Origin of the sequence: Georgenia phoenicis, assembly GCF_047302425.1 — a bacterium.
In the GTDB taxonomy this organism is placed as follows: domain Bacteria; phylum Actinomycetota; class Actinomycetes; order Actinomycetales; family Actinomycetaceae; genus Oceanitalea.
The window spans coordinates 1,465,815-1,520,810 of the sequence record NZ_CP154855.1 but is presented as its reverse complement, the minus strand read 5'-3'; the positions used below and the strand labels follow the sequence as shown (position 1 = coordinate 1,520,810).

Sequence of the window (54,996 nt, the reverse complement as noted above, 5' to 3'; positions counted from 1 at the left end):
TGACGGTCGTCCAGGGCGGTGGGCACCTCGACGTCGACCTGGACCTTGAGGTCGCCGCGGCCGGGGCCGTTGAGGCGGCCGACACCGAGGCCGTCGAGCGTGATGACCTCCTCGGGCTGGGTGCCGGGGGCGATGTCGATCTCCTCGGGACCGTCGAAGGTCTCGAGGTGGAGGACGGTGCCGAGCGCGGCGGCCGTCATCGGGACCTCGACGCGCGCGTAGAGGTCGTCCCCACGCCGGGCGAAGACGGGGTGGGGGCGGACCTTGAGCTCGACGTAGAGGTCGCCGGCGGGGCCGCCGCCGGGGCCGACCTCGCCGCTGCCGGTCAGCTTGATGCGGTTGCCGGTGTCGACGCCCGCGGGAACCGAGACGGGGATGGAGCGGCGGGTGCGCACCCGGCCCTGCCCGGAGCACTCGGGGCACGGGTCGGGGATGGTCGTGCCGTGGCCGCCGCAGGCCGAGCAGGGCGAGGTCGTCATGACGTTGCCGAGGAAGGAGCGGGCCACCCGCTGGACCGAGCCGCGCCCGCCGCAGACCGCGCAGGTCTGCACGTGGGTGCCCGGGCGGGTGCAGGTGCCGTTGCAGGTGCCGCACAGGACGGCGGTGTCGACCTGGACCTCCTCGTCGACGCCGAAGACGGCGTCGCGCAGGTCGATCTCGAGGCGGATGAGGGCGTCCTGGCCGCGCCGGCCGCGTGGGGCGGGGCCGCGGCTGGCGCCGGCGGCCGCGCCGAAGAAGGTCTCGAAGATGTCGGAGAAGCCGAAGCCGGCCCCGGCGCCGCCGCCGTTGCCGCCGAGCGCGGACTCCCCACCGAGGTCGTACATCTGGCGCTTCTCGGGGTTGGACAGCACCTCGTAGGCGCGGCCGACCTCCTTGAACTGGTCCTCGGCGTCGGGCCCGGCGACGTCCGGGTGGAGCTTGCGCGCCAGCTTGCGGTAGGCGCGCTTGATCTCCTCCTGCGTCGCGGTACGCGGCACGCCGAGGATCTCGTAGTAGTCGTTCACCAGGTCACTTCCTGTGGGGGTTCAACACGTATGCGGGGCCGGTCAGCCGGCGAGGATCCGCGACAGGTAGCGGGCCACGGCCCGCACGGAGGTCATGGCCGAGGGGTAGTCCATGCGCGTGGGGCCGAGTACACCGAGGTGGGCCACCCCCTCACCACTCCCCCCACCGTAGGCGGTCGCCACGATCGACGCCTCGGACAGCGCCTCGTGGCGGTTCTCCTCACCGATGCTCACGGCGACGGCGTCGTCCTCCGCCATCTCCTGGAGCAGCTTGAGGAGGACGACCTGCTCCTCAAGCGCCTCGAGGACGGGGCCGATGGTGCGGGAGAAGTCGACGTCGGAGCGGGCGAGGTTCGCGGTGCCGGCCATGACGATGCGCTCCTCGGCGTCCATCCGCAGCGTCTCGGTGAGCGCCTCGATGACGCGCGCGACGAGCGGGCGGTGCTCGGGGGCGAAGCGGCCGGAGGTGTCCCCGAGGGCGGAGCCGATGTCGGCGGCGCGGCGCCCGATGCTGCCGGCGTTGATGCGGGCGCGCAGCTCGGCGACGACGGCGAGGTCGAGCGGGGAGTCGACCTCGAGGGCCCGCTGCTCCACCCGCCCGGCGTCGGTGATGATGACGACGAGCAGCCGGTGCTCGGAGAGCGGGACGAGCTCGACGTGCCGCAGGGCCGAGTTGCGCAGCGAGGGGTACTGGACGACGGCGACCTGGTGGGTGAGCTGGGCGAGGAGGCGGACGGTGCGCTCGACGACGTCGTCGAGGTCGACGGCGCCCTCGAGCAGGTGCTGGATCGCGCCCCGCTCGGCCGGCGAGAGCGGCTTGAAGGTCGACAGCTGGTCGACGAAGAGGCGGTAGCCCTTGTCGGTGGGGACCCGCCCCGCGGAGGTGTGGGGCTGGTGGATGTACCCGCTCTCCTCCAGGACGGCCATGTCGTTGCGGATGGTCGCCGGTGAGACACCGAGCGAGTGACGCTCGACCAGGGCCTTGGAGCCCACCGGTTCACGCGTGTGGACGTAGTCCTCGACGATTGCTCGCAGCACTTCGAGTCGACGGTCTGCCAACGGGTTCCCTCCTCCCGGCGCGCTCGTGGCCGGCTCGGCGACGGCCGGTGTCAGCACTCACCGGCCCGGAGTGCTAATTCTACGCGCCACGCCCCGGGGTGTCTCGTGACCTCCCCCACCGCGCGCCTACCCTGCCGGGGTGATGGATCGCTACGGCTCGGACGTCCTGTCCTCCGACCCCCACCGCACCGGTGCCCACGCCCACCGTCCCACGGTCCGCGACGAGCCGGCCGAACTCGGTCTTGTCGTCGAGGACGTCGAGACCGGCTGGGTGGGCGCGGTCACCGCCGTCGAGAAGTCCGGCGGGATGCACGTCGTCGTCCTCGAGGACCGCAGGGGCCGCACGCGGACCTTCCCGCTCGGCTCGGGCTTCTGGGTGGACGGCAAGCCGGTGCACCTCGTGCCGCCGGCGCGGAAGGCGGCACCACGCGGCCCGGTGACGGCCGGCGGCAGGCGGCTCACGGCGTCGGGCTCGATCGCGGTCGACACGAGCCGGGCCAGGGTGGCGCGCGCGTCGCGGATCTGGGTCGAGGGGCGCCACGACGCCGAGCTCGTCGAGCGCGTGTGGGGCGACGACCTGCGGGTCGAGGGCGTCGTCGTCCAGCTCCTCGAGGGCGTGGACAACCTCGCCGAGGTGCTCGCCGACTTCGCGCCCGGGCCCACGCGGCGGGCCGGCGTGCTCGTCGACCACCTCGTCCCCGGCTCCAAGGAGACCCGGCTCGTGGACGAGGCGCTGCGGACGCTGGGTCGCTCGGCCCGGCACGTCAAGGTGCTCGGCCACCCCTACGTCGACGTGTGGCAGGCGGTGCGCCCCGAGCGCGTGGGCCTGAAGGCGTGGCCGGACGTGCCGCGCGGCACCGACATCAAGTACGGCACCCTCGCGGCGCTCGGCTGGCCGCACGCGGACCAGGCCGACGTCGCGCGCGGCTGGAAGCGCATCCTCGGCAGCGTCACCAGCTACAAGGACCTCTCCCCCGCCCTCCTCGGGCGGATGGAGGAGCTCATCGACTTCGTCACCGAGGTCCCCGAGCAGGGATGACGACGACGGCGGTGCGGCCCGGCGCCGACGCCCGGGAGCTGCTCGCCGAGCGGGCCGGGCTCGCGGAGGCCGCGGCCGCCGTCCTGCGCGAGGAGTCTCGGCTGCGCTCGGGCGTCGTCTCGCTCGTCGACGCCTACCGGGACGAGCGGGTGCGTGCCGAGCTCGGCGGGATCGAGGTCGGCCGGCTGCGGGAGACGACCGAGCGCAACCTGCGGCTGCAGGCCCTGGAGGACGCCGGGGTGCAGACGGTGCGCGACGTTCTGGACGCCGGGCCGGCGCGGCTCGAGGCGCTGCCCGGCGTGGGCCCGCACACGGCGCGGGCAGCGGCGGCCGCGGCGCAGCGGCTGGCCCAGACCTTCCGGGCAGGCGTGCCCGTGCGGATCGAGCCGCGCAGCGACGGGCCGCTCGGCCTCGGCCTGGCGTCCCTGCTGTACCGGCTCGACCGGGTGTCCGGGCCGCTGGCCGCCCACCGCGACGAGCTGGCGGACTTCGCCTCGACGGTCCTGGCTCAGGTCCGCGAGGCGGTCCCGGCACGCAGCCGGCTCGGGCTGCTCCTGCGCCTGCCGCGCACCCGTGAGCGCGCCCGGCAGGCACTCGAGGCGCTGGCCCGCTGGGAGCCGTGGCTCGCCGCGACGGACCTGCCCGCGACGGTCCGCGAGCTGACCGCGCTGCTCGCCGAGCCCGGCCCGCTCACCGTGTGGGAGCACCTCGAGCAGCACACCGCCCGCTACTACGCGCTGCTCGACGAGCTCGTCCCCGGCCTGGGCGGCGCCGCGGCCCAGGGCACGCTCCCCGCCGAGCTCGTCGAGCGGATCACCGCCCTCCCGCTCGACGAGTCCCTGCTGCGCGTGCGGCTGCGCGGCTACCAGGTCTTCGGGGCGAAGTTCGCGCTCAACCAGGGCCGGGCGCTCATCGGCGACGAGATGGGCCTGGGCAAGACCGTCCAGGCCATCGCCGTCATGGCGCACCTGGCCGCGACGGGCGAGGACCGTGCGCTCGTCGTGTGCCCGGCGAGCGTCGTCGTCAACTGGTGCCGGGAGGTGTCGCTCCACAGCGAGCTGCCGGTCCACCGCGTCCACGGCCCCGGTCGCGAGGAGGCCCTCGCCGCCTGGCACCGAGAGGGCGGCGTCGCCGTGACGACCTTCGCCACCCTCCCGACGATCCCTCTCCCGGACGCCCCCACCCCCTCCTCGCCGACAGCACAGTTACCGCCGACAGCTGAGTTGTCGCCCACAGCAGACGTATCGCCGACAGCCGGATTCCTCCAGCCGACGCCCACCCTCCTCGTCGTCGACGAGGCGCACTACGCCAAGAACCCTCGGGCGCTGCGCACCCAGCAGGTCGCCGCCTGGGCCGAGCGCACCCCGCGCGCGCTCTTCCTCACCGGCACCGCCCTGCTCAACCGGGTCGAGGAGCTGCTCTCCCTCGCGCGTCTCCTCCAGCCCGGGCTCGTCGACTCGCTCCCCGCGCACCTGCGCCTCCTCGACCCCGACACCTTCCGCCGCCACATCGCGCCGGTGTACCTGCGCCGCAACCTCGACGACGTCCTCGTCGAGCTCCCGCCCCGCGTCGTCACGGACGAGTGGGAGACGATGACGCCGACGGCGCAGCGCCACTACCGGGACGCCGTCGCCTCCGGGAACCTCATGGCGATGCGCCGGGCCGACCTCACCGTCCCCGACCCCGCCGACTCCGCGAAGCTCGAGCGGCTGCTCGAGATCGTCGAGGAGGCCCGCGACGGCGGGCAGCGCGTCGTCGTGTTCTCCTACTTCCTCGACGTCGTCGCCCGGGTGGCCGAGCAGGTGGAGCGGCTGCCGGGCGTGCGGGCGTACGGGCCCATCACCGGGTCGGTGCCCGCGGCCGAGCGGCAGGAGATCGTCGACGCCTTCACCGCCGGCCCGGCCGGCTCGGTGCTCGTGAGCCAGATCGGCGCGGGCGGGGTGGGGCTCAACGTCCAGGCGGCGAGCGTCGTCGTCATCTGCGAGCCGCAGCTCGTCCCCGCCGTCGAGGACCAGGCGATCGGGCGGGTGCACCGGATGGGCCAGCGGCGCCCGGTCCAGGTGCACCGGCTGCTCACCGAGGACAGCGTCGACGAGCGGATCGAGGAGCTCCTGGCCGGCAAGCGACAGGTCTTCGACGCCTACGCCGGCGAGTCGAGCCTCGCGCAGGAGGCGCTCGGCGCCGTCGACGTCACCGAGGCCGAGCTCGCCACGCGGGTCGTCGCGGCCGAGCAGGCCCGGCTCGGCTACGGCCCGGTGTGGGACGAGCTCACCGGCGCGGAGCCTCGCGAGGGCCGGTAGCGGACGGGCTCAGCGCCCGGCGAGGACGTCGACGAGCTCCTCGAGGCGTCCCCCGTGGCGTCGGCGCGGGGCACTTCCCGCCGATGACAGCGCAGCGCCCCCCCGCGCCGGCCGTGCCGGACGCGGGAGGGCGCGAGCTGCCCCGGTCAGGCCGCGCCGGCCTCGGCGGCGTAGTGGTTCACGAACACGACCATGTCCTCGAGGCTGATCTCCTCAGGGGTGGCGTTGAGCGTGACGACCCCGCCCTCGGTGCGCTGGTAGCAGGTGATCGACGAGCCCGACTCGTTGGTCCCGCAGCTGCCGGTGCCGGCCGGGGTGTTGTCGGTCGCGATGTACTCGACCAGCTGCTCGTACGGGGAGCTGAGCACGTTGGTGTCGAGGGCGATCATCACGCTGGAGACGGCGTCGGAGTACATGCGGGCGGGGCCGCTGGCCTCCCCGAGCGTGAACGGGCCGATGGCCTGCGGGGGCTTGGTCACCGAGGCGTCGGGGATGACGGCCCCCTCGGCGGCCGGGCCGGGGTCCGGCGCCTCGATGTCGTCGACGGACGCAGGTCCCGCGCTGCCGCTCACTCCGGCGGGGAGCTTCCGCCGGTGGACACGGTGCGCTCGCGGGACCTGCGGTGAGCAGTCTCACCACACAGTCAGATACCCCCTGGGGTATGGTGGGGCCATGACCACACCGACACGTACCTCCTGGCTCCGGGCCCTGCTGGGCCGCAGCCGGGACACCAGCACGCTGGGATCCTCGGTCCCCGCCGCCCGCGCGGTCGAGCTCGTCCGTGAGGGCGCCGCCCTCGTCGACGTCCGGGAGAACCACGAGTGGAAGGCCGGACACGCCCCCCAGGCGATCCACGTCCCGCTCGGCCGGATCGACTCCGCGCCCCGGCGCCTGTCGGCCGACTCCCCCGTCCTCGTCGTGTGCGCGAGCGGCATGCGCTCGCGCAGCGGCGCCAAGAAGCTGCGTGCCGCCGGCTTCGACGCCGCCAGCGTCTCCGGCGGGATGGCCGCCTGGGAGCAGGCCGGAGGGGCGGTGCGCCGATGACCGCCCGCCGCCCGAGCCGGCGCATCGTCATCGTGGGTGGCGTCGCCGGCGGCATGAGTGCCGCCGCGCGCGCCCGTCGCCTCGACGAGCACGCCGAGATCGTCGTCCTCGAGCAGGGCGACTACGTGAGCTTCGCCAACTGCGGCCTGCCCTACCACCTGTCCGGCGAGATCGGCTCGCGCGAGGACCTGCTCCTCCACACCCCGCAGTCGCTCGCCCGCACCCTCAACCTCGACGTCCGCACCGGCCACCGGGCGACGGCGATCGACCGCGACCGGCGCGAGGTCACCGTCGTCAGCGGCGGCACGACCGACCGCCTGCCCTACGACGCCCTCCTGCTCGCTCCGGGCGCCGTCGCCGTGCGCCCGCCGATCGAGGGCCTGGACCACCCGGCCGTCCACTCGCTGCGCACGATCCCCGACCTCGACCGCGTGACCGACGCGGTCGACGCCGTCCTCACCGACCGGCAGGACGCGCACGCCGTCGTCGTCGGTGCCGGCTTCATCGGCCTCGAGGCCGTCGAGGCGCTGGCCGCCCGCGGGCTGCGGGTCCAGCTCGTCGAGCTGGCCGACCACGTCCTGCCCCCGCTGGACGCGGAGCTCGCCCCGCTCCTCGCCGAGGAGCTGCGCGCCCACGGCGTCGGCCTGCACCTCGGGGTCTCCGCCCAGTCCGTCACCGACGCACCGGGCGGCGGTGCCACCGTCACGCTGTCCGACGGCACCGCCCTGCCCGCCGACGTCGTCATCGTCAACGTCGGCGTCAGGCCGGCCAGCTCACTCGCCGCCGAGGCGGGGCTCGAGCTCGGCGAGCGCGGCGCGATCCGCGTCGACACCGACCAGCGCACCTCCGACCCGCACATCTGGGCCGTCGGCGACGCCGTCGAGGTGCGCCAGGCCGTCACCGGCGCGTCCGGCGCCGTCCCCCTGGCCGGCCCCGCGAACCGGCAGGGCCGGCGCGCCGCCGACTCCATCTGCGGCCACCGCACCACCCCGCAGCAGCCCGTCCTCGGCACGGCCATCGTCCGCGTCTTCGGGCTCACGGCGGCGGTGACCGGCGCGAACCAGGCCGCCCTGCGCTCCGCCGGGATCGCGCACGAGGTCGTCCACCTCCACCCCGCCCACCACGCCGGGTACTACCCCGGCGCCGAGCAGGTCCACCTCGTCGCGAGCTTCGCACCCGACGGCCGCCTCCTCGGCGCTCAGGGCGTCGGCCGGGCCGGCGTGGACAAGCGGATCGACGTCCTCGCCACCGCCCTGCGCGCCGGGATGACCGCGGACGACCTCGCCGAGCTCGAGCTCGCCTACGCCCCGCCCTACGGCTCGGCGAAGGACCCGGTCAACATGCTGGGCTTCGTCGCCCAGAACGTCCTGGACGGCACGATGCCGCAGTGGCAGGCCTGGGACCTCGACGAGGTGCGCGCCGAGTCGCTCGTGCTCGACGTCCGCTCGGCCGAAGAGTACGCGGGCGACCACCTCGATGGCGCCCTCCACGTCCCGCACACCGAGCTGCGCGAGCGGCTCGACGAGGTGCGCACCGCCGCCGAGGGCCGTCCCGTGGCCGTCCACTGCGCCAGCGGGGTGCGGTCCTACCTCGCCACCCGCATCCTGCGCGGGGAGGGGATCGACGCCCGCAACCTCTCCGGGGGCTGGCTCACCCTCCGGGCCGTCCGGCCCGGCGCCCTGTCCGACACCATCAACGCCTGACACCCACACCCGAGGAGAAACCCCATGTGCAGTCCCACCCGTTGCACCACCTGCGGCAAGGTCACCTGGACCGGTTGCGGCATGCATGTCGAGGAGGCCCTGGCCGGCGTCGAGCCGTCGGACCGGTGCACGTGCCCCTGACCCAGGCAGTGGACGAGCGCCGGGACGAGGCCCTCGCCCGGCTCGCCACGGCCACCGGCGACGCCTCGCTGTGCGCCGTCTCCCGTGACGGCACCGCGCGTCCCGCGGTGAAGTACCACGAGGGCGCCGTCGCCGCGCTGGGCGACCTGCGCCGCCGGCTCTCCCAGGAGCCGGCGGACGCGGCGCTCGTCCATGCGCGTGCGCACTGGCGCGCGCTCGAGGACCGCGCGGCGGCCGCGCCCTCGTGGGAGGCCTACCTCGCCGGCGCGGTGGACGCACTCGACGACGTCGCCCACGCGGCTCCGGGCAGCGAGCCGCCCGACGACGTCGCCGCTCTCGTCGCCGTCCACGGGCCGCTCCCCGTGGACCTGGCCCGCGCGCACCCCCACCGCCACTGGACGCTGCGCCACACGGTGGCGGCGGTGGTGCTCACGCCGCTCCTCCTCGCCCTCCTCGTCACCGAGGGCGGCGGGTGGGACGCGGCGCGGGCCCCGCTGTGGACCGCGCTCGTGTCGCTTGCGGCCGTCGGCGGGGCGGCGGTCCTGGCGACCTACGTCCCGGCACGCGGCCACCGGAGCCTGGGCCTCTTACCGTGCACCGTGGTGCCCCTGATGACCGTCCTCGCCGCCGGATGGCTCCTGGGGGCGGAGACGCACGCGGTGCCCGGCGCCCTGGGAGCCGTCGTCGCGGTCGGCTTCGGGCTGGCCAACCGGCTGACCGGGACCCGCTGCGGCGTCTGAGCCGCGCGGAACAACCGTTGACAACTAACCGTTGATATACCCGTAGGGGTATTATTCGAACGTACGTGGAGGATCCTATGAGCACCGTCGACCTCACCGCCGACACCTTCGTCGACACCATCCGCCGGGACGGCATCGTCCTCGTCGACTGGTGGGCCTCCTGGTGCGGCCCGTGCCGCATGTTCGCACCGGTCTACGAGAAGGCCGCTGCGACCCACGATGACATCGTCTTCGCCAAGGTCGACACCGAGGCGGAGCAGGGCCTCTCCGGCCAGGCCGGCATCACCTCCATCCCCACGCTCATGGCGTTCCGCGACGGCGTCCTCGTCTTCTCCCAGCCCGGCGCGCTGCCGGCCCGGGCGCTCGAGGAGGTCATCTCCGCCGTCCGCGGTCTCGACATGAATGCGGTCCGCGAGGAGCTCGCCGAGCAGCAGGCCGCGGGCCGCAGCGCCTGACCTTCCACCGAACAGGAGACCGAGATGAGCTACGGAATCAGCACGACCGTCGAACGGAGCTTCGACGACACCATGGCGGCGGTGCGCGAGGCACTGTCCGAGCAGGGCTTCGGCGTCCTCACCGAGATCGACATGGCCGCCACCCTGAAGAAGAAGCTCGACGTCGACATCCCGCCGCAGGTCATCCTCGGCGCCTGCAACCCGCCCCTGGCGCACCGCGCGCTCCAGGCCGAGGAGTCGATCGGGCTGCTCCTGCCGTGCAACGTCGTCGTCCGCTCCGCGGGGGCCACACGCACCGTCGTCGAGGCCCTCGACCCGCAGACGATGGTTGAGATCACCGGCAACGACGCGCTTCCCCCGGTGGCCGACGACGCCGCCGGCCGTCTGCGCGCCGCCCTGAGCAGTCTGGCCGCGGCATGAGCGCCGACGTGTCGGAGCGCCGCGGCATCGAGCTCGACCCCGCCGAGATGGGCAAGGTCGTCAACCGCCTCAAGCGCGCCCAGGGTCAGCTCGCCGGGGTCGTCCGCATGCTCGAGGAGGGCCGGGACTGCGAGGACGTCGTCATGCAGCTCTCGGCGGTCTCCAAGGCCCTGGACCGGGCCGGCTTCGCGATCATCGCCTCGGGCATGAGGCAGTGCCTCGTCGAGTCGAACGGCGAGGAGACCCTCGACGTCGAGAAGCTGCAGAAGCTCTTCCTGTCCCTCGCCTGACGCGGATCAGCAGGCGCCCTGGAGGATCGTGGCCCCGTAGGGCACGGTGACGAGGGCGACGGCCGCCGCGGCGACGAGCAGGTAGCAGACGACGACGGCGCCGGCCAGGCGGTCGGGGACCACCGCACCACCCGCGAGCCGGGCGATGCGCGAGGGCACGTGGGCCGCCCCGGCGTGCAGCGCGTGGCCCGCGGGCACGACGCCGGGCCGGTGGAGGGCGAGGAGCGCGCCGGCGAGCGCCCGCGGGCCGTGCGCCCGCAGTGCGGCGTCGTCGGCGGCCATCTCGGCGTAGGCGGCCACCGCGTCGCGCGCCCAGCGCAGGAGCGGCACCCAGCCGAGGACTGCCCGCAGCCCGCCGAGGACCCCGAGGAGCAGGTGGTGACGCCCGTCCAGGTGCGCCCGCTCGTGCGCGAGGACGGCGCCCAGCTGCTCGCTGTCGAGCGCGTCGACGGTCCCGCTCGACAGGACGACGCCGGCACGCGGCAGCGTGTAGGCGGCCGGCTCGGCCGCGGGCACCAGCCACACCCGCTCGCCGCCGACCGTGCCACGCCGCGCCGTCGCCCCCAGCACCTCCAGGTGCGCCCGCGACTCCTCCCACCGGCGGCGCGCCGTCGCGCCGAGGACGGCGAGGAGGGCGAGGCCGAGCAGCGCGGTCGCGAGGAGGGGAACGGCGGGCGGGACGCCTACCGCCGTCGCCGCGGCGAAGGGGTTGCTCGCCTCCAGGCAACGCCGGCACACGGCGCCGGCCGCTCCCGGGAGGCCGGGCCCACCGGCCACCCACCCGACGAGCGGGCCGAGGGCGAGCAGGCCGAGCACCCACAGGACGGCTGCGGCCGTCCACGCCGCGATGCCCGCGCGTGGTCGCCGGGCCAGGGTCGGCCCCAGGCGCCCGAGAGCCCACGGTCCCGCCGTCGCCCCCAGGGCGAGGAGCGCGACGAGACCCGCGACGGCGGCCAGGCCCGTCACCGCGCCGCCCCGTCGCCGTCGAGCAGCGCGCGGAGCACGGCGAGGTCCTCCTCGGGGATCGAGCCGACGAAGTGGAGCAGGGAGTCGCTCCGGTCGCCGCTGGCGGCCAGCGCGCGGGCCATGACGTCGGCGGTGTACTCGCTGCGGGCCACGAGCGGCCGGTAGGCCCAGACCCGGCCGAGGAGGACCTTCTCCACGAGGCCCTTGCGGTGGAGGTTGGTGAGGACGGTCGCGATGGTCGTGTACGCGAGGGACTGACCGGTGCGCTCGAGGACGTCACGGGTGCACAGCTCCTCGGGGCAGTCCCAGAGGATCTCCATGACCTGGCGCTCGAGCGGCCCGAGCGTGGGGACGTGCTCAGCCACGGGCAGCCACCGCCGGGACCGGGCAGGAGATCTCCCCGCGCAGGCGCACGACGAGCGCCCAGCCGGTGAGGGCGAGGGCGAGGACGGCGAGGAAGGGCTGCACGGGGGCGAACCAGGTGAGCGCCCCGGAGTAGCCCAGCGCCAGCAGCGCGATCTTGTTGCACACGGGGCAGCCGACGGCGAACCACGCGAGGACGCCGCCGGCGGTCCCGGCGCGGCTGGCGCGCGTCGCCGTCGCGTCGTCCCGCACGGGACCGGAGGCGCCGCGCGGGCGCACGTAGCTCGCGGCGAGCAGCCCGACAACGAGCGCCGTGAGGACGAGGACCGGGTAGTTCCACGCCACGACGGGGATGTCGCGGGCGAAGACCGGGTTGGGGATGATCACGGTCGCGAGCCCGACGAGGACGCCGTACCCGACGGCGACGGCGGCCGCGACCGCCCAGCGCCGGGCGTCCCAGCCGCGCAGCACCTGCGCCGTCGTCGTCGGCTGCACGCGGACAGCGGACTGTGAGGAAGTCGACCAGGCCATCCGCCTACTATAGATGATAGTAAGTACTACGCGGCCTAGTAGCCGCCCGCCGTCCCGTCCCCGATCCCAAGGACGACATGTCTTCCACCCCCACGCGCCGTGCGCCGTGGCTCGTCCCCGTCCTCATCGTCGTCGTCGCGGCCGTGCTCGTGACCGTCTCGGTCGTGCTGTCCGGTCGTGAGGACGCCCCGGAACCGGCGGCCTCCCCCGGCCCGGTCGCCGACGTCGTCGCGCCGGAGGAGCCCCCGACCATCGACCTCGCCCGCCTCGAGGCGGAGGACCCCCTGGCGGCCGGCCCGGTCGACGCACCGGTGAGCCTCATCGTCTACTCCGACTACCAGTGCCCCTTCTGCGCCTCCTGGGCCGCCGACACCGCACCGGTGATGCTCGAGTACGCCGAGGCCGGTGACCTGCGTGTCGAGTTCCGCGACATCGCCGTCTTCGGCGAGGAGTCCCACACCGCTGCCCTCGCGGCCTACGCCGCGGGCCTGCAGGACCGCTACCTCGACTTCCACAGCGCCCTGTTCCCCCAGGGCGAGAAGCTGCCCGCGCGCGGCCTCACGGAGGAGGCCCTCGTCGCGAAGGCCGGGGAGCTCGGGCTGGACGTCGAGCGCTTCACCGCGGACCTGCGGTCGCCGGAGGTGGCGGAGGCGGTGCAGCGCAACATCGACGAGGCCGCGGCCATCGGCGCCTTCTCCACCCCGGCCTTCCTCCTCGCCGGGCAGCCGATCCTCGGTGCTCAGCCCACGGAGGTCTTCGTCACGGCCGTCGAGCAGGCGCTGAGCGAGGCCGGCGCCTGATGGAGCTCAGCCTCCTCGCCGCCTTCCTCGGCGGTGCCCTGGCCCTGCTCAGCCCCTGCGGCGCACTCCTGCTGCCGGCCTTCTTCGCCACGACGATCGGCACCCGCAGGCGTCTCCTGCTGCACGGCGGACTGTTCTTCCTCGGGCTGTCGGTCACGCTCGTGCCGCTCGGTCTCGGCGCCTCGCTGCTCGGCTCGCTGGTCACCACCCACCGTGACCTCCTCATCACCGTCGCGGGCTGGCTCATCATCGTCTTCGGTGTCCTCCAGGTCCTCGGCATCGGCTTCGACCTGTCCCGGCTCCTGCCCGGCACCCAGACCGTAAGGACGACGGCGCACAGCAGGGGCTCGGTCCTCCGCTCGGTGCTGCTCGGCACCGTCTCCGGGATCGCCGGGTTCTGCTCCGGGCCGATCCTCGGGGCCGTCCTCACCATGGCCGCGACCGAGCCCTCCCAGGTGCTGGCCGGCGTGCTGCTGGCCGTCTACGGCGCGGGCATGGTCGTGCCGCTCGTCGCCATCGCCGCGGTGTGGGGCCGGCTCGGCACCCGGGGCCGGGCCAGGCTGCGCGGCCGCGCGTGGCAGGTCGGTCCCTTCCAGCTGCACACGACCTCGGTGGTCACCGGCGTGCTGCTCGTCGTCGTCGGCGTCGTCTTCCTGCGCACCAACGGCCTGGCCAGCCTCCCCCAGCTCGTCCCGTCCCAGCTGCTCGGTGACGTGCAGTCGGGTCTGCTGACCTTCGGTGCCGCCGTGCCGGAGCCGGTCCTCATCGTCGTGCTCGCCCTCGTCGCCCTGGGGGCGTGGGCGCTCTGGCGCCGCCGGACCACCGGCGCAGCGCCGCAGCCCGAACCGTCCGAGCGCACCGGCGGACACGCGTGAGGCGGCGCCTGGCACTGCTCGCCGTCGCCGGCCTGCTGGCCGGCTGCGCGGGCGACCCGCCGCCCGTGGAGACCGAGCCGGCCGTCCTCGAGGAGCGCGCCGCACCCTCGGAGGAGGTCGACGAGGGGTCCCTGCCCCTCGCCCTGTCCGGGCTGCCGGTCCTCGACCCGGGCTGGGACCAGGTACCCCAGGAGCTCGACGGCCTCCTGCTCGGCCTGGACCACCCGGAGGACGGCGAGCCGCTGCGCTTCGTCGCCGCGCGGGAGGACGGCACGCTGCTGTGGCAGGCCGAGCGTCCGCCGTCGTGCACCGGCTTCACGCTCAGCCGCGCCGGCGACCGGCCGGTCGCGGTCCTCACCGACCTCGCGCCCGGGCAGGACACGATGAGCGAGACCTCCGCGAGCGCCTACGACCTCGCCACCGGGGAGCTCGTGTGGGGCCCGGTCGAGGTCCCCGGCCCGCTGCAGGGGCCGGGCACCGTCTTCGCCGCCCCCGCACCCGGAGCCGCGATGGGAGAGACCGGGCCGCGGGTCGTGCTCGACCCGGCCACCGGTGAGGTCGTCGCCGACGAGGAGGACGGGGACGCCGTCGTCGTGGGCGAGTACGGGGGCCTCGTCCTCACGGCTGCCGACGGCACGCTCACCGCGGACGGTCCCGGCACCTCGTGGGAGGTTCCGCTCGCGGACCTCGGAACCGGCCCGGAGCCGGCCGCGCTGCCCGGGGTGGACCCGCCACCCGGCACCGCTCTCCTCGGCGCGCCCGGTGAGGCGCTCGGCGTGCTCGTCGACCTCGCGACCGGTGAGGTGCTCACCACGGGCGTGCGCGACGCCGTCACGGAGCCGATCTCGGGCACGCTCGTCACGCTCGAGGACGCGACGCTCGTGGGCCGTCCCGACGGCGAGCACTGGGAGCGGCCCGCGGAGGGCATGGCCCTGTCCGCGGCCGGGAACGTCTTCGCCTACCTCCGGTCCGACACCGCGGTCCGCGCGGTCAACGTCGTCACCGGGGCCGACGCCGTCGCCTACGACGACGGCGTCACCGACCCGGCCGTGCCCGTCCTCGTCACCGAGGGCGGGGCGACCGTCGTCGAGGGCGCCGACCTCGCGCTCGTCCCGACCGCCTCCGCCGGCTGACGCCCTTGCGGGCACCCCCGGGTGCTGCCATGGTGTCGGCACGGAGCCGACGCAGTGCTCCGTCGGCCGGGGGGACGTCACGTGTGGACGACGGGCGGGCCGTAGCAGCGGAGCAGCACCACCGTCTCTCACGGTCGAGGTACCAGCCCCGAACGAGAGTGAGCTCGTCATGAAACGCACCGCTGGAATCGGTTCGCTGGCCGCGCTGGCCCTCGCGGCCACCGCACTCTCCCCCGCCAGTGCTGACGACGGCGTCCCCGACGCCATCGACGCCCTCGACGTCGTGCCCGGCATCGCCGCCGAGGCGACACCCGCCACCGACACCTCCCTCACCACCCTGGGCTTCCGGGCCGAGGGCGCCTCCGGCGCCGCGACCGTCATCGAACGGTCCGACGCCGACACCACGGCCGTCACCTACGACGACGGCGGACAGGCAGTCCTCGAGGGCACGTCCCCGGACACCGACACCGTCGTCCAGCAGACGCCCGAGGGCGGCCGCGTCCTCGAGGTCATCGGCTCGCCGGACGCCCCCGAGGAGTTCTCCTACGACGTCCACGTCCCCGAGGGCATGGAGATCATCGAGCACGACGACGGCAGCCTCCTCATCGGCACCCAGCAGCAGGTGGGTGACCGGGTGACCGTCGAGGTCGACGGCGTCATCGGCGCCCCGTGGGCGGTGGACGCGAACGGTGAGGCGGTCCCGGCGTCCTACGAGGTCGACGGCGGCACGGTGACGATGCACGTCGAGCACTCGGCCGACGTCGCCTACCCGGTGGTCGCCGACCCGGCGTACACGGCCGGCGGCTTCCGGCTCAGCTGGACGATCTTCCGGCCGCACATCGTGTCGGTGGAGCTCGACAAGGAGACCTCGGCGATCGCGGAGGACGTCGGTGCGGCGGCCTGCGTGGGCATCGCCGTCGTCGTCGGCCCGGGCGCGGCGATCCTGTGCGGCCTGGAGAACCTCGCGATCCGGGCCGCCTCCCGGTTCGGGTACTGCCAGAAGTGGGACTTCAACCTCCTGCGGATGTCCCTCGACGTCGGCGTCTACCGCGGCGGCTTCTGCGCCTGAGGCAACCACCGCCCCCGCGCCGACAGCAGAGCTGTTCCACGGAACAGCTCTGCTGTCGGCGCGGGCTGGGTCGTCAGTCGGTGAGGGCGCGGACGACCGTGTCGGCCAGCAGGCGGCCGCGACGGGTGAGGAGGATGCGGCCGGCGCGGGCGGCGGGCATGTCGACGAGCCCCTCGGCGATGAGCCCGGCGACGGCCTCGCGGTGCCGCTCGGGCACCCGGCCGGTCCCCGGCTCCAGCTCCAGACCCTCGGCAAGCCGCACGCCGAGCAGCACCCGCTCGAGCTCGCGGGCGCCGTCGTCGAGCACCTCGTGCCCGGCGCCCGGGCTCAGCCCCTGCTCGAGCCGGTGGGCGTACGCGCGCGGGTGCTTGACGTTCCACCAGCGCACCCCGCCGACGTGACTGTGCGCGCCCGGCCCCACGCCCCACCAGTCGGCACCCCGCCAGTAGTTGAGGTTGTGCCGGCACGCGTGCTCCGGCGTCGTCGCGAAGTTCGACACCTCGTACCAGGACAGGCCGGCGGCGGTGAGGACGTCGTCGGCCACCTCGTACTTGAGGGCCGCGTCGTCGTCGTCCGGCATGGGTAGCTCGCCGCGACGGACCTGCGCGCCCATCTTGGTCCCCGGCTCGATCCCGAGCGCGTAGGCGGACACGTGGTCCGGCTCGAGGGCTACGGCGGTCTCCAGGCTGGTCCGCCAGTCGCCGAGCGACTCCCCCGGGGTGCCGTAGATGAGGTCGACCGAGACGTCGAGGCCCGCGTCGCGCGCCCAGCGGACGACGTCGGGCAGGCGGGCGGGGTCGTGGGTGCGGTCGAGGGTGGCGAGGACGTGCGGGACGGCGGACTGCATGCCGAAGGACACGCGCGTGAAGCCGGCGTCGGCGAGCTGCTCGAGGGAGGCCGGCGTGACGGAGTCCGGGTTGGCCTCCGTCGTCACCTCCGCGCCGTCGGCCAGGCCCCACGTGCCGCGGACGTGGGTGAGCATCGTCGCGAGGTCGGCAGCGGGCAGGAGCGTAGGCGTGCCGCCGCCGACGAAGACGGTCGACACCTCGCGCCGCGCCACGCCCGCCCGCTCGAGCACGCCGGCGGCGAGATCGATCTCCCGGCGCGCGGTGTCCGCGTAGGCGGCCTGGCTGGCCCCGCCCCCGAGCTCGGTGGCGGTGTAGGTGTTGAAGTCGCAGTACCCGCAGCGCACCCGGCAGAAGGGCACGTGGAGGTAGACGCCGAAGTCGCGCTCGGCCGAGCCGGCCGCCGCGGACGCCGGGAGGGCGCCGTCGGCGGGGACCGGGTCGCCCGCGGGAAGGGCAGGGCTCACTTCTTGCCCTTGGCGTCCTTGCCGGTCGGGGTGTCGGAGGACAGTGCGGCGATGAAGGCCTCCGGCGGGACCTCGACCCGGCCGATCTGCTTCATCCGCTTCTTGCCCTCCTTCTGCTTCTCCAGGAGCTTGCGCTTGCGGGAGATGTCACCGCCGTAGCACTTGGCGAGCATGTCCTTGCGCAGCGCGCGGATGGTCTCGCGGGCGATGATCCGGGCGCCGATGGCGGCCTGGATCGGCACCTCGAACTGCTGCCGGGGGATGATCTCGCGCAGCTTGCCGGCCATCTCCACCCCGTAGGAGTAGGCCTTGTCGCGGTGGACGATCGAGCTGAAGGCGTCGACCTTCTCGCCGTGGAGGAGGATGTCGACCTTGACGAGGTCGGCGACCTGCTCGCCGTCGGCCTCGTAGTCGAAGGAGGCGTAGCCGCGGGTGCGCGACTTGAGCTGGTCGAAGAAGTCGAAGACGATCTCGGCCAGCGGCAGGTGGTAGCGCATCTCCACGCGCTCCGGGGACAGGTAGTCCATCCCGTCCTGGGTGCCGCGCCGCTGCTGGCACAGCTCCATGACCGGGCCGATGAACTCCGACGGCGTGATGATCGTCGCGCGCACGACCGGCTCGTAGACCTCGGTGATCTTCCCGTCGGGGTACTCGCTCGGGTTGGTCACCTCGGTCCGCGTGCCGTCCTCGGTGACGACGCCGTAGACGACGTTGGGAGCGGTGGAGATGAGGTCGAGGTCGAACTCGCGCTCGAGGCGCTCGCGCACGATCTCGAGGTGGAGCAGGCCGAGGTAGCCGCAGCGGAAGCCGAAGCCGAGCGCGACCGAGGTCTCCGGCTCGTAGGCGAGCGCGGCGTCGTTGAGCTTGAGCTTGTCCAGCGCGTCACGCAGCACCGGGTAGTCCGAGCCGTCCACCGGGAAGAGCCCGGAGTAGACCATCGGCTGCGGGTCGCGGTACTCGCCGGCCGCCTCGGAGGCGGGGCGGGCAGCGTTGGTGACCGTGTCACCGACGCGCGACTGGCGCACGTCCTTGACGCCGGTGATGAGGTAGCCGACCTCACCGACGCCCAGGCCCTTGGTGGGCTTGGGCTCCGGGGAGCTGACGCCGATCTCGAGGAGGTCGACGCTCGTGCCGGTCGACATCATCGTGAGCTTCTCGCGCGGCTTGATCTCGCCGTCGACGACGCGCACGTAGGTGACGACGCCGCGGTAGGTGTCGTAGACGGAGTCGAAGATCATCGCCCGCGCGGGGGCGTCCGGGTCGCCGACGGGAGCCGGGATGTCGCTGACGATGCGGTCGAGGAGCGCGGGCACGCCGACGCCCGTCTTGCCCGACACCCGGAGGCAGTCCTCCGGGTCCCCGCCGATGAGGCCGGCGAGCTCGTCCGCGTAGCGCTCGGGCTGGGCGCCGGGCAGGTCGATCTTGTTGAGGACCGGGATGATCGTGAGGTCGTTCTCCATCGCCAGGTAGAGGTTGGCGAGGGTCTGGGCCTCGATGCCCTGGGCGGCGTCGACGAGGAGGAGTGCACCCTCGCAGGCGGCGAGCGAGCGGGAGACCTCGTAGGTGAAGTCGACGTGGCCGGGGGTGTCGATCATGTTGAGTGCGTAGGCGCGCTCCCCCACCTGCCACGGCATGCGCACGGCCTGGGACTTGATCGTGATGCCGCGCTCACGCTCGATGTCCATCCGGTCGAGGTACTGGGCGCGCATCGCGCGGTCCTCGACGACGCCGGTGAGCTGGAGCATGCGGTCGGCCAGGGTCGACTTGCCGTGGTCGATGTGCGCGATGATGCAGAAGTTGCGCAGCAGCTCGGGCGCGGTCGCCGCGGGGGCGATCGCTCGGGTCAGCTCGGGGCTGGGGATCGGGGACACTCACGTTCCTTCAAGCGACGACGACGCGCGGAACCTGCTCCGCGAGGACACACTGCCTCCCATGGTCCCACGAGGCGCCGCCGACCCGCGCCTCCGCCCCGGGGTCTGTCCGAGGAGGAGAGGAACACCATGTCGACGCAGCCAGACGAGCCGACCGAGCCCACCGCCCGCGAGGCCGAGCCGGTCTCCCTCGAGGAGGACGAGACGGTCCCGCCGCGTCCGGAGGAGGAGATCGCCGACGAGCTGCGTGCCAACCCGACGTAGCCGTGGCGGAGGATCCGGCTCTCGGCGATGGGGGCCAGCCACACTCACCGAGAGCTGGGTTCTCCGGTCAGGACACGAGCAGGGCGAAGGCGCTCATGAAGGAGCCGAGGACGCCGAGCGGGATCGCGGCGACCGTGCCGAGGAAGGCGACGAGCGTGACCCGCAGGTCGTCGCGCAGGTAGGGCGCCCTGACCGGCCCGCCGGCCGCCCGCAGCAGCGCCCGCTGGGTGGCCTCCACCCGCGGGAACCACCGGGCAGTGCGCACCCTTCCCTCGTCCATCGCCTCCGTCAGGGTGGCGAGCTCCTCCTCCAGGTCGCCCGCGGCCGGCTGGTTCGTCACGACGACGACGCCTCCCGCCGTCGTCACCGGACCGTCGCCGATGTCCGCCGTCGCCCGCTGCAGCCGCTCGCGGCGCACCGCGAGGACGGCGACGGGCACGGCGAGCAGCACCGCGAGGGCGAAGGGCACCCACCCGCCCCAGGACTCGGCCTCCAGGCCGAGGAGGAGCCCGAACAGGAGGAAGACACCGACGGGCACCGCGGCGCCGACGAGCAGGAGGTAGCCCGGCCGGCGCGCGAGGCGCACGACGTTGACGACGATCTGGTTCATCGCGTCGTTGGTCGTACTCATGGCACCAAGCCTGCCACGCGAGCGGGCCTCGTCGTCCGGCAGGGTGCCGGCGGAGGGCTACTCCATGCCGCCGTCAGGGCGCTCGGCGGACGTGCTGTAGGTCTTGCGCTCCGTGTCCGTACGCGCCGGGAGGGTGCCGCGGCGGCTCGACCACCGCGGCCGGCGCTCGGCGGACACGTAGGGGTCGCGCATCTCCGGGGCCTCCCCGATCGCCTCCGGCTCGACGACGAAGTCGGTGGTGTCGTCCTCGGGATCGGCCTCACGACGCTCGTACTCCTCCGGCGGCAGCACCTGCTTCCAGGCACGCGTCCGCATGGGCGGCAGCTCACCGGCGTCCTCACGCAGGGCGCGGTACATCGCGTACATCTGGAAGTAGCCCATGACGAAGAAGGGCAGGCCGACGAGGATGATGGTCGACTCCAGCGCCTCGAGCCCGCCGCTCCCGGAGAACACGAGCAGGGTCGCGGTGATGGCACCGATGGCCAGGGCCCAGAAGATGCGCTGGTTGAGCGGGTTGAAGTCCTCGTGCCCGTTGGCCATCGTGTCGGTGACGAGCGCCGCGGAGTCCACGGACGTGACGAAGAAGATGACGACGAGGCCGATGGCGATGATCGAGACCGGCAGCGTGAACGGATGGTGCTCGAGGAAGGCGAACAGGGCGCCGGGGATGTCGCCGTCGTCCACGACACGCTCGACCAGGCCGCCGTCGCCGTTGAGCTCGATGTCGAAGGAGCCGAAGCCGAAGATGCCGAACCAGATGACGGAGAAGCCGGCCGGGATCGCCAGCACGCCGGAGACGAACTGCCGGATGGTGCGGCCCTTGGAGATGCGGGCGATGAAGATGCCCACGAAGGGCGACCACGTGATGGTCCAGGCCCAGTAGAAGACCGTCCACCCGCTCTGCCACCCGGTGTTGGCGAAGGTGTCGTTCCAGAGCGCCAGCTCCGGGAGGTTCTGCAGGTAGCTCCCGAGCGACTCGAAGGTGCCCTGGAGCATGAAGAGCGTCGAGCCGGTGACGAGGACGAAGACGAGCAGGGCGACGGCCATGACGATGTTGAAGTTCGAGAGCACCTTGATGCCCTTGTCCAGCCCGAGGGCCACCGACACGAGCGCGATCCCGCAGACCACGCCGATGATGATGAGCTGCCACCCGGCACTCTCCGGGACGCCGAAGAGCTGGCCGAGGCCACCGTTGATCTGGAGGGTGCCCAGACCGATCGAGACCGCGACACCGAAGACGGTGCCGACGATCGCAACGATGTCGATGACCTTCCCGATCGGGCCGTGGATCCGCTCACCGAGGATCGGCTGGAAGATCGAGCTGACGCGCGGCGGCAGGTTGCGCTTGTGGATGAAGTACGCGAAGCACAGCGCCGGGAGCGTGAAGATCGTCCAGGTGTGCAGCGTGAAGTGGTAGTACGTGAAGTTCATCGCGTCACTCGCCGCGGCCCAGGTCCCCGCCTCGATGCCGAGCGACTCCCCGCGGGGCGGGTCGCCGAAGTGGCTGATCGGCTCGGCCACGCCCCAGAACATGAGGATCGACCCGATGCCGGCGGCGAAGAGCATGGCGAACCAGGACAGCCCGGAGTGCTCCGGCGGCTCGTCGTCCGGCCCCAGCTTCACCCGGCCGAATCGGCCGACGGCGATGAAGAGGAGGAACACGAGGAACACGGTGACGCCGAGGATGTAGAACCAGCCGAAGTTGGCGAGCAGCCAGTCCGACGAGGCGCTGACGGCGCGGTCCAGCGGCTCCGTGAAGGCGATCGTGGCAACGACGAAGAGGATGATGATCGCGGCTGCGCCGAAGAAGATCGCCGGTGACGTCCGGAGGCGTAGCAGGTCGTGCAACCGGGTCAGCATCGAGTGGTTCTCCCTGTGAGCTCGTTGACGACTGACCGGCGGTGCCTGGCTCAGCCTGCCCCCTGCGGGGCGCCCGATCACGCTACCGAGCGCCCGCTGCTGCGCAATCGGAAGGGTTCCCGGCCGGGACGAATGACGGGCGCCACACCTGTCCCGCACGGGCCCGGCACCTGGTAAAGTTCTTCGCTGAGCCTCCGCCGGTCGTGCGGGGGCCGGCTCGCGGCTGACCACGGGTGTCCCCACTCCCCAGTCCCGGTCGCTGGCACAGCCCTCACCGACCCATTGTCTGATCGCTTCGGCGAGTAGGAGAAGTTCCACACGTGGCGAACATCAAGTCCCAGAAGAAGCGCATCCTCACCAACGAGAAGGCGCGTCTCCGCAACAAGGCCGTGAAGTCCGAGCTCAAGACGCACGTGCGTCGGGTTCGCGAGGCCATCGCCGCCGGCGACAAGGAGACCGCGACCACCGCGCTCCAGTCCGCCGGCCGCAAGCTCGACAAGGCCGCGAGCAAGGGCGTCATCCATGCCAACCAGGCCGCGCAGCGCAAGTCGAAGCTCGCCAAGCAGGTCGCCGGCCTGTAAAGACCCGGCCCTCCCGCCGACGGCGCCGTTCCCCCACCGGGGAGCGGCGCCGTCGTCGTCCGACGCCCCTCGAGGAGAGCCGATGCCCCACCGGACCACCCCCGCCCTGCCCGTCTGGCTGGCGGCGCTGCTCGCCGCCGCGATCGGTGCAGTCGTGCCCGTGCAGTCGCGCATCAACGGCGAGCTCGGCGCGCAGCTGGAGGACCCGGTCCTCGCCGCGCTGCTGAGCTTCGGCGGCGGGCTCGTCGTCATGGTCGTCGTCGCGCTCGCGCTGCCGCGGGTGCGGCGCGGGGTGCTGCGCCTCCCGGGCGCGGTCCGCCGGCGCGAGCTGCCTCCCGTCTACCTCCTCGCCGGCACGATCGGCGCGGTGCTCGTCCTCACCCAGTCCGCCGTCGTCGCCGTCGTCGGGGTGGCCGTCTTCACCGTCGCGGTGGTCGCGGGGCAGACGCTGAGCGGGCTGCTCACCGACGCGATCGGCTTTGCGCAGGACGTGCGCCGGCGGCCGACGACGCCGCGGCTCGTCGGTGCGGGCCTCGTTCTCGTGGCGGTCGTCCTCGCGGCGTCCTCCTCCTTCACCGGGGAGCGCCCGTGGCAGGAGCTGCTCCTGCCCGCCCTCCTCCCACTCCTCGCGGGCCTCCTCACCGGCTTCCAGCACGCCGCGAACGCGCGCGTCGGGGCCGTGGGCGGCTCGCCGCTGACGGCGACCGTGTCGAACTTCGTCGCGGGGACCGTCGCGCTCCTCGCCGCCGTGCTGGTCCGCGGCCGCGGGCTGCCCGAGGAGCTGCCCGGCGAGTGGTGGCTGTACACCGGGGGGCTCTACGGCATCGTCTTCATCGCCGGCTCCGCGGCGATCGTCCCGCGCACCGGCGTCCTCGTGCTCGGGCTCGGCTCGATCGCCGGCCAGCTCATCGGCTCCCTCGCGCTCGACCTGCTCGCGCCGGTCGCCGGATCGGTCGTGAGCCCGACGACGGTGGCCGGCACCCTCCTCGCGCTCGTCGCGATCTCGATCGCCTCCGTCCCCCGGCGCGGCGCGCGACAGTAGTGCCGACCCGCGTGCTCCCGCCGGTGCCGGCGCTGTGGGTGGTCCGTGGCAGGCTTGGGGCGTGCCCCCGAAGACCCGTCGCGCCAGCGCCCCGTCCGGACTGAGCTGGGACGAGGCCCCGCTCGCTCCCGTCGTGCTCGTGCGCGGCGCCGAGGGCGTGCTCAGCGACCGCGCGGTCGCGCGCATCGTCGAGCAGGCCCGCGAGGCGGACTCCGGCACGGAGGTGACCCGCCTCGACGCCGCCGCCTACGACTCCGGCCGCCTCGAGATGCTCGCCAGCCCCTCGCTCTTCGGCGAGGCCAGGTGCATCGTCATCACCGGCGTCGAGAGCTGCACCGACGCCCTCATCGACGACACCATCACCTACCTGCGCGCCCCCGCCGACGACGTCACCCTCGTCCTCCAGCACGGTGGTGGTGTGCGCGGCAAGCGTCTGCTCGACGCCGTCACCAAGGCCGGCCACCCCGTCGTGGCCTGCGAGCCGGTCAAGCGGGACGCGGAGAAGGCCGCCTTCGTCTCCGCCGAGTTCCGGCGGGCCCGCCGGCAGATCGACCAGGGCGCGATCCAGGCGCTGGTCCAGGCGGTGGGCTCCGACCTGCGCGAGCTCGCGGCCGCCTGCACGCAGCTCGTCGCCGACACCACCGGGCGCATCAGCGCGGACGTCGTCGAGCGGTACCACGGTGGCCGGGTGGAGGCGACGGGCTTCAAGGTCGCCGACGCCGCCATCGCCGGCAACGCCGGGCAGGCCGTCACGCTGCTGCGCCACGCGCTCGAGTCCGGCGCCAACCCGGTTGTCCTCGTTGCCGCGCTGGCGGTCAAGCTGCGCACGATGGCCAAGGTCGAGGCGATGTCCGGCCGCGGCGGCGCTGGTGGCCTGGGCCTGGCGCCGTGGCAGGTGGACCAGGCGCGGCGCGAGCTCGCCGGCTGGGGCCCGGAGGGGCTGGCGCGGGCGATCACCGCCGTCGCCGCCGCGGACGCCGAGGTCAAGGGCCTGAGCCGGGACCCGGTCTTCGCCGTCGAGCGCGCGGTCCTGCGCATCGTGGCGAGCCGGGGCCGGCGGTGAGCGACCCGTCCGGGGCCGGTCCGGTCCACCGCTACCGGGTGGTGCCCGCGGCCTACGTTCTCCTCCTGCGCGAGGAGACCATGGGCGCGGACAGCGTGCTGCTCCAGCTGCGCACGGGCACCGGCTTCATGGACGGGTACTGGGCCTGCGGTGCGGCCGGGCACGTCGAGGCCGGGGAGAGCGTGCTCGAGGCCGCCGTCCGCGAGGCGCATGAGGAGCTCGGTGTGAGCCTCTCCCTCGCCGATCTCGTCCCCCTCACCGCGATGCACCGGACGCAGGGCACCGGCCTGGCGATCGACGAGCGCGTCGACTTCTTCCTGGCGTGCCGCCGCTGGGACGGTGAGCCGGTGCTGCAGGAGGCCAAGGCCGCCGACCTGCGGTGGGTCCGCCTCGACGCCCTCGACTTTCTCGGCGAGCCGGTCGTTCCGCACGAGCGACACGTCCTCGACGCCCTCGCCGCGGGTACGCTGACGCCGGTCACGACCTTCGGCTTCCCTCAGCACTGAGCGGCCAGCCCGCCCTCGCGGGCCACGATGACGACGGCGCCGCACTCGTCGGTGCGCAGCACGAGGGCCCCGCCGCGTCCGTACAGCTCGAGCGTCGGCGCGGCCGGGTGGCCGAAGTCGTTGTCCGCGCCGACGCTGACGAGCGCGAGCCGCCCGCCGGCCGCATCCGCGAGCGCGGGCAGCTGGGCGGGTGAGCCGTGGTGCGGGACGAGGACGACGTCGACGGCCTCCAGCGCCTCGCCCGGTGCCGCCTGCAGCAGACCGCGCTGTCCGTCCGGCTCGAGGTCGCCGAGGGCGAGGACCGACATCTCGCTCGTCTCGAGGCGCAGGACGAGGGACAGGTCGTTCGCTGCGTCGTCGTCGCCGGGGGTGGCGAGCTCCACCGCCCGGGGCGTGGGCCACAGCCCCTGCCAGCCGATCCCGGCGACCTCGCCGGCCGTGCCGGCGCCGACCCGCTCGACGGCCGCGCCCTCCTCCTCGAGCGCCGCGAGCACCCGACGCTCCGCGTCGACCGGCCCGTCGTGCGGAGAGAGCAGCGCCCGGTGGACTGCGACCGCGTCCAGCACCTCGGGCAGCCCGCCGACGTGGTCGGCATGGAGGTGCGTGAGGACGAGCAGGTCGACCTCCGTCACGCCTGCGCCGCGCAGACAGTCCGCGGCCGCGGGACCGGCGGGTCCGACGTCGACGACGACGGCCGAGCGCGGCCCGCTGCGCAGCACGAAGCCGCTGCCCTGTCCGACGTCGCACTGGACGGCGAGCCAGTCGTCCGGGGGACCGCCGAAGAGGCTGCCCAGTGCTCGGCGCGGACCCGGGACGAGGGCGAGCAGGACGACCAGGGCCCCGACCCCCGCCCCCAGCAGCCTCGCGCGCCGGCCCCGGCGGGCGAGGACGAGGGCAAGGACCGTGACGGCTGCCAGCAGCGCCGCCCCGCCGAGGCCACCGAGCCAGGGCAGCCGCGCACCCGGCAGCTCGGCCCAGCCGACGGCGACCCACGCGATCCACCCGGTGAACCAGCCAGCGCCCGCGGCGAGGGGCTCGGTGACCCCGGGCAGCCACGGGGAGATCACGGTCGCGACGACGCCGAGCACCGTGGCCGGTGGCACGGCCGGTGCGGCCAGGACGTTGGCCGGCACGGCGTATGTGGCGACGGCCGGCTCGAGAAGGATGACGACCGGTGCGCAGCAGACCTGCGCCGCGGCGGGGACGGCGACGACGTGCGCGAGGGCGCGGGGCAGGCGCCGGGACAGGCGCTCGGCCCACGGGCCGGACAGGACGACGAGGCCGGTGGTCGCGAGCACCGAGAGGACGAAGCCGTAGGAGCGGGCGAGCCACGGGTCGAGCAGGAGGAGTACGACGACCGTGGCGCACAGCGCGGGCAGCGCCCGGGCCGGGCGCCCGAGCAGCAGGGCGAGGAGCGCGACCGCCCCCATCGTCGCCGAGCGCAGCACGCTCGCCTCCGGCCGGACGAGCACGACGAAGCACACGAGCACCGCCGCTCCGACCGCCGCGCGCAGCCAGCGCGGCGCCCAGCTGAGCAGCGCGAGGACCGCGCCGAGGACGATGGCGACGTGCGCGCCGGAGACCGCGGTGATGTGGGTGAGGGAGACCGCCCTCATCGCCTCGTCCAGCTCCGGCGGCAGGCGCGAGTCGTCGCCGACGGCGATGCCCGGCACGAGCCCGCGGGCCTGGGCCGGCGCGTCCTCGACCGCCGCGACGAGCCCCGCGCGCATCCGGTTGGCCAGGCGCTGGTGGGCGGGCGGTGGTGCCTCGACCTGCGGCTCGCCGTGCACGATGACGAGCGCGACGACGTCCTCTCCCGGCTCGGTCGCGACGAGCCGCCCGGTGACCCGCACGCGGCTGCCGAGCTCGGTGCCCGTCCAGCTCGGCGGCGCGAGGAGGAGCACCGGCGCGCGGGCCCGCGCCGTGAGCCCGCGCCCCACGACGAGGTCCGCACGCACCGGCACCATGACGCGCTCACCGCCCCCGCGCTCCGGGTCAGCGGCGACGACGGCGGGGTCACCGGTCACCGGCCCGCTCACCGTGGCGACCGCCCCGGCGGCGACGAGCTCGCTGAGCAGCCCGCCCGCGCGTTGGTGGACGTGCGCGGCGACCGCGGCGAGCACAAGGGCCGCGATGACAAGCGCGAGCACCGCCGTCGCCTGCGGGGTGGGTCCGGCGCGGTCCCGGTGCCGCCCGCCGCACCGCAGCGTCCACCCGAGCCGCAGCGCGAGGAGCAGGAGCACCCCCGCACCGGCGCCGGCGGCCGCGGGCGGGAGGAGGACACCGGCGAAGGCCGCGGCCCAGGCGGCGAGCGCGGCGGGGACGAGCCGCAGGTCGAGAGTCATACGCGCACCCGGTCCCTGATCTTCTCGAGGGTGGCCGGACCGATGCCCGACACCTCGAGGAGCTCCTCGACGGAGTGGAAGGGCCCGTTGGCGTCGCGCCACTCGAGGATGCGCTGGGCGATGGCGGGGCCGACGCCGGGCAGGGTGTCGAGGGCGGCGAGGTCGGCGGAGTTGAGGTCGACCACCGCGCCGTCTGCCGCCGGCTCTCCCGCCGCGCCGGCCGGTCCGGGGGCCGGTTCCGGTGCAGCAGCGGCGCCGGGCGGTGCTTCCCCCACCCGCGGCACGTACACCTGCTCCCCGTCGACCAGCGGCCGGGCCAGGTTGACCGCCGCGAGCTCCGCGTCCGGCTGCTCGCCCCCGGCCGCGGTGACGGCGTCCCCCACCCGCGCACCGGCCGGCAGCTCGAGGACCCCGGGCCGGTGGACCGCCCCCGCCACGTGGACGACGACGACGCTCGCCCCCGCCGTCGCCGCCTCACCCGCGCCCGGGTCCGGCCCCGCCGTCTCGGGCGGCTCGCTGGGCGGAGCCACGGGCGGAGCCTCGGGGTCGGACTCGACGACCTCGCTCACCACGGGCACCGGGACCGCGTCGGTGGGGCCGGTGGCGATCGCCCGGGCAACCACCGCTCCGGCGAAGGCGGCGACCACCGCGAGGACGACGACCACCGCCCGGCCGGAGACCACCCACCGCCGCGGCGGCGGCTCGCGCACCCGCCCGCGCCCGCCGTCGGCCGCCGATTCGCTGCCCTCCCCGCTGACGATGCGGTCGAACTCGCGCCCGGCCTCGTCGTCCAGGTCAAGATGCCCGGACGTGGCCGTGTAGGCGCGCCGGGTCAGCGCCCGCAGCCGGGCCGCGGAGTCCGTCCGCCTCGTCGGTGCCATGCGCGTGACCGTACGGACCGGCGCCCACGGCCGAACCGGGCCGTCACCCCGACCGGGGACGCGGCCTGCACGCGGCCGTCCTGGGGAGCAGCGTCAGCCCGCGAAGGGGGCGACCGCGCCGATGACCACCGTCTCCTCGGTGGCGGAGGGGTTGGCCCACCAGTGGGCCTGGGAGCACTCGTAGGTGATGGTGTCGCCTGCGCCGAGCTCGTGCCGGGCCTCGCCGAGGACGACGTCCAGCCGCCCGCTCAGCACGTGCACCGACTCCAGCCCCAGGTGCCGGAACGGGCGCGCGGCGTTGGAGAACCCGGGCGGCATGACGGTGCGGATGAGCTGCAGCGGCAGGTTCTGGTCGGGGGTGAGGAGCTCGCGCACCGGCCGTGGCGAGTCCTCCTGACCCGGCTCGACGTCGGCGAGCACGAGGCGGGAGTCGGCCCGGACGATCGGGTCGCCGTGGCGCTGCGCGCTCTGCAGGAGGGAGACGAGCTGGGTGCCGAGCGCGCCCGCGAGCCGGGACAGCGTCTGGAGAGAGGGGTTGCCACGCCCACGCTCGAGCTGGCTGAGCAGCCCCGTGCTCAGCCCGGACCGCGCGGCAAGCGCCTCGACCGACAGCCCCATGCGCTGCCGGCTGCGCCGGACGACGGCTCCGAGGGCACCGACGTCGAGGGCGTCCTGGCCCGCCGCGGAGTGGCTCACGGGACCATGCTAGAGCGCTGCGGCCGGCGCCTCCGCGGCGCCGTCGAGGTCGAGCAGCCGGCACAGCTCACCGACCGGGTCACGATGGTCGTCCACCCGCAGGTCGACGACGGCGTCCGGTGGCCACCCGCCGTCGTCCGTGCCGGCGACGACGACGACGGCGGCACTCTGCCGACCGCGTCGGTCGCCGCCCGCGCGGTCACCGGCCGTCAGCGCCGCGAGAAGGCGGGCGGCGAGCGGGGCGTCCGCCGCAGCCGCGAAGGCCGCGTCCATCGCCTCGAGCACCTCCCGGCCGGTGAGGAGGTTGCCCGCGAGCGCCACGTCGGGGCGCACCCAGCCCCCCGCCCAGGGCAGGCACTGCGGCCCGGTCCACACCGCGCCGTGGCCGGCGGCGTCGAGGAGGGCGACCTGCCGCTGCGGGAAGCGCGCGTCCTCCTCACCGAGCACCGCCAGCACGTCGGGCGCGGAGACACCGGCGCGGAGGAGCTCGAGCCCACGCGACCGGAAGGCGCGGTTCGTGCGCGCCTGGGTCGCCACGGCGCCCACACCTGGAGCGGCGGCGGGCACGGCGGCGCCGACGGCGAGCGTGCACGTCGCGGTGGCCACGCCCAGCGTGTCACCGCTGCGAGCGACGATGGAGAAGGTCATCGGGTCCCTGAGGTCTCGGCTCGGAGGACGGACCCGTCTTGTGCCCGTCACACGGAAGTAACATACTGACGATATCTTCACTCGAATGACAGCGGCACGGCAACCAAAGGAGCTCACCATGTCCGCCTCCACCCGCCGGCTCGTCGCATCCGTCGCGGCAGCCCTGACCCTCGCCGCCTGCAGCACCGGCGAGGGCGTCGACGTCGACGGCACCGACGACGCGACCGGCGACGCCGCCCCCACGGGCGAGGTCGTCGTCGCCGGGATCGCCGGCGAGCCCGACCAGCTCGACCCGCACAGCACGACCGCCTACTTCTCCTTCCAGGTCCTCGAGAACGTCTTCGACACCCTCGTCCAGCCCGACGAGAACCTCGAGATGGTCCCCGCTCTCGCGGAGTCCTGGACCACCAGCGAGGACCAGCTCACCTGGACCTTCACCCTCCGTGACGACGTCACCTGGCACGACGGCTCCCCCTTCACCGCCGACGACGTCGTCTACTCCTTCACCCGCATCATCGACGAGGAGCTCGCGAACTCCTGGCGCTTCTCCGCCGTCGAGAGCGTCGAGGCCACCGACGAGTCGACGGTGACGATCACCGTCTCCAGCCCCTCCCCCAACCTGCTCGCCAACATCGGCGGCTTCAAGGGCGTGGCGATCGTCCAGCAGGAGAACGTCGAGTCCGGCGAGATCGGCACCGCGCCCGTCGGCACGGGGCCCTTCCGGGTCGAGGGCTACGCGACGGGCGAGTCGATCGACCTCGTCGCGAACCCGGACTACTGGGGCGGCGCGCCCGCCGTCGGCGGCGTCACCTTCGAGTTCATCCCCGAGCCGACGACGGCGCTCGCCGCCCTGCAGGCCGGGGAGATCCACTGGACCGACAACATCCCGCCGCAGCAGGTCGCCTCGCTCTCCGGCGACGACGCCGTCGAGGTGGGTCAGGTCGGCTCGAACGACTACTGGTACCTGGCCCTCAACCAGGCGAGGGAGCCCTACGGGGACGTCCGCGTCCGCCAGGCCATCGCCTTCGCCATCGACCGTGAGGCCATCACCGAGGCGACGATGTACGGCAACGCGACGGTCAACCAGACGGCCATCCCCGAGTCCTCGCGCTTCCACACCCCCTACGACCGCTACTCCCACGACGTCGCCCAGGCGCAGGAGCTGCTCACCGAGGCGGGCGTCGCCGAGGGGGACCTCACCCTCGACCTCATGGTTGCCAGCGACTACCCGGAGACCGTCCAGGCCGCCCAGATCATCGAGAGCCAGCTCGCGGAGGTCGGCATCGCCGTCGAGATCCGCACCCTCGACTTCGGCACGTGGCTGGACGAGCAGGGCCAGGGCAGCTACGACATGCTCATGATGGGCTGGCTGGGCAACCTCGACCCGGACGACTTCTACTACTCCCAGCACCACTCCGAGGGCGGCAACAACTACCAGGGCTACAGCAACCCCGAGGTCGACGCGCTGCTCGAGCAGGGCCGGGTGGAGACGGACGAGGAGGCTCGCGAGGAGATCTACGACCAGGTCGCCACGCAGGTCGCCGACGACGTCAGCTACATCTACCTCTACAACCCCGACGTCGTGCAGGCGTGGAGCCCGCAGCTCGAGGGGTACACCGTGATGAGCAACCGGGCGATCCGCTTCAAGGACGTCTCGCTCGGCGAGTGACGAGGAGCTCGACATGGCCTTCGTCCTGCGACGGGTCCTCCACTCGGCGGTCGTGCTGCTCGGGGTTTCCGTCCTCGTCTTCGCGATCGTCCAGCTCGTCCCCGGCGACCCCGTGCGCATCGCCATGGGCACGCGCTTCGACCCGGACGTCTACGCGCGCCTGCGCGAGGCCTCGGGCCTGGATGAGCCGCTGGTGCAGCAGTACCTCGGCTACGTCACCAGCGCGCTGACCGGGGACCTCGGGGTGTCCTTCCGCTCCGGGCAGCCGGTGACCGAGGTCCTCCTCGGCCGCCTGCCCGCGACGGTCTCGATGGCCGGCACGGGCATCGTCATCGCGCTGCTCGTGTCCTTCCCGCTCGGGCTCTTCGCCGCGCTGCGCCACGGCCGCGCGAGCGACGCCGTCGTCCGCGGGGTGTCCCAGCTCGGGGTGTCGGTCCCCGACTTCTGGATGGCGATGCTGTTCATCCTGCTGTTCTCCTCGACCCTCGGCTGGCTGCCGCCCTCCGGCTACGTCCCGCTGACCGAGGACCCGGCCGGGTGGGCACGCCGGGTGGTCATGCCCGCGCTCACGATCGGGCTGGTCGCCGGCTCGATCCTCACCCGCTACATCCGCTCCTCCGTGCTCGAGGTGCTCGCCGCCGACCACGTCCGTACCGCGCGTTCCAAGGGGCTGCGGGACAGGGTGGTGCTCGGGCGCCACGTCGTGCGCAACTCCCTCATCCCCGTCCTCACGATCACGGGCAACCAGCTCGCGACGATGCTCGGCGGGGTCGTCGTCGTCGAGGTCGTCTTCGCCTGGCCCGGGCTGGGACGCCTCATCTACGACGCCGTCCTCGCCCGCGACTACCCGCTCCTCCAGGGGGCCATCCTGCTCACCGCCGCCATCTTCCTGCTCATCAACCTGCTCGTCGACCTCCTCTACAGCAAGGTCGACCCGCGGATCCGGGTGACCTCGTGAGCGCCGTGACCACGGTCCCGCCGGCCGCCCCGTCCGCACCGCGCCGCCCGCCGAACCGGCTCCGCGCCGTCCGGGCGCTGGTGCGCCGGCCGGTCGCCGTCGTCGGGCTGCTCGTGCTCGCCGTCGTCGTCGTGGCCGCCGCGCTGGGCGAGCAGCTCGCGCCCTACCCGGCCAACGCCGTCGACGTCGCGCGTGCGCTGCAGCCACCGAGCGGCGAGCACCTCTTCGGCACCGACGAGCTCGGTCGCGACGTGTTCTCCCGCGTGCTCCTCGCCGCGCGCGTCTCCGTCCAGGTCGCGCTCGTGTCGGTAACCATCGCGCTGGTCGCGGGCGTGCTGCTCGGGGTGGTCGCCGGGTACTTCGGCGGGTGGCTCGACACCGTCATCATGCGCAGCGCCGACGTCCTGTTCGCCTTCCCGGTCATGCTGCTCGCGATGGCCATCGTCGCCATCCTCGGCCCGGGGCTGACGACGGCGATGGTCGCGATCGGGGTCGTGTACATCCCGATCTTCGCGCGGGTCACGCGCGCCAGCGTGCTGGGCGTGCGCACCGAGCCCTACGTGCGTGCCGCGGTCTCGCTCGGCGCGGGGCCGGGGCGGGTCATCGGGCGCCACGTCCTGCCGAACATCGCCGCGCCGATCATCGTCCAGACCTCCCTCTCGCTCGCCTTCGCGATCCTCTCCGAGGCCTCGCTGTCCTTCCTCGGCCTGGGGGTGCAGCCACCGGAGCCCTCGTGGGGCCGGATGCTCTTCGACGCGCGCGGCTTCCTCGACCAGGCCTGGTGGATGAGCATCTTCCCGGGGGCCGCCGTCTTCGTCACCGTCCTCGCCTGCAACCTCGTGGGCGACGCCCTGCGCGACGTCCTCGACGTCCGCGCCGACACCGGAGGCAAGCCGTGAGCCCCGCCCTCGAGGTCCGCGACCTCCGCGTCCGCATCGGAACCGCCGAGATCGTCGGCGGGGTGAGCTGGTCGGTGGAGCCGGGCCAGACCCTCGGGATCGTCGGTGAGTCCGGATCCGGGAAGTCGATGAGCGTCCTCGCCGCGACCGGGCTCGTCGGTGCGCCGACGGCGCAGGTCACCGGGCAGGTGCTCCTCGGGGACGACGACGGCGGCCCGCGCGACCTCCTCACCCTCTCCCCCGAGGCCCTGCGCCGGGTGCGCGGACGCGGCATCGGCTTCGTCTTCCAGGACCCGGCCACCTCGCTCAACCCCGTCCTCTCGGTCGAGCGGCAGCTCACCGAGGGCCTGGAGGAGCACCTCGGCATGACGCGCCGGGCCGCCACGGCGCGGGCGCTCGAGCTCCTCGAGCTCGTCGGGATCCCGGACCCCGAGCGGCGGCTGCGGTCCTACCCGCACGAGCTCTCGGGAGGCATGCGCCAGCGCGTGATGATCGCGATCGCGCTGGCCTGCGAGCCGAGGGTCCTCATCGCCGACGAGGCGACGACGGCGCTGGACGTCACCATCCAGGCCCAGATCCTCGACGCGGTCCGTCACCTCCAGGAGCGGCTGGGCACGGCGACGGTGTGGATCAGCCACGACCTCGCCGTCGTCGGTGGTCTCGCCGACCACGTGGCAGTCATGTACGGCGGCCAGGTACTCGAGCAGGCCGACGTCCTCACCCTCTTCCGGGAGCGCGCCCACCCGTACACCGAGGGGCTGTTCGCCGCCCGGCCGCGGCTCGGCTCCGGCAACGAGGAGCTCGTGACGATCCCGGGCAGTCCACCGGACCCGCGCGCGCTGCCGCCGGGCTGCGTCTTCTGGGACCGGTGCACCGTGCGCGGCGACGAGCGCTGCGCCACGCAACGACCGGAGCTGCGGGAGGTGGCCCCGGGCCACCGGGTGCGCTCCTTCTACACGACGCCCCGGGAGGCGAGATGACGGTGCCCCTGCTCGAGGTGCGCGAGCTCCAGGTCCGTTTCCCCGTCCCCGCGGTGCGGGGTCTGGGGCGCCAGTGGGTGCACGCCGTCGAGGACGTCTCCTTCACCCTCGACCGGGGCGAGACGCTCGGCCTGGTCGGCGAGTCCGGCAGTGGGAAGTCGACGATCGGGAACGCGCTGCTCAGTCTCGTCACGCCGAGCGCGGGGCGGGTGCTGCTCGACGGTGAGGACGTGCTCGCGGCCCGCGGCCGGCGCCTGCGGCAGCTGCGCCGCCGGGCGGCGATGGTCTTCCAGGACCCGCTCGCCTCCCTCGACCCGCGGCGCACCGTCGCGGAGTCCGTCCGGGAGCCGCTGGAGATCCACGGGCTGCACCGCGGCGCCGCCCGGGGCCGGCGGGTGGCCGAGCTCATGGACCTCGTCGGGCTGCCCGAGCGCTTCCTCGACCACTACCCGCACGAGCTGTCCGGCGGGCAGCGCCAGCGGGTCTCGATCGCGCGCGCCCTTGCAGGGGAGCCCTCGCTCGTCGTCCTCGACGAGGCGACGGCCTCGCTCGACGTGTCCGTCCAGGCACAGATCATGAACCTGCTCCGGGACCTGCAGCGCGAGCTCGGGCTCGCGTACCTCTTCATCTCCCACGATCTCGCCGCCGTGGAGCACATGAGCCACCGCGTGCAGGTGATGTACCTGGGCCGGCTCATGGAGCTCGCCGGACGCGAGCAGATCTACGCCGAGCCGGGGCACCCCTACACGCAGGCGCTCATGTCGGCGATCCCCAAGGACGACCCCGTCGCCGAGCGCGAGCGCCGCCGGATCATCCTCGAGGGCGACATCCCCTCCCCCGTCGACCCGCCCTCGGGCTGCGTCTTCCGCACCCGCTGCCCCCTCGCCGTCGAGGAGTGCGCCCACCACGTGCCGACCGTGACGCTCGGCCCGGGCCACGTGTCCAACTGCGTGCGAGCCGGGGAGCGCGTCCCCGTCGGTTAGGCCGGAGCGAGCGAGACCCCCACGACGCCGGGGCCCGTGTGCGCCCCGACGACGGCGGTCACCTCGCTGCGGACGAGGCTTGTGACCTGCGCGCCCGTCTCCGCCAGCCGCTGCTCGAGCTCGGCGGTGAGGGCGTCGGCCGCCTCCGCGTCGGCGAAGTGGTGGACGGCCACCCGGACGGGCCCGCCGTCGCCGCGCGGGGTGGCGGCACCCGGCCCACCAGCGGCGCGCACGGCGAGCTCGACGATCCGGCGCCGCGTGCGGGCAGCGCCCGGCGCCGTCTCGGTGACGGCGAGACACCCGCCGCGCAGCGCGAGGATCGGACGCACGCCCAGCGCAGAGCCGACGAAGGCGCGTGCCGGGCCGATCCGCCCGCCGCGGGCGAGGTGGCGCAGGTCCGGCACCGCGAAGAGGACGCTGCTGCGGGCGGCAGTCTCCCGCGCCGCCGCGAGGACGCTCTCGACGTCCGCCCCGCCGGCTGCCCGCTCGGCGGCCGCGACCGCGGCGAACCCCGTCCCACCGCCCACGGTGCGCGTGTCGACCACGTGCACCGGCGTGCCACGCCGCTCGGTCACCTCCTCGGCGGCGAGCCGGGCGAGGGCCACCGTCCCCGACAGCTCGGCCGACAGGTGCAGGCACACGACGGCGGAGGCACCGTCGTCGACGGCAGCCTCCATCGCGTCGGTGAGCGCCTGCCGGGAGGGTTGCGACGTCGTCGCCGTGCCGCCGCCACGAAGGTGAGCGGCGAGCTCCTCGCGGCTCAGGGCGTCGTCGGGGTGGTCCACGCCGTCGAGCACGATGCGCAGCGGGACCACGCGGATCCCCAGACGCTCCGCCGTCGCCGGGGACAGGGAGGCCGTGGAGTCGGTGAGGACCGCGACGCCGGGCATCAGCCCATCATCGCATCCGCCCGCGCTCAGGCCGGGACCGGCTGCGCCTCCGCCCCACCTGCCACGCCGACCAGCCCGCGCGCCTGGAGCGCCGGGATGATCCCGCGCAGGAGCCGCTGGACGTCGGCGGGGATGGAGCCGGGCAGGACGACGAAACCGTCCGCCGCACCCGCCTCGAGCCACCGCTCGATGGTCGCGACGACGTCGCCCACCGTGCCGACGGCCTCGAGCGCACCCGCCCAGCCCTCGTCGCCACCGGCGATGTCGGTGAGGAGGTCGGCGCGGGCGCGGGCGGACTCGTAGTCGGCGGCGATGATCGTGCGGAGGTCGACGAGCACGCGGACGGGGCCGCGGCCGGCGGCGCGCGCGGCGGAGCGGACGGCAAAACGCAGCTCCCGCGCCCAGCTCAGGTCGGCCTCCCGGAGGCGGACGACGTCGGCGAGCTCGGCGGCCGCGGGCAGCTCCGACTCCTGCTCGAGCGGCAGGACCACGGTGGGCCGCTGGCTCGAGCGCTCGGCGGTGCTGCGGACGAGGTCCTCGAGGAGGTCACCGAGCTGCGGCAGCGCGGTCACCTGGGCGGTGCCGCCGCGGGCCACCTGCAGACCGGCCCACGAGCCGCTCTTGCGGTTGAACTGTGCGAGCTCGGCGGCCACGGTCGAGTCGGCGCGGCCCAGCTGCACGGTAGGCACGAGGCCCGTGCCGCCGGCGCTGGGGCTGATGCGGCGGGCGGCCACGACCGGGTCGAGCCAGGCGTTGGCGCGGGGTGCGGCGTCGGCGCGGAGGCGGAAGTTCTCGCCGAGGGTGACGAAGGAGACCCCGCCCTTGTGGGCGGCGCGGGCGTAGGAGGCGAGGCGCACGAGGTTCGCCTGCTCGGCCGGGAGACCGGCGGCGGCCTCTCGGTCGTGGGCGGGGGCGCCGAGGCCGGACAAATCCAGGGCGATGGTCGCCGTCGTCGAGGTCGTGGCAGTGGTGCGGGTGGGCAGGAACGCAGCAGTCATGGCAGTACCAATCGAGGTCGCAGCGCCGTGGGGGCGCGGGAAGGACGTGAGACCTGATGCGCCGGGTCCGGCGCCTGGCGTGTCACTCGCCGGCGGCTCGGGGGCTGGATCAGGGGTGACGCGTCAGCGCGGCTCGCGCCGAGGGCGTCGCTTCTCGTATGTCAGGCCGACATACGCGGACGACCGCACATGCACATGCTGCTGCCGCTACGGCTGGTGATCTGCCGGGGGCTGAGGTGCGTGGTCATCCTGGTACGTCCTTCGCGTGCTGGCACCGTCGCGGTGCGCTCCGTTGTCCCGACGGTCACGGGACCAGGTCATCACCCGGGGCACCCGCCGCACGTGGCGGGTTGCCGACCAGCAAGCCGGGGCTTAGCGCACTCGATGTGCGCACTGGTGCTCTGAACCTGAGGCAGACGCTAGCCGGGCCTCACTTCAGGTGTCAACCGTCACCACGGGGAATGTCAGTGGTCGGTCATACGGTGGAGTCATCAGGTCGAGAGCACCGAGGGAGGTGAGCGAGATGGCAGCGACACAGGCTGAGCAGCCCGGTCCCCCGCCCTGGCTCGTGCTCGACGACGGCCCGGCCGAGCTGCCTCCCCTCCCGCCGGACCCGCTCCCGCCGGGCGCCGGACCGGACGAGCGCTGGGCCACGGAGATCCCCGTCGAGGACGACGGCCCCGACGAGCTCCCTCCTCTTCCTCCCGACCCGCTCGGGTACCGCGCCACGATGGACGACGACGGCGCAGAGCTGGGCCGGCTGCTCACCTCCCTGGCACCGGGGCCGGGTCTCGCTGCAGCACTCGAGGCGCTGACCCCACGCGGTGTCGGCCTGTACGACCTGGTCGAGATGGTCGCCGGCTACCAGCGGCTGGCGTCCTGGGCCACGGCCCGAGCCACCGAGCTCAGCGGAGCCCTGGCCGGCCGGCCGGGCGTCAACCCGCACCACCCCCTGCCGGGCGGCAAGATCGCCACGGACAGCGCGGCCGCCGAGCTCGCCCCGCGGCTGGGGATCACCCGCTTCGCGGCGCGGCGCATGGTGGGGGACGCCTTCCTCTACCGGGACAAGCTCGACCAGACGGCCGCGGCGCTGCGCACCGGCCTCATCGACCCCGTCAAGGCCGCGGTGCTCACGCGTCGCCTCGCGGATCAGCCGGCGGACGTCGCGTGGGAGGTCCAGCGGGTGGTCCTGCCCGACGCTCCGCACCAGTCTCCGGCGCAGCTCACCCGGGCGGTGGAGAAGGCGATCATCGCGATCGACCCGAGCCGGGCGGTCCAGCGGCACCGCCGGGCACGCGAGCAGCGGCGGGTGGACCACCCGCGCCCGCTGCCCGACGGCATGGCCTCGATCCACGCGTTCCTGCCCGCCACGGACGCAGCGGGCTTCGACCTCGCCCTCGAGGCCGCGGCCCGCAGTGCCAAGGCGGCCGGCGACAGCCGCACGATCGACCAGCTCCGCGCCGACGCCTTCGGTCTCATGGGCCACACCGCGTTGGAGCTGGGCTACATCGGCCTGCCGCAGCAGCCGAGTGCCGCGCCGGCCACGGAGGCGGGTGGGGACGGGCAGGTCGGCGGCGCCGGCGTGGCCGCCCTGCGCGGCGACGGCGACGACGGGGCCGTTCAGACGGACGACGGCACCGACGCCGCCGTGCCCGACACCCCGTCGGCCGCCACCGGCACACCCGACCTGCAGCCCGTCAGCGACTACCTCCGGATGTTCTACATGCCGGTCGGCACCATCGGCGGCAGGCGTGCCGTCATCCGGGTGGACGTGCCGCTGTCGGTCCTCGTCCTCCCGCCGGAGACGCAGGGAGCCTTCCCCGCCGTCGGCGAGTGCTGGGAGCACCTCGTCGAAGACACCGACGAGGCCTCAGGGGCGAGCTCTGCCCACGACCCTCCAGGGGACAGCCCTGCCGACGACCCCCCGCTCCCGCTGGCCGAGGTCGCCGAGCTCGAGGGCTACGGCCCCATCACCCCGGACGTCGCCCGTGCGCTGGCGATGAGCGCAGGAACCTGGCAGCGGATCGTCACCGACCCGCTGAGCGGCGAGGTCCTCGACGTCGGCCGCACCCGCTACCGACCGCCCGCCGCGCTTGCCGAGTTCGTCAGGGCCCGCGACCGCACCTGCGTCGTCCCCGGCTGCTCCACCCCGGCCCACAGCTGCGACCTCGACCACGTCGTCCCCTTCCCCGAGGGCCCCACGAGCGCCGGCAACCTCGGCGCGGGGTGCCGCCCGGACCACACCGTCAAGACCCTCGGTCAGTTCCGCCTCGAGCACCTCGGCGGGGGCACCTTCCGGTGGACCACCCCGAGCGGGCACGTGTACCAGCGGGACCACCACGGCCGCGTCACCTGGGTGCGGACCGGGACGGAGGACACCGAGCCGCCCTTTTGAGCCCTCGCCGGGATCCCGGACGCGCGGGCCGGTCCGGCCGGTCTCGGCCACGGACGCGCACCTCACATCCCCTCGCGGCGCGGCCTGACGGACAATGGGTCCAGACCCGGACCCCACCGCGAAGGACCGTCGATGACCGCCGAGCAGCCCGCCACCCCCACCGCTCTCCCCGAGTCGGTGAGCAGCGAGGACTTCAAGGCCGTCTTCCGCCGCCACCCGGCCGGCGTCGCCGTCGTCACTTGCGCCACGCCGGACGGGCCGGCGGGCTTCACCGCCACCTCGGTCATCTCCGTCGCCGCGAACCCCGCCATGCTCGCCTTCTCCGTGGCCGCCGGCTCCACCTCGCGCCGCATCCTCGACAGCGCCCCGAGCGTCGTCGTCAACTTCCTGAGCCAGGACCAGCAGGACCTCGCCCGCCGCTTCGCCGCCCGGGGCAGCGACCGCTTCGCCGGCCTCGACTACTGCTCACTGCCCACCGGCGAGCCCGTCCTGCCCGGCACCACCGCCTGGATCAGGGGCGTCGTCGAGCAGCGCGTGCCGGTCGGCGACAGCCTCCTCATCGCGCTGCGCGCGGTCCTCGCCCACCGCGAGGACGAGGCCGAGCCGCTCGTCTACCTCGACCGCGCCTTCCCCCGCCTGGAGGGCTGACACCGAGGGCCGGACTCCCCGTGGGGAGTCCGGCCCTCGGCACGTGAAGAGGCGGGCTACGCCGGCACGATGTTGACGAGCTTGGGCGCCCGCACGATGACCTTGCGGATCCCGCGGTCACCCAGCGCGCGCTTGACGCCCGGCGTCTCCAGCGCCAGCCGCTCCAGCTCGTCCGCCTCGATGGAGACCGGCACCTGGAGCTTGTCGCGCAGCTTGCCGGCCACCTGGACGATGCAGGTCACCGTGTCGGCGACGAGCAGCGCCGGGTCGGCCACCGGGAAGGGCTCGTGGGCCAGCGAGGTCTCGTGCCCCAGGCGCCGCCACAGCTCCTCCGCGATGTGCGGGGCCACGGGCGCCAGCATGAGCAGCAGCGGCTCGATGGCCTCGCGCGGCGTGGCCGCCAGCCCGGTGAGGTGGTTGTTGAGCACGATGAGGCGCGCGATCGCGGTGTTGACCCGCATCGCCGACATCTCGGTCTCGACGTCGGTGATCGTCCTCGCGACCAGGCGGCGGGTCTCCTCGTCGGCCGGCTCGTCGGTGACGAGCAGCTCGCCGGTCTCCTCGTCGACGACGTTGCGCCACAGCCGCTGCAGGAAGCGCTGGGAGCCGACGACGGCGCGCGTCTCCCACGGGCGGGACAGGTCCAGCGGCCCCATCGACATCTCGTACACCCGGAAGGTGTCGGCGCCGTAGGCCTCGTACATGTCGTCGGGCGTGACGATGTTCTTGAGGGACTTGCCCATCTTCCCGTACTCGCGGAAGACCTCCTGGCCCTGCCAGCGGTAGGTGACCTCGCCGGAGCCGTCCTCGGCCGCGACCTCCTCGACCTCGTCCGCGGGGACGTACTGCCCGCGGGCGTCGGCGAAGGCGTAGGCCTGGATGTAGCCCTGATTGAAGAGCTTGTGGAAGGGCTCCACGCTCGAGACGTGCCCGAGGTCGAAGAGCACCTTCTGCCAGAAGCGGGCGTAGAGCAGGTGGAGCACGGCGTGCTCGACGCCACCGACGTACAGGTCGGCGCCGCCACAGGGCTTGTCCGCCGTCGGGCCCATCCAGTACTGCTCGTTGGCCGGGTCGACCAGCCGCTCGGTGTTGTCGGGGTCGAGGTAGCGCAGCTCGTACCAGCAGGAACCGGCCCAGTTGGGCATCGTGTTCGTGTCGCGGCGGTAGGTCTTGACGCCGTCGCCCAGGTCGAGCTCGACCGTCACCCACTCCTCGGCTCGTCCAAGCGGGGGCTCCGGGGAGGAGGTCGCGTCGTCGGGGTCGAAGGTCCGCGGGGAGAAGTCCGGGACCTCGGGCAGCTCGACCGGCAGCATCGACTCGGGCAGCGTGTGGACGCGGCCCTCCTCGTCGTAGACGACGGGGAAGGGCTCGCCCCAGTAGCGCTGGCGGGAGAACAGCCAGTCGCGCAGCCGGTAGGTGGTGCGCGCCTCCCCCAGCCCGCGGGCCGCCAGCCACTCGGTGATCGCGGCCTTGGCCTCGGCCACGCCCAGCCCGTTGAGGGAGATCTCCTCGTTGGCGGAGTTGATGATCTCGCCGTCGCCCGTCCACGCGCCCTCGGTGTGCTCGGCGGGCGGCTGCACGGTGTGGACGACGTCCAGCCCGTAGGCCTGGGCGAACTCGTAGTCGCGCTGGTCGCCGCCGGGCACCGCCATGATCGCGCCGGTGCCGTAGCCCATGAGGACGTAGTCGGCGGCGAAGACGGGCAGCTGGGCCCCGTTGACCGGGTTGGTCGCGAAGGCGCCGGTGAACACGCCGGTCTTGGCGCGTCCCTCCTCCTGCCGCTCCGCCTCGGTCTTGGCCGCCGCCTGCCCGCGGTAGGCCGCGACGGCCTCGGCGGGGCTCGCGTGCCCACCGGTCCACGACTCCTGGGTGCCCTCGGGCCAGGTGGCCGGCACGGCGTCGTCGATGAGCGGGTGCTCGGGTGCCACGACCATGAAGGTCGCCCCGAAGAGCGTGTCCGGGCGGGTGGTGAAGACCTCCAGCGCCAGGTCGGCAGCGCCGCCGGGAGCCTCCCCCGCGCTCACCCGGGAGGGCAGCGCGAAGCGCACGATCGCGCCCTCGGAGCGCCCGATCCAGTTGCGCTGCATCGCCTTGACCTTGTCCGGCCAGTCGATGTGGTCGAGGTCGTCGACCAGGCGGTCGGCGTAGGCGGTGATCCGCATCATCCACTGGCGCAGGTTCCGCTTGAACACCGGGAAGTTGCCGCGCTCGGAACGCCCGTCCGCGGTCACCTCCTCGTTGGCCAGCACCGTGCCCAGCCCGGGGCACCAGTTGACCGGCGCGTCGGAGACGTAGGCGAGGCGGTGCGCGTCGAGGGCGGCGGCGCGTGCGTCGTCGTCCATGTCCGCCCAGGCCGTGCCCGACGGCGTGGGCCGGGTGCCGTCGGCGAAGGCGGCCTCCAGCTCGCTGATCGGGCGCGCGGCGCCGCGGCCGCCGCCGGGACGCTCGGCGTCCTCGTCGTACCAGGCGTTGTACATCTGCAGGAAGATCCACTGGGTCCAGCGGACGTACTCGCGGTCCGTCGTCGCGAAGGAGCGACGGTCGTCGTGGCCCAGGCCCAGGCGCCGCAGCTGGCGGCGCATGTTGGCGATGTTCTCCTCGGTGGTGATCCGGGGGTGCTGGCCGGTCTGCACGGCGTACTGCTCGGCGGGCAGGCCGAAGGCGTCGTAGGCCAGGGCGTGGAGGACGTTCCTGCCCTTCATCCGCTGGTAGCGGCCCACGACGTCGGTAGCGATGTAGCCCAGCGGGTGGCCCACGTGCAGCCCCTTGCCCGAGGGGTAGGGGAACATGTCGAGCACGTAGAAGGGCGAGTCGCCCGCGTCCCCCGCGAGCCCGCCGGCGGGGTTGGGCGCGTGGAAGGTGCCCAGCTCCTCCCAGCGGTCCTGCCAGGCCTGCTCGATCTCGGCGGCCAGCCGGGCGGTGTAGCGGAAACGGGGCTCCGCGGGGACGGGGGTCTCGGTGCTCATGTGATCCTCACGGTGGGGGTGGTCGCTCCTGGCATGAGAAAACCTCCCCGCAGGGAGGTGGGCCGCGCTGATGCGGCGCCGATGGCGCCCGCTGTGGTCAGCGCGGCTGCGTAAGGAGGACCCGTCGCGACATGTGGCTCACCTTACCGCAGGGCGTGCGGGAGGCGGCTGTCGGGGCCCCGCCATATGCTCGACAGCGTTCGTCATCGTCGTCGCGGGCACAGGACGTGCGCCGCGGAAGGGAGAGAGCAGATGGCTGCCAAGCCCACGGAGAAGGTCCTCACCGGACTTCAGGAGACCCTCGTCGACCTCATCGACCTGTCCCTGCAGGCCAAGCAGGCGCACTGGAACATCTACGGGTCGCACTTCCGCTCCGTCCACCTCCAGCTCGACGAGGTCACCTCCGAGGTCCGCCTCGCCTCCGACGACGTCGCCGAGCGCCTCGTCGCGATCGGCGGCGAGCCCGACGGCCGCGCCTCCACCGTGGCCAGCTCCACCCAGGTCGAGGCCCTGTCGGGCGGTCGCCTCGCCGACGACAAGGTCATCCGCCAGTTCGAGGAGCGCCTCCAGGGCGTCGCCGACCGCATCAAGGGCCGGCTCGACGACATCGAGGAGAGCGACCCGCTGAGCCACGACCTCCTCGTCACGGTCGCCAGCGGCCTCGAGAAGCAGGCGTGGATGTTCCGCGCCGCCAGCGGCGACGCCAGCTGACCCCACCCCGCTCACTGACGCCGACAGCCGGGCTCCTCCGCGGAGGATTCCGGCTGTCGGCGTATGCGGGGGCGTTCAGCGGAAGCGCTGGACCGCCAGCGGCGCGGCCTCGGCGAGCTCGCGCACCGTGGGGTGCTGGTCGGCACCGCCGAGGAGCTCCCCGAGCGGGCCGGTGGCGACGAAGGTGCCCTCGGCGAGGATGTGGACCTGGCTGCAGGTGCGCTCGACGAGCTCGAGGTCGTGGGACACGAGGACGACGGCGGTGTCCAGCTCGGCGAGCAGGCCCGCCAGCCGCCGGGCCAGGTTGGCGCGCGACTGCGGGTCGACGGCGGTGAGCGGCTCGTCGAGGACGAGGATCTCCGGCCGGGTCGCGAGCGCCGCCGCGAGCGCCACCCGCTGCTTCTCCCCGCCCGAGAGGGTGGCGAGGCGCCGCGTGGAGAACCCAGAGGGGAGGCCGACGGCGTCGAGCAGGTCGCACATCGACGTCGCGTGGGTACGTCCGGCCTTGCGTGCCTCGCCCAGCGCGAGCCCGAGGCTGCGGGCGACGGTGAGCCGGGGGTCGGTGACCGTGAGGGAGTCCTGGGAGGTGAAGCGCACCGCCGCCTTGAAGGTCTTGCCGTCCTTGCGCGGCAAGCGGTGGACGGGGCGGTCGTTGAAGGTCACCGTGCCCTGGACGGGCCGCAGCTGGCCCTGCAGGGCCCGCACGAGTGTCGTCTTCCCGGCTCCCGAGGGCCCGACGATCCCGAGCGGTGCGTCGCCGGACCGGACCTCGAGGTCGATCCCGCGGAGCACGTGCGCCCCGGGGTAGCCCGCCCACAGGTCCTCGGCACGGAGGACCGCGCGTGTCGCCATCCCAGCTCCTTTCGTCCGAGCGCATGCTACGTCCTCGGGCTGGGGGCCCTGCGACGCTCAGGTCTCCAGGACGACGTCGGCCGGCTCCTTGTCGGGCCGCCAGCCACGCCAGCGCGGGTGACGCAGGCGTCCGGTGGAGGTCCACTCCGCGAACTCGACCTCGGCCACCCGGCGCGGCGTCACCCACCGCGCGTCCCGCGCCTCGGGGCGGGGCACCTCGAGCGGGGCGGTCTTGCGCTCCTCGCGGCTCAGCTCACGAGCCCACTGCGCGGCGTCCCTCTCGGAGAAGCCGGTCCCCACCCGCCCGATGTACCGCAGCTCGCCGTCCTCGGGCAGCGCGAGGAGGAGGGAGCCGACCTTCCCCGCCCGGTTGCCCTGCCCCGGGCGCCAGCCGACGACGACGGCCTCCTGGGTGCTCGCGTGCTTGATCTTGAGCCACGAGCGGCTGCGCCGTCCCGGGGTGTAGGTGGAGTCGCGCCGCTTGGCGACGACGCCCTCGAGTTGCCACTGGCGGCTGGCGGTGACGGCGGCCTCGAGGTCGCCGTCGAAGGCGGGCGGGATCTCGACGAGTGCGCAGCCCGACGGGTCGACGACGTCCTCGAGCACCTCCCGCCGCTCGTCGTAGGTCCGGCGCAGCAGGCTCGTGCCGTCGACGGCGAGCGCGTCGAAGAGCATGAGGCGCACCGGGTTCTCCTCCGCCGCCCGGGCGATGGCCCGCGCATCGGTCAGCTGGATGCGCTGCTGGAGCAGGCCGAAGTCGGGGCGGCCGGTGTCGGTGAGGGCGACGATCTCCCCGTCGAGCACGGCGGTGCGTGCGTCGACGCACTCGGCGAGGCCGGCGAGCTCGGGGTAGGTGTCGGTGACCTCCCGCCCGCTGCGGCCCACGAGGCGGACCTGCCCGTCCTCGACGAGGACGACGGCGCGCACCCCGTCCCACTTCATCTCCACCGCCCACTCGGCCGAGGCGTCGAGGGCCGTGGCCTCGCTCAGGGTGGCGAGCATGGGGACGACGAACTCCGGCGAGGCGTCGCGGTCCGACGACGGCGCCGGAGACTCCGGCTCTCGGCGCGAGGGGCGGGAGGTGGGCGCCGGAGAGTCCCGCTCTCGGCGCGAGAGGGAGGCCGCCGGGGGCTGGTCGGGGGCGGACATGAGGTGGATGAGCCAGTGGTTCTCCTCCCCCTCGGACCGGCCACCGGTGTGGATGAGCGCGAAGCGGCTCGTGCGGCCCGGCCCGTCGGGGCCGGCGAGCCCGCCGTCCTCCTGGCCGGTGAGCGTGACGATGACCTCCTTGCCCTCCCGCCACTTCTCGAAGGTGTAGGTCCCGGTGTCCCAGATCGTCATCTCGCCCGCGCCGTACTCGCCCTTGGGAATCGTCCCGGAGAAGGTGAGGTACTCCATCGGGTGGTCCTCGGTCTGGACCGCGAGGTGGTTCTTCCTGGGCGACGTCGGCACGCACTTGGGCAGCGCCCAGCTGACGAGGACGCCGTCGTGCGCGAGGCGCAGGTCCCAGTGGAGGCGGCTGGCGTGGTGCTCCTGGATGACGAAGGAGAGGGTGCCGTCGTCGGGGGCGACGGCGGCGGGCACGGGCTCGGGGGTCTTCGCGGCGTCGCGCTTGGCGCGGTACACCTCGAGCCGGTCGCGCCGCGGCTGCCCGCCGGCCTGGTCGGCCGCCTCCCCCAGCCCGGCCATCGGGTCGCCCCGGCGCTCGACGCGCTCGACGACCTCGCGCAGGTCCAGGTGCCGCAGGCTCGGGTGGGTGAGCTCGCGCCACGTGCGCGGGGCGGCGACCATCGGCCGCTCCCGGCCACGCAGGGAGTAGGGCGCGATCGTCGTCTTGTTCCCGTTGTTCTGCGACCAGTCGACGAGGACCTTCCCGCGCCGCAGCTCCTTCTTCATGTTCGACACGACGAGGTCGGGGTGGTCCGCCTCGAGGCTGCGGGCCAGCTCCTTGGCCACCTCGCTCACCTCGTCGGACGTGGCGGTGCCCCGCAGCGCGGCGTACAGGTGGATGCCCTTGGAGCCGCTCGTCACCGGGACGGGGTCCAGGCCCATGCCCTGGAGGATGTCGCGCGCGAGGACCGCCACCTCGACGCACTCGGCCAGGCCCGCGCCCTCGCCGGGGTCGAGGTCGAGGACGAGGCGGTCGGGCTTGCGCCGCTGCCCGTCGCTGCTCACCCGCCACTGCGGCACGTGGACCTCGAGCGCGGCCACCTGCGCGAACCACGCGAGCGTCGCGGCACTGTCGACGAGCGGGTAGGTGTTGACGTGGTCGCTGTGCTCGATCTCCACCCGCTCGACCCACTCCGGGGCGCCGGCCTCGACGTTCTTCTGGAAGAACACCTGGCCCGGGTCCTGCCCCGTGCCGGTGCCGTTCGGCCAGCGCTTGCGGGTGGCGGGCCGCCCGGCGCAGTGCGGCAGCATGACCGGCGCGATCTGTGAGTAGTACTCGAGGACGTCGGCCTTGGTCGTGCCCGTGGCTGGGTAAAGGACCTTGTCGAGGTTGGTCAGGCGCAGCCGGCGGCCGTCCACCTGCACGACCACGGGTGCGCCGTCCTTCGCCATGGCGCCATGCTGCCCGGCGGGCGCGGGCCGCGCACCTACACGGGGTAGGCCGTGAGCCGCAGCACGGTGAGCGTGGCCGCGATGACCGCGAGCGCCAGCGGCACGGCGAAGGGCTCGCGGCGGCGCACGTGGAGGGCGGTGGCGACGAGCATCATGACGGCGAGCGCCCCTGACGCGACGGGCACGAGGTGGACGGCGCGCTCGAGCGTGGGCGGCAGGACGAGGCCGAGGGCGCCGGCGAGCTCGAGGACGCCGATCCCCTTGAGCGCGGCGGGGTGCACGTCCTGCACGTAGGTCATGCCGCTGTCGTAGAGCGCCTGCCGGGAGGTGACGATCTTGGACACCCCGGAGCCGAGGAAGATGATCGCCACCACCGCCGTGACGACCCACAGCCAGATCTCCATGCCCGCTCCTTCCGCGCGTCCGTGCGCGCCTCCACCGTAGGGGGCAGGGGGTGGTCCTGTACCGACTTTGCCGCTCCCCCTCCCGGATCTCCGCTGGCGGGAGTACGGTACGGGCACTTCACTGGGGGCAGACCGACGAGGGCCGGCACCCGCCGGCGAGGAGGCAGGAGCATGCGCGCGATCTGGAAGGGCTCGATCACCTTCGGGCTGGTCAACGTCCCGATCTCGGTCTACAGCGCCACCGAGAGCCACGACCTGCGCCTGCACCAGGTCCACGACGCCGACGGCGGCCGCATCCGCTACCAGCGCCGCTGCGAGATCTGCGGCGAGGCGGTCGAGTGGGACAACATCAACAAGGCCTACGACGACGGCGACCGGACCGTCGTCATCACCGACGAGGAGCTCGCGGAGCTGCCGACGGAGAAGTCCCGCGAGATCGAGATCCTCCAGTTCGTGCCGAGCGACCAGGTCGACCCGGTGATGATGGCCAAGACCTACTACCTCGCCCCCGCCTCGACCTCCGCGAAGTCCTACGCACTGCTGCGCCGCACCCTCGAGGAGACCGACCGTACGGCGATCGTGTCCTTCACCCTGCGCCAGCGCACCCAGCTCGGTGCACTGCGGGTCCGCGACGACGTCATGGTCCTCCAGACGCTCCTGTGGGACGACGAGGTGCGCCAGCCCGACTTCGCCGGGATCGACAAGGACGTGCGGATCAGCGCCAAGGAGCTGGAGATGAGCCAGGCGCTGGTGGAGAACTTCTCCGGCGACTTCGACCCGTCGGAGTACACCGACGAGTACCAGGCCCAGCTGCGCACCCTTGTCGAGGCGAAGCTCGAGCAGGGCGACACCGTCGACACCGAGGAGACCTTCGGCACCGACCGCGAGGAGGGTGAGGAGGCCGAGGTCCTCGACCTCATGGAGGCCCTGCGCCGCTCGGTCTCCGCGGCCAAGGAGAAGAAGGCCGGCTCGGGGTCCGCCTCCAAGGCGTCCTCGTCGACGACGAAGAAGACCTCCTCCTCGACGGCCGAGAAGAAGAAGCCGGCCGCGAAGTCGACCGCCGCGAAGAAGTCCTCCTCGTCGTCGTCCTCGACCACGAAGAAGCCCGCCGCCCGCAAGAAGACCGCGAGCAAGAAGACCGCGTGACACGTTCAACGAAACGCTGGCGTTGCGTTTTACGGAATAGGTGAGGTAAGGCTCTCCTCACCATTTCTCCTCACCATTTCCTGCTGCTTTCTTGCCATTTCCGGTCTATTCTCGGGGCAGGGCCGCGAGACGACGACGAGCGGCACGAGGCGAGGAGCAGGACGATGAGCGCTCTGGCGGAGCTGCCCCCGGTCACCGAGGGCGCGGTGACCGGCTGCGGGTTCAACCACGACCACGACTGTCACGCCGCCGCGGTGACGATCGCCGGGGAGCGGGGCGACGCCGCGTGCGTCACCTTCATCCCGCTCGGCACCAAGGGCGGACTGGACAAGGTGCTGGCCCACGTCGGCGCCTGCCAGCGCACCGACTGCGTGCACAACGCCGAGCTCGAGTGCACGGCGAGCGAGATCCGCGTCGGTGCGGGCGGCTCGGCAGCCGACTGCCTCACCTACACCGCGCGCGGCTGAGCACGCCGGGAAGAACCCGGCGCCGCCCGCGGTTGGCGCTGGTATGACCTCACCCATCCACGTCGACATCTGGTCCGACATCGCCTGCCCGTGGTGCTACATCGGCAAGCGCCGCTTCGAGGAGGGCGTGGCCGCCTTCGACGGCGACGTCACCGTCACCTACCACTCCTTCGAGCTCGCGCCGGACACCCCGGTCGACTTCGAGGGCAGCGCGGCCGACTTCCTCTCCCGGCACAAGGGCATGCCGCACGCCCAGGTCGAGCAGATGCTCGAGCAGGTGACGGCCATCGCCGCCGAGGTGGGCCTGGAGTACGACTACGCCGCCGTGCGCCAGACCAAGACCCTCCTCGCCCACGAGGCCCTCCACCACGCCAGGCAGCACGGCCGCCAGCTCGAGCTCGTCGAGCGTCTCTTCCGCGCGTACTTCGTCGAGGGCCGCCACGTCGGCAAGGTCGAGGAGCTCGTCGCGCTCGGCGCGGACGCCGGGCTGGACCCCGAGGCCCTGCGCACCGCCCTCGAGGAGGGCACCCACTCCGAGGCCGTCGCCGCGGACATCGCCCAGGCCCGCGCCTACGGCATCCAGGGCGTGCCCTTCTTCGTCATCGGCGGGAAGTACGGCGTCTCGGGCGCCCAGCAGGCGGCCGTCTTCACCCAGGCCCTCGAGCAGGTCCGCAGCGAGGCGGTGGCGGCGCGATGACCGAGCCGGTCCTCCCCACCTTCCCGCCTCCCGCGGGGCTGACGATGGTCGGTGACGACGACGCCGCCGTGTGCGTCGACGGCGTCTGCACCGTCCCCGCCGCGGACGATCGCACGGAGGACGCCGAGCGTTCCCGCTGACGCCCCGGCTGCGAGCGCCCCGGTCCGCCTGCACGATGGGGCCATGACCTCAGACACGCGACGGACCAGGGTGCTGCTCACCGGTGCGACCGGCGGCATCGGTGTACTTCTCGAGGACCGCCTCGGCGGGGACTACGACCTCGTGACGCAGGGCCGCCACCCCGCGACCGACGAGCAGGAGGACACCCTCCACATCGCCGACCTCGACGACTACGCCGAGGTGCTCGGGCTCATGGAGGGCGTCGACGTCGTCGTCCACCTCGCGGGGGCGGCGTCACCGGAGTCGGAGTGGGACGCCGTGCTCCGCGCCAACATTGTCGGTACCCGCAACGTGCTCGAGGCGGCGCGCGAGGCCGGGGTGCGGCGCGTCGTCTTCGCCTCCTCCAACCACGCGATGGGCATGTACGACCGCCTCGGCGAGTGGCCGGTCTACCCGCACCACCTGCCGCGCCCGGACTCCCTCTACGGGGTGTCGAAGGTCTTCGGCGAGACGCTGGGCCGCTTCTACCACGACGAGCACGGCCTGGAGTTCATCGCGCTGCGCATCGGCTGGTACACCGAGGACCCCCTCGAGGCGGAGGAGGACGTGCTGCGCGCGATGTGGCTGAGCCCGGACGACTGCGAGCACGTCGTGCGCCGCGCCATCGAGGCCGAGGTCCCCTACGGCGTCTACTACGCCGTCTCCGACAACCCCAACCGCCGCTGGGACCTCACGAACACGATGCTCGAGCTCGGCTACCGCCCCAAGGACGACTGGACCGAGCTGCCCGGCGTTCAGGAGGAGGTCGTCGAGGGCGGCAAGGAGGCCCCGGACAGCTGGCCGGAGGGCTCCTAGTAGCGGCGGACGATGACGAGGTCGTCGCGGTGGACGACCGGGCGCGGGTGGGCGGTGCCGTCCCGCTCCTGGAGCTCCGCCGTCGTCCTCCCGCGCATCTCGCGGACCTCCGCGGCGCTGTAGGCGACGAGCCCGCGCGCGGTGACGACGCCCGCGGCGCTGGCGAGCTCGACCGGGTCCCCGGGCTCGAAGTCGCCCTCGACCCCCGTGACCCCGGCCGCGAGGAGCGAGCGCTTGCCGTGGGTGATCGCGTGGAGGGCGCCGTCGTCGAGGACGAGCCGGCCGCTCGTGCGGGCGGCGTGGGCCAGCCACAGGCGGCGGGTGCTCTTGCGGCGGCCGGTCGCGGCGAACCACGTGCCGACCGGCTCCCCCGCCAGGGCCCGCTCGGCGTTGTCGGCGGCGGTGAGGACGACCGGCACCCCGGCGCTCGTCGCGATCGAGGCCGCCTCGAGCTTCGTCACCATCCCGCCCGTGCCGATCGAGGTCCCCCGGCCGGTCACCTCGATGCCTTCGAGGTCCTCGGGGCCGTGGACCTCGGCGATCCGGCGGGTGCCGGGGCGGGAGGGCGGGCCGTCGTAGAGGCCGTCGACGTCGGTGAGGAGGACGAGCGCGTCGGCGCGGACGAGGTGCGCGACGAGCGCGGCGAGGCGGTCGTTGTCCCCGAAGCGGATCTCGTCGGTGGCGACGGTGTCGTTCTCGTTGACGATCGGCACGACGCCCAGGGCGAGGAGACGGGCCAGCGCCCGCTGCGCGTTGCGGTAGTGCTGGCGCCGGATGAGATCCTCGGCCGTGAGGAGCACCTGCCCCACCCGCCGGCCGTGCTCGGCGAAGGCCTCGGTGTAGCGGGCGACGAGCAGGCCCTGCCCGACCGAGGCGGTGGCCTGCGCGGTGGCGAGGTCGGTGGGCCGCATCGGCAGGCCGAGCGGGGCGATGCCCGCGGCGATCGCGCCGGAGGAGACGAGGACGACCTCCTGCCCGCCCGCCCGCCGCTCGGCCACGAGGGCGGCGAGGCGGCGGACCCGGTCGAGGTCGAGCCGCCCACCGGGGGCGGTGAGCGAGGAGGAGCCGATCTTGACGACGACCCTCCCGGCGGCGGCCAGGCCCGAGCGGTCGAGGAGTGCGGCGTTCACGGCCCTATTGTGCCGTGGGCGGCTCCTCGGCCTCGGGCGTGGCCCAGTGTCCGGACTCGCGCTCGGTCCACAGCTCCTCGCGGGCGGCGGTCTTGGCGTCCATGCGCTCCTGGTACTGACGGCGCTTGTCGGCGCGCGTGGCCCGCGGGGCGTAGGCGGCGTCCTCCAGGCGCAGGTCGCTGCCGCGGGGGCCGAGCAGCTCCGCACCGGTGGCCATGGTGGGCTCCCAGTCGAAGATGACACCGCCCTCGAGAGGACCGATGACGACCTCGTCACCCGGCTTCGCGCCGGCCTTGAAGAGCTCCTCCTCCACGCCGAGCCGCGCCAGGCGGTCGGCGAGGTAGCCGACGGCCTCGTCGTTGGCGAAGTCGGTCTGCCGCACCCACCGCTCCGGCTTGGAGCCGCGGATCTGGAAGAAGACGCCGTCGTGCCGGTTGCGCTGGGTCACGGTGAACCCGGCGTCGTCGACCGCCTTCGGGCGCAGGACGACGCGCGCCGGCTCGGCCGGCGGCGCGGCGGCGCGGGCCTGGGCGACGAGCCCGGCGAGGGCGAAGGACAGCGGGCGCAGCCCCTCGTGGCTCGCGGCGGAGACCTCGTGGACGGGCAGGCCGCGGCCCTCGAGCTCGGCGCGCACCAGCTCGGCGAGGTCCCGGGCCTCGGGCACGTCGATCTTGTTGAGGACGACGACGCGGGGCCGCTCCCCCAGCGGCAGCCTGCCGCTCACCGTGAGGTCCTCGGCGTAGGCCGAGAGCTCGGCCTCGATCGTGTCGAGGTCGCTCACCGGGTCGCGGCCCGGCTCGAGGGTGGCGCAGTCGAGGACGTGGACGATGACGGCGCAGCGCTCGATGTGGCGCAGGAAGTCCAGGCCCAGGCCCTTGCCCTGGCTGGCCCCGGGGATGAGGCCGGGGACGTCGGCGACGGTGAAGCGCTCGTCGCCGGCCTGGACGACGCCGAGGTTGGGCACGAGCGTGGTGAAGGGGTAGTCGGCGATCTTCGGCCGCGCCGCGGACAGGGCCGCGATGAGGCTCGACTTGCCGGCGCTGGGGAAGCCGACGAGCGCGACGTCGGCGACGCTCTTGAGCTCGAGGACGAGGTCCGCCGTCTCCCCCTCCTCACCGAGGAGGGCGAAGCCGGGGGCCTTGCGGCGCGGGGAGGCGAGGGCGGCGTTACCCAGCCCACCGCGTCCACCGGCGGCGGCGACGAGGCGCGTCCCGGCGCCGACGAGGTCGGCGAGGACCTCGCCGTCGGGCGTCTTGACGACGGTGCCGTCGGGGACGGGCAGGATCAGGTCCTCCCCGTTGCGGCCGTTGCGCAAGTCGCCGGCGCCCTGGGCGCCGTTCGTGGCCCGGCGGTGCGGGGAGTGGTGGTAGGCGAGCAGCGTCGTCGTCTGGGGGTCGACCTCGAGGATGACGTCACCACCGCTGCCGCCGTTGCCGCCGTCGGGACCCCCGAGGGGCTTGAACTTCTCACGGCGGATGGAGGCGACGCCGTTGCCACCGTTCCCGCCCGCCACGTGCAGCACGACACGGTCGACGAAGCTGGCCATCTCTCCTCCTAGGACTCAGGGCCGGATACACATCAGCGGGGGCGGACGGCTCGTGCCGTCCGCCCCCGCCGGGAAGCGTGAAGCGTTCTCGCTCAGGCCTCGGCCGCGACGATGTTGACCGTCTTGCGGCCACGGCGCGTGCCGAACTCGACGGCACCGGCGGCGAGGGCGAACAGGGTGTCGTCCTTGCCGCGGCCGACGTTCTCGCCCGGGTGGAACTTGGTGCCGCGCTGGCGGACGATGATCTCGCCGGCGTTGACAACCTGGCCACCGAAGCGCTTGACGCCGAGGCGCTGCGCGTTCGAGTCGCGGCCGTTCCGGGTGGAGCTGGCGCCCTTCTTCGTTGCCATCTCAGTCCTGCTTTCGTGTGGTGCGAACGGGGGTGTGCGGAGGGCCGCGGACTACTTGATGCCGGTGACCTTGACGCGGGTCAGCTCCTGGCGGTGACCCTGGCGCTTGCGGTAGCCGGTCTTGTTCTTGAACTTCATGATCGTGATCTTCTTGCCGCGCTCAGCGCGCACGATCTCGGCGGTGACGGTGACCTTCGCGAGGTCGTCCGCACCGGTGGTCACCTTGTCGCCGTCCACGAGCATGAGCGGGGTGAGGTTGACGGAGTCACCAACCTTGCCGTCAACCCTGTTCATGACGACGACGTCGCCGACGGACACCTTCTCCTGTCGGCCGCCGGCCTTGACGATCGCGTACACCACGTTGCTGCTCATCTCTGTCGTTACGGGGCCCGCGCGGCTACCGGTCGACCGGCGGGCGCGAGGCACACAAGGGAGGCACGTCTTCGACGCACCGACGTTCAAGGGTACGCGGAGCATCCCCGCCGAGCAAATGCCCCGGCAGCGAGATCCCGGCGGTTCCGGTGTGCTTTCGGGCACAGCCGGACCGGTCCGACGTCCGCGCAGGACCAGTGTAGTCAGTGGCGGACGCGGCCCGGGCCGCGACGGGTCAGCCGACCTGGTCGACGGCGGCGCTGATCGCCTCGACGTACTCCTCCAGGCCCCAGTCGATGGACAGCGCGGTGGGCGGGGACATCGCCGCGATGAGCTGGTCACCGGTGATGTTCGCGATGGCGCCGTCCTGCACGGCCGGGATGGCCTGGGCGTAGGACTGGGAGAGGAAGGTCTCGACCTCCTCCTCGGTGCTCGCGTAGTTGACGACGACGTCGGCGTCGAGCTGGTCGGTCTGCTCGTAGGACAGCGAGTAGACGAATGTCTCCCCGCCGGAGTCGAGCTCCTCGACGGACGGCGCGCTCTCCAGGCCGAGGTCGAGGAGGAAGTCGACGCGCGAGTCGGCCGGCTTGTACACGTAGAAGGTGCCGCCGACGTCCCAGACCGCGGCGACCGTGACGCCGCTGAGCTCGGGGTGGGCGGCGGACGTCTCCTCGAGGGTGGCGTCGAGCTCGCTGACGAGCTCCTCGGCCTCCTGCGCCATGCCGAGGGACTCCCCGACGATCGAGACGACGTCGCGCCACGGCGT

At 73.7% G+C, this 54,996-nt stretch carries 55 protein-coding genes and 1 riboswitch (2 of these 56 running past the window's edge); of the genes, 30 read left to right on the top strand and 25 right to left on the bottom strand.

The genetic code is table 11. The features are described 5' to 3' along the window. On the bottom strand, window positions 1–1,004 hold the 5' portion of the coding sequence (gene dnaJ, locus AA0005_RS07215; protein ID WP_413452733.1) for a molecular chaperone DnaJ. 118 nt of this gene lie to the left of the window's left edge; 1,004 of the gene's 1,122 nt are visible here — the first part of the coding sequence; its start codon is at window positions 1,002–1,004; its stop codon lies beyond the left edge, outside the window. A gap of 42 nt (window positions 1,005–1,046) precedes the next feature. Then, window positions 1,047–2,063 (bottom strand): heat-inducible transcriptional repressor HrcA, encoded by a 1,017-nt coding sequence (gene hrcA, locus AA0005_RS07210; protein WP_413452732.1) that lies wholly within the window; start codon window positions 2,061–2,063, stop codon window positions 1,047–1,049. 142 nt (window positions 2,064–2,205) lie between these two features. Between hrcA and AA0005_RS07205 the strand changes: the two genes are divergently transcribed. Together AA0005_RS07205 and AA0005_RS07200 are read left to right on the top strand one after the other, a co-directional pair. Then, window positions 2,206–3,102 carry a DUF3097 domain-containing protein gene (locus AA0005_RS07205; RefSeq protein ID WP_413453072.1) on the top strand — a complete coding sequence of 299 codons (897 nt, stop codon included), beginning with the start codon at window positions 2,206–2,208 and terminating at the stop codon, window positions 3,100–3,102. After that, window positions 3,099–5,402 (top strand): DEAD/DEAH box helicase, encoded by a 2,304-nt coding sequence (locus AA0005_RS07200; RefSeq protein ID WP_413452731.1) that lies wholly within the window; start codon window positions 3,099–3,101, stop codon window positions 5,400–5,402. The genes AA0005_RS07205 and AA0005_RS07200 overlap by 4 nt, the downstream gene beginning before the upstream one ends. A gap of 146 nt (window positions 5,403–5,548) precedes the next feature. Here AA0005_RS07200 and AA0005_RS07195 read toward each other — a convergent pair whose 3' ends face one another. Continuing rightward, the gene (locus AA0005_RS07195) at window positions 5,549–5,974 is read right to left on the bottom strand and encodes a hypothetical protein (protein WP_413452730.1); all 426 of its coding nucleotides are present in this window, start codon (window positions 5,972–5,974) and stop codon (window positions 5,549–5,551) included. A 100-nt stretch (window positions 5,975–6,074) separates the two neighbouring features. Between AA0005_RS07195 and AA0005_RS07190 the strand changes: the two genes are divergently transcribed. The 6 genes from AA0005_RS07190 (at window position 6,075) to AA0005_RS07165 (ending at window position 10,195) form a co-directional block, all read left to right on the top strand. Next, the gene (locus tag AA0005_RS07190) at window positions 6,075–6,446 is read left to right on the top strand and encodes a rhodanese-like domain-containing protein (RefSeq protein ID WP_413452729.1); all 372 of its coding nucleotides are present in this window, start codon (window positions 6,075–6,077) and stop codon (window positions 6,444–6,446) included. Beyond that, entirely contained in the window at window positions 6,443–8,149 is a 1,707-nt protein-coding gene (locus AA0005_RS07185; protein ID WP_413452728.1) for an FAD-dependent oxidoreductase, read from the top strand. The genes AA0005_RS07190 and AA0005_RS07185 overlap by 4 nt, the downstream gene beginning before the upstream one ends. Before the next feature lie 131 nt (window positions 8,150–8,280). Continuing rightward, the gene (locus AA0005_RS07180) at window positions 8,281–9,030 is read left to right on the top strand and encodes a hypothetical protein (protein WP_413452727.1); all 750 of its coding nucleotides are present in this window, start codon (window positions 8,281–8,283) and stop codon (window positions 9,028–9,030) included. 77 nt (window positions 9,031–9,107) lie between these two features. Then, the gene (trxA, locus tag AA0005_RS07175) at window positions 9,108–9,485 is read left to right on the top strand and encodes a thioredoxin (RefSeq protein ID WP_413452726.1); all 378 of its coding nucleotides are present in this window, start codon (window positions 9,108–9,110) and stop codon (window positions 9,483–9,485) included. 24 nt (window positions 9,486–9,509) lie between these two features. Then, window positions 9,510–9,905: a DUF302 domain-containing protein gene (locus AA0005_RS07170; protein ID WP_413452725.1), complete on the top strand. Its 396-nt coding sequence runs from the start codon at window positions 9,510–9,512 to the stop codon at window positions 9,903–9,905. 26 nt (window positions 9,906–9,931) lie between these two features. Continuing rightward, window positions 9,932–10,195 (top strand): metal-sensitive transcriptional regulator, encoded by a 264-nt coding sequence (locus tag AA0005_RS07165; RefSeq protein WP_413453071.1) that lies wholly within the window; start codon window positions 9,932–9,934, stop codon window positions 10,193–10,195. A gap of 6 nt (window positions 10,196–10,201) precedes the next feature. Here the strand turns inward: AA0005_RS07165 and AA0005_RS07160 are convergent, their stop codons facing one another. The 3 genes from AA0005_RS07160 to AA0005_RS07150 are packed head-to-tail and all read right to left on the bottom strand — an operon-like array spanning window position 10,202 to window position 12,055. Further along, a complete protein-coding gene (locus AA0005_RS07160) occupies window positions 10,202–11,161 on the bottom strand; it encodes a M56 family metallopeptidase (RefSeq protein ID WP_413452724.1) in 960 nt (319 codons plus the stop codon). Beyond that, on the bottom strand, window positions 11,158–11,526 hold the full coding sequence (locus AA0005_RS07155) for a BlaI/MecI/CopY family transcriptional regulator (RefSeq protein WP_413452723.1): 369 nt from the start codon (window positions 11,524–11,526) through the stop codon (window positions 11,158–11,160). Before AA0005_RS07155 ends, AA0005_RS07160 begins: the two co-directional genes overlap by 4 nt. Further along, entirely contained in the window at window positions 11,519–12,055 is a 537-nt protein-coding gene (locus AA0005_RS07150) for a hypothetical protein (protein WP_413452722.1), read from the bottom strand. The genes AA0005_RS07155 and AA0005_RS07150 overlap by 8 nt, the downstream gene beginning before the upstream one ends. 77 nt (window positions 12,056–12,132) lie before the next feature. Between AA0005_RS07150 and AA0005_RS07145 the strand changes: the two genes are divergently transcribed. From AA0005_RS07145 to AA0005_RS07130, 4 genes are all read left to right on the top strand, one after another. After that, complete coding sequence (locus AA0005_RS07145; RefSeq protein ID WP_413452721.1) at window positions 12,133–12,855, top strand: DsbA family protein; 723 nt, start codon at window positions 12,133–12,135, stop codon at window positions 12,853–12,855. Beyond that, complete coding sequence (locus AA0005_RS07140) at window positions 12,855–13,730, top strand: cytochrome c biogenesis CcdA family protein (protein ID WP_413452720.1); 876 nt, start codon at window positions 12,855–12,857, stop codon at window positions 13,728–13,730. Before AA0005_RS07145 ends, AA0005_RS07140 begins: the two co-directional genes overlap by 1 nt. Then, entirely contained in the window at window positions 13,727–14,863 is a 1,137-nt protein-coding gene (locus tag AA0005_RS07135) for a hypothetical protein (protein WP_413452719.1), read from the top strand. The genes AA0005_RS07140 and AA0005_RS07135 overlap by 4 nt, the downstream gene beginning before the upstream one ends. A 169-nt stretch (window positions 14,864–15,032) precedes the next feature. Then, entirely contained in the window at window positions 15,033–15,932 is a 900-nt protein-coding gene (locus AA0005_RS07130) for a hypothetical protein (RefSeq protein WP_413452718.1), read from the top strand. A gap of 73 nt (window positions 15,933–16,005) precedes the next feature. Here AA0005_RS07130 and hemW read toward each other — a convergent pair whose 3' ends face one another. Beyond that, complete coding sequence (gene hemW, locus AA0005_RS07125; RefSeq protein ID WP_413452717.1) at window positions 16,006–17,244, bottom strand: radical SAM family heme chaperone HemW; 1,239 nt, start codon at window positions 17,242–17,244, stop codon at window positions 16,006–16,008. Continuing rightward, entirely contained in the window at window positions 17,241–19,115 is a 1,875-nt protein-coding gene (gene lepA / locus AA0005_RS07120; RefSeq protein WP_413452716.1) for a translation elongation factor 4, read from the bottom strand. Before lepA ends, hemW begins: the two co-directional genes overlap by 4 nt. 129 nt (window positions 19,116–19,244) lie before the next feature. Here lepA and AA0005_RS07115 point away from each other — a divergent pair, with 129 nt between their 5' ends. After that, on the top strand, window positions 19,245–19,379 hold the full coding sequence (locus AA0005_RS07115) for a hypothetical protein (RefSeq protein ID WP_413452715.1): 135 nt from the start codon (window positions 19,245–19,247) through the stop codon (window positions 19,377–19,379). A gap of 67 nt (window positions 19,380–19,446) precedes the next feature. Here AA0005_RS07115 and AA0005_RS07110 read toward each other — a convergent pair whose 3' ends face one another. Both AA0005_RS07110 and AA0005_RS07105 read right to left on the bottom strand, forming a co-directional pair. After that, window positions 19,447–20,010 (bottom strand): hypothetical protein, encoded by a 564-nt coding sequence (locus tag AA0005_RS07110; RefSeq protein ID WP_413452714.1) that lies wholly within the window; start codon window positions 20,008–20,010, stop codon window positions 19,447–19,449. Between the two features lie 57 nt (window positions 20,011–20,067). Next, window positions 20,068–21,870, bottom strand: coding sequence for a BCCT family transporter (locus AA0005_RS07105; protein ID WP_413452713.1), 1,803 nt, complete (start codon window positions 21,868–21,870; stop codon window positions 20,068–20,070). 320 nt (window positions 21,871–22,190) lie between these two features. Between AA0005_RS07105 and rpsT the strand changes: the two genes are divergently transcribed. The 4 genes from rpsT to AA0005_RS07085 all read left to right on the top strand — a co-directional run bounded on the left by rpsT (window position 22,191) and on the right by AA0005_RS07085 (window position 25,062). Then, window positions 22,191–22,451: a 30S ribosomal protein S20 gene (gene rpsT, locus AA0005_RS07100; RefSeq protein WP_413452712.1), complete on the top strand. Its 261-nt coding sequence runs from the start codon at window positions 22,191–22,193 to the stop codon at window positions 22,449–22,451. 82 nt (window positions 22,452–22,533) lie between these two features. Then, a complete protein-coding gene (locus AA0005_RS07095; RefSeq protein WP_413452711.1) occupies window positions 22,534–23,493 on the top strand; it encodes a DMT family transporter in 960 nt (319 codons plus the stop codon). 61 nt (window positions 23,494–23,554) lie between these two features. Then, the gene (gene holA, locus AA0005_RS07090; protein WP_413452710.1) at window positions 23,555–24,556 is read left to right on the top strand and encodes a DNA polymerase III subunit delta; all 1,002 of its coding nucleotides are present in this window, start codon (window positions 23,555–23,557) and stop codon (window positions 24,554–24,556) included. Further along, window positions 24,553–25,062 carry an NUDIX domain-containing protein gene (locus AA0005_RS07085; protein WP_413452709.1) on the top strand — a complete coding sequence of 170 codons (510 nt, stop codon included), beginning with the start codon at window positions 24,553–24,555 and terminating at the stop codon, window positions 25,060–25,062. The genes holA and AA0005_RS07085 overlap by 4 nt, the downstream gene beginning before the upstream one ends. Here AA0005_RS07085 and AA0005_RS07080 read toward each other — a convergent pair. From AA0005_RS07080 to AA0005_RS07065, 4 genes are all read right to left on the bottom strand, one after another. Beyond that, window positions 25,053–27,407 (bottom strand): ComEC/Rec2 family competence protein, encoded by a 2,355-nt coding sequence (locus tag AA0005_RS07080; protein WP_413452708.1) that lies wholly within the window; start codon window positions 27,405–27,407, stop codon window positions 25,053–25,055. The genes AA0005_RS07085 and AA0005_RS07080 overlap by 10 nt on opposite strands. Further along, window positions 27,404–28,288, bottom strand: a complete 885-nt coding sequence (locus AA0005_RS07075) for a helix-hairpin-helix domain-containing protein (protein ID WP_413452707.1) — start codon at window positions 28,286–28,288, stop codon at window positions 27,404–27,406. Before AA0005_RS07075 ends, AA0005_RS07080 begins: the two co-directional genes overlap by 4 nt. A 93-nt stretch (window positions 28,289–28,381) precedes the next feature. Continuing rightward, window positions 28,382–28,984, bottom strand: coding sequence for a helix-turn-helix domain-containing protein (locus AA0005_RS07070; protein WP_413452706.1), 603 nt, complete (start codon window positions 28,982–28,984; stop codon window positions 28,382–28,384). A 9-nt stretch (window positions 28,985–28,993) separates the two neighbouring features. Further along, window positions 28,994–29,632 (bottom strand): DUF1028 domain-containing protein, encoded by a 639-nt coding sequence (locus AA0005_RS07065; protein ID WP_413452705.1) that lies wholly within the window; start codon window positions 29,630–29,632, stop codon window positions 28,994–28,996. A 118-nt stretch (window positions 29,633–29,750) separates the two neighbouring features. Here AA0005_RS07065 and AA0005_RS07060 point away from each other — a divergent pair, with 118 nt between their 5' ends. The 5 genes from AA0005_RS07060 to AA0005_RS07040 are packed head-to-tail and all read left to right on the top strand — an operon-like array spanning window position 29,751 to window position 35,121. Further along, window positions 29,751–31,301: an ABC transporter substrate-binding protein gene (locus AA0005_RS07060; RefSeq protein ID WP_413452704.1), complete on the top strand. Its 1,551-nt coding sequence runs from the start codon at window positions 29,751–29,753 to the stop codon at window positions 31,299–31,301. A 13-nt stretch (window positions 31,302–31,314) separates the two neighbouring features. After that, window positions 31,315–32,259, top strand: coding sequence for an ABC transporter permease (locus AA0005_RS07055; protein WP_413452703.1), 945 nt, complete (start codon window positions 31,315–31,317; stop codon window positions 32,257–32,259). Continuing rightward, window positions 32,256–33,158: an ABC transporter permease gene (locus AA0005_RS07050; protein WP_413452702.1), complete on the top strand. Its 903-nt coding sequence runs from the start codon at window positions 32,256–32,258 to the stop codon at window positions 33,156–33,158. Before AA0005_RS07055 ends, AA0005_RS07050 begins: the two co-directional genes overlap by 4 nt. Further along, window positions 33,155–34,138: an ABC transporter ATP-binding protein gene (locus AA0005_RS07045; protein WP_413452701.1), complete on the top strand. Its 984-nt coding sequence runs from the start codon at window positions 33,155–33,157 to the stop codon at window positions 34,136–34,138. Before AA0005_RS07050 ends, AA0005_RS07045 begins: the two co-directional genes overlap by 4 nt. Further along, window positions 34,135–35,121: an ABC transporter ATP-binding protein gene (locus AA0005_RS07040; protein ID WP_413452700.1), complete on the top strand. Its 987-nt coding sequence runs from the start codon at window positions 34,135–34,137 to the stop codon at window positions 35,119–35,121. The genes AA0005_RS07045 and AA0005_RS07040 overlap by 4 nt, the downstream gene beginning before the upstream one ends. Here AA0005_RS07040 and AA0005_RS07035 read toward each other — a convergent pair. Together AA0005_RS07035 and AA0005_RS07030 are read right to left on the bottom strand one after the other, a co-directional pair. Continuing rightward, window positions 35,118–36,011 carry a DegV family protein gene (locus AA0005_RS07035; protein WP_413452699.1) on the bottom strand — a complete coding sequence of 298 codons (894 nt, stop codon included), beginning with the start codon at window positions 36,009–36,011 and terminating at the stop codon, window positions 35,118–35,120. The genes AA0005_RS07040 and AA0005_RS07035 overlap by 4 nt on opposite strands. 26 nt (window positions 36,012–36,037) lie before the next feature. Continuing rightward, on the bottom strand, window positions 36,038–37,009 hold the full coding sequence (locus AA0005_RS07030) for a hypothetical protein (protein ID WP_413452698.1): 972 nt from the start codon (window positions 37,007–37,009) through the stop codon (window positions 36,038–36,040). A 283-nt stretch (window positions 37,010–37,292) separates the two neighbouring features. Further along, window positions 37,293–37,417: riboswitch (SAM riboswitch) on the bottom strand. A gap of 115 nt (window positions 37,418–37,532) precedes the next feature. Between AA0005_RS07030 and AA0005_RS07025 the strand changes: the two genes are divergently transcribed. Beyond that, on the top strand, window positions 37,533–39,404 hold the full coding sequence (locus AA0005_RS07025) for a DUF222 domain-containing protein (RefSeq protein WP_413452697.1): 1,872 nt from the start codon (window positions 37,533–37,535) through the stop codon (window positions 39,402–39,404). Window positions 39,405–39,536: 132 nt separating this feature from the next. Then, the gene (locus AA0005_RS07020) at window positions 39,537–40,052 is read left to right on the top strand and encodes a flavin reductase family protein (protein ID WP_413452696.1); all 516 of its coding nucleotides are present in this window, start codon (window positions 39,537–39,539) and stop codon (window positions 40,050–40,052) included. A gap of 56 nt (window positions 40,053–40,108) precedes the next feature. On the opposite strand, the gene leuS is transcribed toward AA0005_RS07020, so the two are convergent. After that, entirely contained in the window at window positions 40,109–43,018 is a 2,910-nt protein-coding gene (gene leuS / locus AA0005_RS07015; protein ID WP_413452695.1) for a leucine--tRNA ligase, read from the bottom strand. Window positions 43,019–43,270: 252 nt separating this feature from the next. Here leuS and AA0005_RS07010 point away from each other — a divergent pair, with 252 nt between their 5' ends. Continuing rightward, window positions 43,271–43,729, top strand: a complete 459-nt coding sequence (locus AA0005_RS07010; RefSeq protein ID WP_413452694.1) for a Dps family protein — start codon at window positions 43,271–43,273, stop codon at window positions 43,727–43,729. Between the two features lie 75 nt (window positions 43,730–43,804). Here the strand turns inward: AA0005_RS07010 and AA0005_RS07005 are convergent, their stop codons facing one another. Genes AA0005_RS07005 through AA0005_RS06995 form a run of 3 tightly spaced genes read right to left on the bottom strand, consistent with a single transcriptional unit; the run spans window position 43,805 to window position 47,547 of the window. Next, window positions 43,805–44,581 (bottom strand): ABC transporter ATP-binding protein, encoded by a 777-nt coding sequence (locus AA0005_RS07005; RefSeq protein ID WP_413452693.1) that lies wholly within the window; start codon window positions 44,579–44,581, stop codon window positions 43,805–43,807. 57 nt (window positions 44,582–44,638) lie between these two features. Further along, window positions 44,639–47,143 carry an ATP-dependent DNA ligase gene (locus AA0005_RS07000; RefSeq protein WP_413452692.1) on the bottom strand — a complete coding sequence of 835 codons (2,505 nt, stop codon included), beginning with the start codon at window positions 47,141–47,143 and terminating at the stop codon, window positions 44,639–44,641. A gap of 35 nt (window positions 47,144–47,178) precedes the next feature. Beyond that, a complete protein-coding gene (locus AA0005_RS06995; RefSeq protein ID WP_413452691.1) occupies window positions 47,179–47,547 on the bottom strand; it encodes a DoxX family protein in 369 nt (122 codons plus the stop codon). Window positions 47,548–47,718: 171 nt separating this feature from the next. Between AA0005_RS06995 and AA0005_RS06990 the strand changes: the two genes are divergently transcribed. The 5 genes from AA0005_RS06990 (at window position 47,719) to AA0005_RS06970 (ending at window position 50,832) form a co-directional block, all read left to right on the top strand. Beyond that, the gene (locus tag AA0005_RS06990; RefSeq protein ID WP_413452690.1) at window positions 47,719–48,693 is read left to right on the top strand and encodes a Ku protein; all 975 of its coding nucleotides are present in this window, start codon (window positions 47,719–47,721) and stop codon (window positions 48,691–48,693) included. A 164-nt stretch (window positions 48,694–48,857) separates the two neighbouring features. Next, window positions 48,858–49,160, top strand: a complete 303-nt coding sequence (locus AA0005_RS06985) for a DUF1540 domain-containing protein (protein WP_413452689.1) — start codon at window positions 48,858–48,860, stop codon at window positions 49,158–49,160. Between the two features lie 43 nt (window positions 49,161–49,203). Next, on the top strand, window positions 49,204–49,857 hold the full coding sequence (locus tag AA0005_RS06980) for a DsbA family protein (protein WP_413452688.1): 654 nt from the start codon (window positions 49,204–49,206) through the stop codon (window positions 49,855–49,857). Next, window positions 49,854–49,997: a hypothetical protein gene (locus tag AA0005_RS06975; RefSeq protein WP_413452687.1), complete on the top strand. Its 144-nt coding sequence runs from the start codon at window positions 49,854–49,856 to the stop codon at window positions 49,995–49,997. The genes AA0005_RS06980 and AA0005_RS06975 overlap by 4 nt, the downstream gene beginning before the upstream one ends. Window positions 49,998–50,040: 43 nt before the next feature. After that, the gene (locus AA0005_RS06970; protein ID WP_413452686.1) at window positions 50,041–50,832 is read left to right on the top strand and encodes an NAD-dependent epimerase/dehydratase family protein; all 792 of its coding nucleotides are present in this window, start codon (window positions 50,041–50,043) and stop codon (window positions 50,830–50,832) included. On the opposite strand, the gene proB is transcribed toward AA0005_RS06970, so the two are convergent. The 5 genes from proB to AA0005_RS06945 form a co-directional block, all read right to left on the bottom strand. Beyond that, window positions 50,829–51,962: a glutamate 5-kinase gene (gene proB / locus AA0005_RS06965; protein ID WP_413452685.1), complete on the bottom strand. Its 1,134-nt coding sequence runs from the start codon at window positions 51,960–51,962 to the stop codon at window positions 50,829–50,831. The two genes, AA0005_RS06970 and proB, sit on opposite strands and share 4 nt — an antisense overlap. Before the next feature lie 4 nt (window positions 51,963–51,966). Continuing rightward, on the bottom strand, window positions 51,967–53,508 hold the full coding sequence (gene obgE, locus AA0005_RS06960) for a GTPase ObgE (protein WP_413452684.1): 1,542 nt from the start codon (window positions 53,506–53,508) through the stop codon (window positions 51,967–51,969). Window positions 53,509–53,600: 92 nt separating this feature from the next. Continuing rightward, window positions 53,601–53,858 (bottom strand): 50S ribosomal protein L27, encoded by a 258-nt coding sequence (gene rpmA, locus AA0005_RS06955; RefSeq protein ID WP_413452683.1) that lies wholly within the window; start codon window positions 53,856–53,858, stop codon window positions 53,601–53,603. A gap of 51 nt (window positions 53,859–53,909) precedes the next feature. Then, window positions 53,910–54,218: a 50S ribosomal protein L21 gene (gene rplU / locus AA0005_RS06950; RefSeq protein ID WP_413453070.1), complete on the bottom strand. Its 309-nt coding sequence runs from the start codon at window positions 54,216–54,218 to the stop codon at window positions 53,910–53,912. A 247-nt stretch (window positions 54,219–54,465) separates the two neighbouring features. Then, window positions 54,466–54,996: the 3' portion of an ABC transporter substrate-binding protein gene (locus AA0005_RS06945; RefSeq protein ID WP_413452682.1), read on the bottom strand. Its footprint extends 468 nt past the window's final position; 531 of the gene's 999 nt are visible here — the last part of the coding sequence; its start codon lies off the right edge, out of view; it ends in the stop codon at window positions 54,466–54,468.

Bases quoted from the DNA above. Each gene is read 5' to 3' on its own strand.
- AA0005_RS06985 (WP_413452689.1), top strand. From the start codon at position 48,858: ATGAGCGCTCTGGCGGAGCTGCCCCCGGTCACCGAGGGCGCGGTGACC.
- AA0005_RS07185 (WP_413452728.1), top strand. From the start codon at position 6,443: ATGACCGCCCGCCGCCCGAGCCGGCGCATCGTCATCGTGGGTGGCGTC.
- AA0005_RS07060 (WP_413452704.1), top strand. From the start codon at position 29,751: ATGTCCGCCTCCACCCGCCGGCTCGTCGCATCCGTCGCGGCAGCCCTG.
- AA0005_RS07020 (WP_413452696.1), top strand. From the start codon at position 39,537: ATGACCGCCGAGCAGCCCGCCACCCCCACCGCTCTCCCCGAGTCGGTG.
- AA0005_RS07035 (WP_413452699.1), bottom strand. From the start codon at position 36,011: ATGCCCGGCGTCGCGGTCCTCACCGACTCCACGGCCTCCCTGTCCCCG.
- AA0005_RS07065 (WP_413452705.1), bottom strand. From the start codon at position 29,632: ATGACCTTCTCCATCGTCGCTCGCAGCGGTGACACGCTGGGCGTGGCC.
- AA0005_RS07170 (WP_413452725.1), top strand. From the start codon at position 9,510: ATGAGCTACGGAATCAGCACGACCGTCGAACGGAGCTTCGACGACACC.
- AA0005_RS07140 (WP_413452720.1), top strand. From the start codon at position 12,855: ATGGAGCTCAGCCTCCTCGCCGCCTTCCTCGGCGGTGCCCTGGCCCTG.
- AA0005_RS07105 (WP_413452713.1), bottom strand. From the start codon at position 21,870: ATGCTGACCCGGTTGCACGACCTGCTACGCCTCCGGACGTCACCGGCG.
- AA0005_RS07025 (WP_413452697.1), top strand. From the start codon at position 37,533: ATGGCAGCGACACAGGCTGAGCAGCCCGGTCCCCCGCCCTGGCTCGTG.
- trxA (WP_413452726.1), top strand. From the start codon at position 9,108: ATGAGCACCGTCGACCTCACCGCCGACACCTTCGTCGACACCATCCGC.
- AA0005_RS06995 (WP_413452691.1), bottom strand. From the start codon at position 47,547: ATGGAGATCTGGCTGTGGGTCGTCACGGCGGTGGTGGCGATCATCTTC.
- AA0005_RS07075 (WP_413452707.1), bottom strand. From the start codon at position 28,288: ATGGCACCGACGAGGCGGACGGACTCCGCGGCCCGGCTGCGGGCGCTG.
- AA0005_RS07115 (WP_413452715.1), top strand. From the start codon at position 19,245: ATGTCGACGCAGCCAGACGAGCCGACCGAGCCCACCGCCCGCGAGGCC.
- rpmA (WP_413452683.1), bottom strand. From the start codon at position 53,858: ATGGCAACGAAGAAGGGCGCCAGCTCCACCCGGAACGGCCGCGACTCG.
- obgE (WP_413452684.1), bottom strand. From the start codon at position 53,508: ATGGCCAGCTTCGTCGACCGTGTCGTGCTGCACGTGGCGGGCGGGAAC.
- AA0005_RS06990 (WP_413452690.1), top strand. From the start codon at position 47,719: ATGCGCGCGATCTGGAAGGGCTCGATCACCTTCGGGCTGGTCAACGTC.
- AA0005_RS07080 (WP_413452708.1), bottom strand. From the start codon at position 27,407: ATGACTCTCGACCTGCGGCTCGTCCCCGCCGCGCTCGCCGCCTGGGCC.
- AA0005_RS07205 (WP_413453072.1), top strand. From the start codon at position 2,206: ATGGATCGCTACGGCTCGGACGTCCTGTCCTCCGACCCCCACCGCACC.
- AA0005_RS07030 (WP_413452698.1), bottom strand. From the start codon at position 37,009: ATGACTGCTGCGTTCCTGCCCACCCGCACCACTGCCACGACCTCGACG.
- AA0005_RS07145 (WP_413452721.1), top strand. From the start codon at position 12,133: ATGTCTTCCACCCCCACGCGCCGTGCGCCGTGGCTCGTCCCCGTCCTC.
- AA0005_RS07150 (WP_413452722.1), bottom strand. From the start codon at position 12,055: ATGGCCTGGTCGACTTCCTCACAGTCCGCTGTCCGCGTGCAGCCGACG.
- AA0005_RS07130 (WP_413452718.1), top strand. From the start codon at position 15,033: ATGAAACGCACCGCTGGAATCGGTTCGCTGGCCGCGCTGGCCCTCGCG.
- AA0005_RS06975 (WP_413452687.1), top strand. From the start codon at position 49,854: ATGACCGAGCCGGTCCTCCCCACCTTCCCGCCTCCCGCGGGGCTGACG.
- AA0005_RS07095 (WP_413452711.1), top strand. From the start codon at position 22,534: ATGCCCCACCGGACCACCCCCGCCCTGCCCGTCTGGCTGGCGGCGCTG.
- AA0005_RS07040 (WP_413452700.1), top strand. From the start codon at position 34,135: ATGACGGTGCCCCTGCTCGAGGTGCGCGAGCTCCAGGTCCGTTTCCCC.
- AA0005_RS07200 (WP_413452731.1), top strand. From the start codon at position 3,099: ATGACGACGACGGCGGTGCGGCCCGGCGCCGACGCCCGGGAGCTGCTC.
- AA0005_RS07010 (WP_413452694.1), top strand. From the start codon at position 43,271: ATGGCTGCCAAGCCCACGGAGAAGGTCCTCACCGGACTTCAGGAGACC.
- AA0005_RS06980 (WP_413452688.1), top strand. From the start codon at position 49,204: ATGACCTCACCCATCCACGTCGACATCTGGTCCGACATCGCCTGCCCG.
- AA0005_RS07000 (WP_413452692.1), bottom strand. From the start codon at position 47,143: ATGGCGAAGGACGGCGCACCCGTGGTCGTGCAGGTGGACGGCCGCCGG.
- AA0005_RS07190 (WP_413452729.1), top strand. From the start codon at position 6,075: ATGACCACACCGACACGTACCTCCTGGCTCCGGGCCCTGCTGGGCCGC.
- AA0005_RS06970 (WP_413452686.1), top strand. From the start codon at position 50,041: ATGACCTCAGACACGCGACGGACCAGGGTGCTGCTCACCGGTGCGACC.
- AA0005_RS07055 (WP_413452703.1), top strand. From the start codon at position 31,315: ATGGCCTTCGTCCTGCGACGGGTCCTCCACTCGGCGGTCGTGCTGCTC.
- AA0005_RS07110 (WP_413452714.1), bottom strand. From the start codon at position 20,010: ATGAGTACGACCAACGACGCGATGAACCAGATCGTCGTCAACGTCGTG.
- AA0005_RS07005 (WP_413452693.1), bottom strand. From the start codon at position 44,581: ATGGCGACACGCGCGGTCCTCCGTGCCGAGGACCTGTGGGCGGGCTAC.
- leuS (WP_413452695.1), bottom strand. From the start codon at position 43,018: ATGAGCACCGAGACCCCCGTCCCCGCGGAGCCCCGTTTCCGCTACACC.